Genomic DNA, 45803 nt, shown 5'->3' on the forward strand with positions numbered 1-45803 from the left:
GGATTTCAATCCTTCCTCAAGGCGGTCACAGAAGCCGTCAACGTCACCAACGAAGCCTACCAGCGTGGTGGTGGTATGGCGGGGATTTCCACCGGTCTGGCCGACTTGGACAAACAGTTGGGTGGTCTGCACCCATCCGACCTGATCATTCTGGCTGGGCGTCCGTCGATGGGGAAAACCTCATTGGCGACCAACGTGGCCTTTAACGTTGCCAAGGCTTATAAGCGCGGCACCAAACCAGACGGCAGCGAAGGTGCGATTGACGGCGGTGTGGTTGGGTTCTTTTCTCTCGAAATGAGCGCCGAACAGTTGGCGGGACGTGTTCTGGCCGAAGCCTCGGAAATCTCCAGCCACAAAATCCGTCAGGGTGACATGACCGAGGCCGAGTTCCGCCGCTTTGTGGATGCGGCGAAGGAACTGGAAGCCTGCCCTCTGTTCATTGACGACACCCCGGCCCTGCCGATCTCGCAGCTTGCCGCGCGTGCGCGACGATTGAAGCGAACCCACGGGCTGGACCTGCTGGTGATCGATTATTTGCAGCTGTGTCGCGGCATGGCCGAGAACCGCGTCAATGAGATTGCCGAGATTTCGATGGGCATGAAGGCCATCGCCAAGGAATTGCAAATACCGGTCGTCGCCCTGTCGCAGCTAAGCCGTCAGGTGGAAAACCGCGACGATAAACGCCCGCAACTGTCCGACCTGAGAGAATCCGGCTCGATCGAGCAGGATGCCGATGTGGTGATGTTCGTGTTCCGCGAGGAATACTACAAGGAACGCGAGAAGCCCGGCGATCACGAACTGGAAAAGATGGAAGAGTGGAAGCAGGCCATGGAGCGTCTGCACGGCAAGGCCGAAGTCATTGTCGGCAAGCAGCGTCACGGCCCCATCGGAACGGTCGAGCTTTCTTTTGAAGCCCAGTTCACCCGCTTTGGAAATCTGGTCAAACCCTGGCAGCAGAGCGGCGAGATCGAGGGATACTGATCACACTGATTCTGAACTATGGGCACGTCGCGGGTCAAGCTGATGGCGCAACCTTTAGGCTGTGTTAACATCCCTGAACGAAACTTGCACAGCGCCACACACCGGTCGGAGTCCCTGAGTTTTGCCCGCGATCATCTCGGAAATAAGATATCGTAACGGCCCGAACTTTGCGCCGGACGGGGATTTCATCGAAGTCCGCGTGCCGACCGGAACGGATGTCACCGGCCTTCAGGTTGATGTTTACAACCCAAATGGCACGGTGCGCAGTTCTACAGATGTCGACTCCGCTACGATGACAACGGTGGGCGGATTCGACTATTACGTGGTCTCGGCGCGCATCAACCGATTGGGCGCAGTTTCATTGTCTGACAACGGCACGGTTCTGAGCTTTGTCTCGTTCGACGCGCAAGTGACGGCAACCCAAGGCCCGGCCAACGGCCAAACTTCGACCCAGATCGGCAGCAACGGAACGGATGACACGTCTTCGCTGTCGTCAACGGATGGGGTGAATTTTGTCCAGGATCCGAACCCAAGCCCAGGCGCACCCTGTTTTACCTCGGACACGCTGATAATGACCGATCAGGGTGAAATCCGCGTACAGGACATCAAACCCGGTATCCGGGTTGTGACAACCACAGGCGGGTCAGAGCCGGTGCGCATGGTCTTGTCCCGGACCCTACGGCAGTCGGACTTATTAAAGAAACCGGAGTTGCGCCCGATCTTTATCGCGGCCGGCTCACTTGGCCACGGCCTGCCCCGCCGCGATCTGCGGGTGTCGCGCCAGCATCGGATGCTGGTCCGCTCGGCTATTTCGCTTCGGATGTTTGCGACGCGCGATGTTTTGATCTCGGCCGTTCGTCTGACCGAGCTGCCCGGCATTTTCATCGACGATGCGGCAACGCGCGTGACCTATCACCACCTCATTTTCGACCGGCATGTGGTTCTTTTTGCCGAAGGCGCACCAAGCGAAAGCCTGTTTACAGGCCCCGAAGCGCTGCGATCCTTGCCGTCAGAAGCCCTTCATGAGCTCTTGCAGCTGTTTCCCGGCCTGGTCCGTCACCAGAACATGGCCCCTGCCTGTTATATCCCCAGCGCAAAGCAGCAGAAGAAACTGGTGACGCGTCATAAACAGAACAGAAAGCCCGTACTGGATCAGCCTTTGATCTAAAGACGAGAAACGCTAATTGTGCCCTGCCATTCCGTTCACCAAAGCGACGGATTGTTCAACGCAGGTACGCAACGCGAAGGGCCTTTCAGCGGTTTCAGATCCTGACCATCCAATGCTTGCCCCAACCATCCATGCGGGTGGCTCAGCGTCAGCGGCGGTTGCGCGGTGGTCTCAGAGATCTGCCCAAATCCGGTCTTACCGTAATACCCCGGATCGCCATAAGTCAGCGCCACATCCGCACCTGAGGACCGTAAACGATCCAACCCGTATGAGATCAATGCCTGACCCACTCCACTTTTTTGGCTGTCTGTCCTTACGGCCATGGGCGACAGGATGAACACACATCGCGTGTCCTGCGGAAATGCGACACGGGAAAAAATGGCACAGCCTAGCAATTGGTTATCCCGATGGGCTGTGAACACCAAAAGATCCTCGGATGGTGTACTGTCGATCAGGTCTTGTACAAAAGCACCAATTACCGCGCCTTCGTCTTTCCCCTCAGACGCGGCAAAAACATCTGTGAAAAGCCGGACCACTTCGGATGGGTTTGATGTCAAACCGGTTGAAAATTCCATGAATTCCTTGTCCCTGCGGCCGCACCCCTGGATGTGTGGTGATGAGACGATCCCGCCCACAAGATCGTTTTAACATCAATGTGAAGACAATCACAAAGCGGTTTATTCAAAGCAACAAATCGCTAATATGTCTTGGTTTTCGGCTCTATTCGGCGATTGCGACGACATGGCAACGGAATACGCCAAGGAAATGCGCCATTCCCTCTTGACCTTGGACGGCGCAATGTCATGAACAGTTCCATGAGTACTGCACGTTTGACGATCAATCTACAGGCGCTGGCCAGCAACTGGCGCGCGCTTGATGCGAAGACCGGGGTAGAAACCGGGGCCGTGGTCAAGGCCGATGCCTATGGGCTGGGTGCCGGGCCTGTCAGCGACACGCTGGCCGAAGAAGGCGTTCGAAAGTTCTTTGTTGCCGCAGCCGAGGAAGGCGCCGCCGTGCGCGAGGCGGTCGGACCGGGCCCGATGATCGGAATTTTCTCCGGGCACATGGAAGGCGATACAGATTTGCTGCGTGCGCACGATCTGACACCACTGATCAACTCGGCCGAACAGTTCCAGCGTCATTTGCAAGCGCTGCCCGATCACGCATTCGGTATTCAACTGGACAGCGGTATGAATCGCTTGGGACTTGAGCCAGCCGACTGGGCCGAGCTGCGCCCAAAGGCCGAGGCCTTGAACCCGGTGGTGGTCATGTCTCATCTGGCCTGTTCGGATGAACCGGATCACCCGATGAATCAGCAGCAGTTGAAAACCTTCCGCGAGATGACCGACGGCGTCACCGCACCCCGTTCGCTAGCCGCAACCGGAGGCACCTTTCTGGGGCCTGAGTTCCATTTCGATTTCTGCCGCCCGGGCATTGGCCTTTATGGTGGCCTGCCTTTTGCCGGGGCCAAGCCGGTTGTCACCGTCGATCTGCCCGTCATACAGGTGCGCCAACTGGACGTGGGCGAAACAGTCGGCTACGGCAACAGCTGGGTTGCGCGCCGCCCGTCTCGTATCGCCACAGTTGCTGCAGGCTATGCAGATGGTCTGCATCGTGCGATTGGCGGCGGGATTGACACGTTCGCTGGCAACCAGCCTTGCCCGGTTGTTGGTCGTATCTCGATGGATCTGATCACGGTGGACGTCACCGACTTGCCGAACGACCCGGAACGTCTGCGTATTCTCAACGGCCATCAGACCGTCGATGATCTGGCCGAAGCTGCCGGAACGATCGGCTACGAGATTCTGACATCTATGGGCAATCGCTATTCGCGGGGCTACGTAGAATGAACCCAATGACCGCGCTTGGGGGGCTGGGCCGCGCTGTTCTGAGCCTGATGGCAGCCTTTGGTCGGGTGGCCCTGTTTGCGCTTGATGCCATCTCGCATATCCTTCGCCCACCCTTTTATCCGCGCGAATTTGGTATGGCCCTGCTGAACATCGGCTGGCTGTCCCTGCCCGTGGTCGGCTTGACCGCGATCTTCACCGGCGGCGCGCTGGCGTTGCAAATCTATGCCGGCGGCGCGCGTTTCAACGCCGAAGCCGTGGTGCCCCAAATCGTCGCCATTGGCATGGTCCGAGAGCTTGGCCCGGTGCTGGTCGGCTTGATGATTGCTGCCCGCGTGACCTCGTCCATCGCGGCCGAGATTGCCACGATGAAAGTGACCGAACAGATCGACGCGCTGGTCACGCTGTCGACCCATCCGATGAAATACCTGACCGCCCCGCGCGTCTTGGCCGCGTTGATCACCGTGCCCGCATTGGTTGCGGTAGGTGACGTGATCGGCATTGCCGGGGGCTACACCGTCGCCACGCAAAATCTGGGCTTCAACCCAGCGACTTATCTGAAAAACACGGTCGATTTTCTTGAAACCCGCGACATCGTCTCATCGCTGGTCAAAGGCGCGGCCTTTGGCCTGATCGCGGCCATTATGGGCTGTTACTACGGCATGAACTCTGGTCGCGGCGCACAGGGCGTGGGGCGTGCTACCAAAGGCTCGGTCGAGGCCGCAGCGGTGCTGATCCTGGCTGCAAACTTCGTTCTCACAGGGGTATTCTTCTCGCTATGATCCGGATGGAGAACGTACATAAAGCCTTTGGTGACAACCACGTATTGCAAGGGCTTGACCTTGAGATCCCCAAGGGCACCTCGATGGTCATCATCGGCGGGTCTGGCACCGGGAAATCGGTGGCTCTGAAATGTATCCTTGGACTGATCCAACCCGACAGCGGCATGATCTATGTGGACGGAAAGGATGCCAGCAAAGGCGACCGCGACGCGTTTCTGGCCCGTTTTGGCATGCTGTTTCAGGGCGCGGCCCTGTTTGACTCGATGACCGTCTGGCAGAACGTTGCCTTCCGCCTGCTGCGTGGCTCACTGAAACGTCCTGCGGACGAAGCCCGCGAAATCGCCATCGAAAAACTACGCCGCGTGGGCCTGAAATCTGACGTGGCCGACCGCTTTCCGGCGGAACTGTCAGGCGGCATGCAGAAGCGCGTCGGCCTTGCCCGCGCCATTGCCGCCGAGCCCGAGATCATCTTTTTCGATGAACCCACCACAGGGTTGGACCCGATCATGTCCGGCGTCATCAACGATCTGATCCGCGAGATTGTGACCGAGATGGGCGCCACCGCGATGACCATCACCCATGACATGAGCTCGGTTCGCGCGATTGCCGACAACGTGGCCATGCTGCACGGAGGCGTCATCCAGTGGACCGGTCCCGTCGGGCAGATGGATGCCTCGGGTGATCCTTATGTGGAGCAGTTCATTAGCGGGAGCGCAGAGGGGCCGATTGAGGCGGTTCGGTAATCGGAGGCAAGTTCATATGCACAAACAACGCTCAAGACTGGAAAAACTAGCAAACGAACTTTCAGACAGCATTACCGAAGAAATTATCGATGCGAGGCTAGTCTATAGAATTCGGTCCAACAACAGTCTCTTTCCTCAAGAACTATCTGGACTTCTGGAGAAAATCTTTTCTCAATTTGACGACGGTATTGAAAGGCAAATGAACGGTTGGGCTCTGTCGGCCATGGAGAAGCTGCTCGGCGTGCTTGAGGGACTATTCGATGACATAGACACAGAAAGTTCTCAGGATGCCTCAGCCAATTTAGTTCCGACTTTTGAGTTGAGCGGCACAGACAAAAGTCGCGTGTTAGAGCTTTGCTCCCAAATGAGAAAAATAGTACTTGCGTCGGATATTTTTGATCAAGCGCATCGGAGAAGGTTATTGGACAGAATAGCCGGTATTGAACAACAAGTTGAGCAACCAAAAGGACTGCTCGATGTAGTTCGCGCTGGTGTAAGTGATTTAGGCGAGACGCTTGGAAAGTTTGGGACGGATATCAAACCTCTGACTGATCGTATGAAGGAGGTTTCCGACATAGCTAGACGCGGCTCAAAGCAATACGAACAAATTCCAGCTCCCGATGAAGTGAAGCAACTTCCAGCTCCCGACCAAGATACAGAGAAATGACCCTCCGCCTCGCCACCCTCTCCCTGCTGATCCTCTACCCCATCGCGTGGTTCGCCCCGCTGATGCGCGCAGGGTTCCTGCCGATCTTTGGCCTCAGCGAAATCAGCGTCATCACTGGGCTCCAGTCCCTGTGGAAATCCGACGTCTTCCTTGCGCTGATCGTCACAGTCTTCGCCCTCTTCGCGCCCTACATCAAAACCATCGGAACCGCCCTGATCCAATGGAACCTGCTGGATGCCCGCGTCCAACCCGCACTGAACATCCTCGGTAAACTGGCAATGGCCGACATCTTCCTGATCGCGCTTTACATCACTCTGGCCAAAGGCATCTCTTACGCGACCATCGAAACTGCATGGGGTCTCTACCTGTTCACAGCCTGCATTCTGGCTTCCATCGCGCTTGGCCATATTACAGAGATGACATCCACTTCACGAAAACCTCAGACCTAATTGATTGAAAACACGTACCTAAGTATCATCTTTATATTTCGAGCAGTGCAGTTTTGTAGTTTCCAGGTCCGCAGCGGATCGCCCTAAGTTCTGTGATCTTCCTCCGCTTCGGCCCGGTGTGTTCCGGTTTGAAGAAGGAGTACGACGATCATGGCCGCCCTCCACAATATAACATTGCAATGTCAGAATGCCTTTTTGAGATTGACTTTTTTACTAATATGCATGGTGGCCTTGCTGGCCGTTTCAGCCACGCTTTTTTCCGCTTTGGGTGTTTTGCCCTGGCTTTCAATGCAGGCCGGATTCGGCAATGGACCGGTAACAGACGCCGGGATGTTCATTCAGATTGGCCTGACCGCACTGATTCTCATGCTGGCGTTTTATCTGCCTGCCAATGCGCGAATGATGGCGCTGGAAAACAACCATCGCAAATTTGCCCTCAACATGCATGACATCGCGGAAGCCTATCAGATGGCCCATGCCGCCGACCGTGGCGGGCTGTTCATGATGTCGTCCGAGTTCGACGCGGTCAAAGAACGCATGGCATTTTTGCGCCAGCACCCTGATCTGCAATCGCTCGAGCCTGAGATTCTGGAATTGGCTGCACAGATGAGCCAGATCAGCCAGGAACTGGCCGAGACCTATGGCGACGCACGGGTCGAACGTGCGCAGATGTTCCTGCAACAGCGGCAGGAAGAGATTGAGCTGTTCCAACAGCGGCTGGGAGAGGCTCAGGTCATCCAGAACGAATTGCGTCAATGGACGCGCGATGTGGAAATGGAAGAGACAATCGCCAAGTCGCAACTGGCACGCCTGCGGGACGAGCTGTTTGAGCTTCTGCCCGAGCTGTCGACTCAATTGCACGCACCGCGCAGCGAAAAGTCCTCCAAAGCGTCCAGCGTTATTGCCATGTCCCCCCCTCGGGCGGCGGAATAGGCGCGTCTGCGCCCGTTGCGGACGATGGCCCATCCGGGCCTGAGGCCGCAGCGCGCCACCGGCGGTAAGGAAAGCCCGCAAGGGCTTGAAGAACCGCCCAAGCTCGGGCACGAAGTGCGTCATGGCAAAAACGACTTCTTTCTCCTGCTCAGCCTGCGGAGCAACTCATACGCGGTGGTCCGGACGCTGCGATGCCTGCGGCGAGTGGAATACAATCATTCAGGACGCGCCCCTTTCGGCTGGCCCGGCCAAAAAATCCCTCGGCGGCAAACGCGGCCAGTCCATCGCACTCACGGATTTGTCGACCGAGGAAACACCTCCGCCCCGCACCCTCTGCGGAGTTGAAGAACTCGACCGCGTACTCGGAGGTGGTTTGGTCCCGGCCTCTGCGCTTCTGGTGGGCGGAGATCCGGGTATCGGTAAATCCACGCTACTCTTGCAAGCCGCAGCCCGTTTTGCGCGTGCAGGCGTTAAAACCATCTATGTCTCGGGCGAAGAAGCCAGCGCACAAGTCCGAATGCGCGCACGTCGTCTGGGGCTTGAGGACGCGCCGGTGCAACTGGCGGCAGAGACCAATCTGCGCGACATTCTTACGACGCTTGAGGCCGAAAAGCCCGGTCTGGCGATCATCGACTCGATCCAGACCATGTGGGCCGACAACGTTGACAGCGCTCCGGGGTCGGTGTCACAGGTCCGGGCCGCAGCACATGAATTGACCACGTTTGCAAAACGACACGGTGTTTCGATCATCATGGTCGGCCACGTCACCAAGGACGGCCAGATCGCAGGCCCCCGCGTTGTTGAACACATGGTCGACACCGTACTGTACTTCGAAGGTGAGCGCGGCCACCAGTTTCGTATCCTGCGCGCCGTCAAGAACCGCTTTGGCCCCGCTGATGAGATCGGCGTGTTCGAGATGACGGGCAAAGGGCTGGCTCAGGTCACCAACCCGTCGGCCCTGTTCCTGTCGGAACGCGGTACGCCCAGCCCCGGTTCGGCCGTTTTCGCTGGCATTGAAGGCACCCGCCCCGTTCTGGTGGAACTGCAGGCCCTCGTGGCCCCCTCGCCCCATTCTCAGCCCCGCCGCACCGTGGTTGGATGGGACAGCGGGCGGCTGGCCATGATCCTTGCCGTGCTTGAGGCGCGCTGTGGAATCCCCTTTGCTGGGCTCGATGTTTATCTGAACGTCGCCGGAGGGCTGAAAATCAGCGAACCCGCTGCTGATCTCGCTGTGGCCGCGGCCCTGCTCAGTGCCCGCGAAGACACCGCCCTGCCCGCTGAGACGGTTGTTTTTGGAGAAATCTCGCTGTCCGGGGCACTTAGACCAGCCCCGCAGACCGAAAATAGGTTGAAAGAAGCGCAAAAACTTGGTTTCACAGCGGCAATTGCTCCGGCAGGTGGCAAAACCGGCACTGTGGCAGGTCTGTCACTCACCCGACCCTCTGATTTGGTTGGGTTTGTTGGCGAAACCTTCGGATCAGGTTAAGGTCGCGCCCTGAGGGGCAGAAAACAAACAGGCGAGGGCCATGGAAGGTTTTACAATAATTGACGGGGTCGTCGCCCTGATCATCGTGATGTCGGGCATATTGGCCTACTCGCGTGGCTTCATGCGCGAGGTTCTTGCCATCGCAGGCTGGGTCGCAGCGGCCGTTCTGGCGTTCATCTTTGCCCCACAAGCCGTGCCGCTGGTCAAGGAGATCCCGGTTGTCGGAGATTTCCTGCGCGACAGTTGCGAGCTTTCGGTCATCACAGGTTTTGCGGCAGTCTTTGCCATTGCGCTGATTGTGGTCAGCATATTCACCCCCCTGTTTTCTTCGCTTGTGCAACGCTCGGCCTTGGGCGGTCTGGATCAGGCACTGGGTCTTTTCTTCGGTATCGCACGCGGCATCCTGCTGGTTGCGATCGCCTTCTTTGTCTATGACACCGTCATGACCGGCCAGTCCTACACGATCGTCGACGAAAGCCGTTCGGCCAAGGTGTTTGAACAGTTCAGCAGCCAGATCGAAGAACAAAACCCCGAGGCCGCTTTGGGCTGGGTTACAGCGCAATATGAAGAGCTGGTGGCAAGCTGCACGGCAGACAACGCCCAGCCCGCAACCACGGCGCCTGCCGAAGGTTAAACGCTCTTTCGTATGGATTTCACGGAAAAGCCCGGCCCTGCCCGGGCTTTTTTCATGCCGGTCAGTTGAAACCTTCGCCACCACATACGGTGCATCGGATGGTTTTCAATCCGAAACACCCATCGCACCGGCTGAAGATGGGTATACCCAGAGTATCGCGGCCTTTGACAACTTCGCCTGCACCGTTGCAGATCTGACAGGGCGCGCGCCCCATGCCTCGGCACCGATGACACCGTTGTTTGATCCGTTCCTTCTTGTTCTGTTGAGGCTTATGCTGCCACATTCAGGCCCTCTGCGTGCTTGACCACTCTAAACTTGCACATATTCACTAGCATGACAGCATATATGACTGCACATGTCATCCATTTCATGAGCAAGCGTCTTCGCGCACAAATTCAGCCTGCGGCAATAGGTGAGTGTGATCCTTTGATGACAGCCCGCTCATTAGTCTTTATGTGGAGGCCAACCCGCCACGGAATCGGAGCCACCGATCTTGTTCTTTCTGTACGAATGCGCGCTGGTCGTGATGATGGTCGCCCTATTGGCGTCAAGTTCACCTGCTACCAAAACACCCGCGCAGGCTTTGCAGACGGCCCGAAACCGAAGAGCGGTCAGTCCTCAGATCAAATCGTCATAGAAGTTGGAGCCCCGTAAATGTGTGGGATTTTGGGAATCGCAAGCCGGACACATGATGTGTTTGCCGAGATCTATGACGGGCTGCTGATGCTGCAGCACCGGGGTCAGGATGCTTCCGGGATCGTGACCTATAATGGCGAGTTTTTCCGCGAGAAGAAGGCCAACGGTCTCGTCAAAGACGTGTTCAATGCGCAAGATGCCGAAACCCTTTTGGGCCAGGTTGGCATGGGCCATGTGCGTTATCCGACGGCCGGATCGCTTAGTGCCGCCGAGGCGCAGCCCTTCTTTGTGAACGCCCCTTACGGCATCTACCTGGTTCACAACGGCAACATTACCAACACCGCCGAACAGCGCGAGAAAGTTACTGGAAAATACAGCCGTCACCTGCGCACCACGTCAGATTCCGAAATCCTGCTGAACGTACTGGCCGACAAGGTGGCGGACGCGATCAAGGTGAACGGCAACGCCGAACCCATCCGCAATCTGTTTGCCGGTGTGAAGATGACGATGGAACGCGTTCAGGGTGCCTATTCCGTGATCTGTCTGGTCGCAGGTGTCGGGATGCTGGCCTTCCGCGATCCGTTTGGCATTCGTCCACTGTCGGTTGCAAAGCGCGAGGTTGATGGCCAAGGCGATGACTATGCATTTGCTTCGGAAGACGTGGCCTTTGGCATCAACGGCTTCGAAAAACTGCGTGATCTGCGCCCGGGTGAAGCGATTCTGATCGATCTGGACGGCAACATGCACGAGTTCCAGGCCGTCGAAGGCAAGCTGACGCCCTGTATCTTTGAGTATGTCTATCTGGCTCGTCCGGACTCATTGCTGGATGGCGTTTCTGTTTACAAAACCCAGATGCGTATGGGTCAGACGCTGGCTAAACAGATTCAAGACTCGGGTCTGGAAATCGACCGGATCATTCCTGTGCCGGACAGTGCCCGCCCCGTAGCGCTGGAAGCTGCCAAGATCACCGGTATCCCCTATCGTGAAGGGCTGGTGAAAAACCGTTATGTCGGACGCACCTTCATCATGCCGGGTCAGGCAGAGAGGCAGAAGTCCGTTCGCCGCAAGCTGAACGCCGTCCCGCTTGAGTTTGACGGGCACAGCGTTTTGCTGATCGACGATTCCATCGTGCGTGGCAACACCATCAAAAAGATCGTTCAAATGTGTCGCGACGCCGGAGCCAAGAAAGTCTATGTCGCCAGCGCCTCGCCTCCGGTGCAGTATCCCAATGTCTACGGCATCGACATGCCAACCAAGGCCGAGCTGATCGCAAACGGCAAAGAGATCGAAGAGATCCGCGAAGAGCTGGGCGCGGATGCGCTGTTCTATCAAGACCTCGACGATCTGATCTGGGCGGCCAAAGAAGGCAATCCCGAGATCGAAGCCTTTGATTGTTCTTGCTTCGACGGCAATTACATCACCGGCAGCGTCAGCGAAGATTATCTGGACAATCTGGAAAACAGCAGCCGCGTCAGCCAGAAACGCGCCGATATGCAGATTCCGGGCGGATCGTGGAACGCAGCCAAGCTGGCCTCGGGCTGATCGGCAAACGCTTGGAATTCAACCGACACCGAGACGATGCGAATCGCTTCGGCAAAACCGGTTGATCCCAACAGCGCACGGTGCTGCGATGAGTGGAAACTTGCCGCAACTCCGCGGTGAACGTCTTGCGTTCTCAATGGCTTTCATTTGCCGGTTTCAGCCTTGATGACGTGTGCGTGTGATGCGCTTTTGCTTATCCTCTGGTTTTGGTAACTGACCGGCACCACTCACCAAGCAAAGGGGTTCGGGCCATGGTCCGCGCCGCAAACCATGTCGAACTCGATAGTCAAAAGCACGGCCACGCAGAAGGGCGCATTGAAGAAGAATACCGTGTCGGTATTGGGGATATTTGGACCCAAAAGTGATCTGCGTGCCTTGATGCGCCTATCATCGGGCCGTGTGAAAGAAGTCAAACCCGGCAGCCGTGTTGCCTCGGGTACAGTGATTGCCATTGATGAAGATGGCATCATGCTGCGACAAAGCGGCCAGACCAAGCGTATCACCATTCCCGGCAGCTAATCGCGTCTTGACGCCCCGCGCGCGGGGGTTCAAACCGCAGCCATGACCGATCAGACCAAAATTGCCCTTGTCACCGGGGCCTCTCGCGGGTTGGGCGCTGCCCTTGCCGAAGCTCTGGCACCCGAATATCACATCGTCGCCGTCGCCCGCACCACCGGCGGGCTGGAAGAGCTGGACGACCGGATCAAGACCAAGGGCGGCTCGGCCACGTTGGCCCCTATGGACATCACCGATCCCAATGCCATGGCGACCCTGTGCCGGGGTATTCACGACCGATGGGGTGAGGTGGACTTATGGCTGCACACGGCCATTCACACGTCTGCGCTGACGCCTGCACATTTCATTGATCCGAAAGAGTGGTCAAAGGCCGTCAATACCAACGCCAATGCAACCTCGGTTCTGATTCCCTATGTGACGCCCCTTCTGGGCGAAAATGGTCATGCGGTGTTCTTTGACGACCCGAAAGCTGGCGAGAAGTTCTATGGCATCTATGGGGCCACCAAGGCCGCGCAGATCGCTCTGGCCCGAAGCTGGGCCGCCGAGACCGAGCGTACTGGTCCGCGCGTTTCGATTGTCGAGCCTGCACCGATGCCTACTGCCGTACGCGCACGTTTCCATCCCGGAGAGGATCGGGAAGCGCTGAACAGCACCGCAGATGAAGCAGCGCGGATTCTGGCGTTACTTTAGAAAATGGCCCTGACGGGCCATGCCTCCGGCGGAGGTATTTTTAGCCAGATGAAGCCGGGATCAGGCGATATGAACGCCGTTGCGGCCAGCCAGATCGACAAAGAACTGCCAGGCGACACGGCCCGAGCGCGAACCGCGCGTGGCCTGCCATTCGATCGCCTCGGCGCGCAGGGTATCTGTATCAACTGAGACACCATAAGCCGCGCAATAGCGGTCGATCATGGCAAGATATTCGTCTTGATCGCAGGGGTGGAAACCCAGCCACAGACCGAAGCGGTCGGATAGTGAGACTTTTTCCTCAACTGCTTCCGATGGGTTGATGGCGCTGGACCGTTCGTTTTCGATCATGTCTCGCGGCATCAGGTGACGACGGTTCGAAGTGGCGTAAAAAACAACGTTTTCAGGGCGTCCTTCTATGCCACCATCCAGAACGGCCTTGAGCGATTTGTAATGCTGATCATCGTGGCTGAACGACAGGTCGTCACAGAACAGGATGAAACGGTACGGTGCAGAGCGCAGGTGGTTCAGCAAGCGGGCGACCGAGGCCATGTCCTCGCGCTGTAGCTCCACAAGTTTCAGGTCAGGATGATCCGCGCTTAGTGTGCCGTGGACCGCCTTTACAAGGCTGGACTTCCCCATTCCCCGTGCCCCCCACAACAACGCGTTGTTCGCCTTGTAACCGGACGCGAACCGGCGGGTGTTGTCGAGCAATGTGTCCCGCGACCGGTTTATTCCAACCAACAGATCCAGATCGACGCGATTAACCTGCTCAACCGGTTCCAACCGTTCCGGTTCCACATGCCAGACAAAAGCCGGGGCTGCGTTGAAATCCGGTGTGGCCAGAGGCGCCGGTGCCATGCGTTCCAATGCAGCGGCAATGCGGTTCAGGGCTTGTTCGTCCATCGGATCCTCCGGTCAAATTTGGATGGGTTCAAAGCATGTTCTGATTGGCGCAACAAGGCCCACAAACGAAAAAGGCGCACCCCGATGAGGCGCGCCTGTGTTGTTTTCTTAGCAGATTACTTCTTGTCTTCGAATTCCTGCATCAGGTCTTCATCCGCCTCTGCCTCTTCATCGTCGTAGTAGCCGTCGGCACGCAATTGCTCTTCCCGCTTCCGTTCAACCCGGGCCACCAGGAAGATCGAAATCTCGTAGAGGCCATAGACCACAATAAAGAGAATGATCTGAGTGATCACGTCAGGTGGCGTCACAACGGCCGCCAGAACCAAAATGCCAATAACCGCATATTTGCGCACGGCACCCAGCCCCTCGGCGCTGACCAGCCCAGCCTTGCCCATGAGGGTCAAAAGAACCGGCAACTGGAAGCACAGTCCAAAGGCCACGATAAACTTGATCGTCAGGTTCAGATATTCCTGCGCCGAACCCTGGAACACCACGCTCAATGGTGCAGTGGTTGAACCATCTGCCAGGGCTTCACCTTCCGCGCCGAACTGCTGGAATCCCAGGAAAAAATCATAGGCCAGCGGTGTGACGACATAAAAGGCAAAGCTTGCGCCCAGAAGGAACATGAACGGCGAGGCCAGCATGAAGGGCAGAAACGCGTTCTTTTCCGTCTTGTACAGGCCCGGTGCCACGAAGCGCCACATCTGCATTCCGATATATGGAAACGCCAGAATGAACCCGCCCAGCAGCGAGACCTTGATGGCCACAAAGAACCCTTCCTGCGGCGAGATGAAAATCAGCCCGCAATCCTGCCCGCGTTCGGTCAGAACCTCACACAGAGGATTGGTCAGAAAATTGAAAAGCGGCGTGGCCACGGTAAAGCAGATGATCATACCGACCAGAAAGGCCGCGACACAGTGAATCAACCGTGTACGCAGCTCGGCCAGATGTTCGATCAATGGGGCCGAGGTATCTTCGATCTCGTCGGTTTTAGTCATGTCTTGCTTTCAGTGTTCAGCGCCGCTTCAGCTTCTTCAGCTTTGACCAGCGCATCTGCAGCTTCTTTGGCCTTACGCTCGGCAGCGGCACGGGCAGTGGTGGCCTGAATCTTCTTGGCCTGCTCGGCGCGCTCTGTCGCCAGCTTACCGGTTTCGCTGTCCGGATCGAACTTGTTGGGATCGATGCTTTTCGCCATTTCCTGCGCGGCTTGTTTTACGCCGTCCATCGCCGAACCCACAGGATTCGCGGCGGCGTTGAGACCTTGCTTGATCTCATTTACCCCGGCCTGATCGGCGGCCTCGTTCATGGCACTGCTGAACTCACGCGCCATTCCGCGCGCCTTTCCGACGAAGCGCCCGACATTGCGGAACATCACCGGCAGGTCCTTTGGCCCCACAACGATCAGGGCAACAATGCCAATGACCAGAAGTTCGGTCCAGCCAAGATCAAACATCTGAGCTTACACCTTGTCTTTCTCGGTCTCGGGTGTGACGTCTTTGGCCACTTCGGCAGCGTCCTGATCCAACTCGTCCGCGCCTTCCTTGACGCCTTTCTTGAACGACGTGATGCCTTTTCCAACTTCACCCATCAGCGAACTGATCTTGCCACGGCCAAACAGAACCAAAACCACAACGGCGATCAGCAGAAGACCGGGAAGGCCGATATTGTTGAGCATGTCTCTTCTCCTTTTTCATCGACGCGGTTGCGCGCCGGGAATATGAACTGGGTCCGTGTTTACGCCCGGACGCTTTGTGTCAAAAGGGATCAGGCGCAGATTGAGGGTAAAATTTGATGTCATCCGGCAGAATCTAAGGGGTCGCATTTTCCAACTGACAGGTTTATGTCAGTTGGGTATGATTAATGAGGCGATATCGAAACCTGGTCAACGGAGAACCACATGACCCATGTTGCTGAAATCGTCACCTTCACTCTCGCCAATGGCACCACGCCGGAAGAGTTCGTGAAACTCAGCCAGACCTCTGAAGCCTTTGTGCGCAGCGCGCCGGGCTTTGCCCACCGCCAGCTCAGCCAGGGCGAAGACGGTCGCTGGACCGACTATGTCGTCTGGACAGATATGAAGGCCGCTCAGGACGCCGCAGCGCAATTTCCGAAACAGGACTTTGCTGCGGGCATGATGGCTGCCATTGACCCTGAAAGCGTCCAGATGCGCCACGAGAACGTGCTATGGAACATGACTGCCTAGGCGCAGTCTGGACGGCGTGACATGCGCCGCACGGATCGCCTGTTTGATATTATTCAGATCCTGCGCGACGGCAAACTGCACCGCGCGCAGGACATTGCGTACCGGCTCGAGGTGTCGGTCCGTACCATCTATCGCGACATGGATACGCTGGTGGCTTCGGGTTTTCCGGTCGAGGGTGAACGCGGCGTAGGTTACATGGTGCGCGAGCAGATCACGCTGCCCCCACTGAACCTGACCACAGCCGAGCTTGAAGCGCTGAACCTTGGCATGGCCATCGTGGCCGAGGCTGCCGACCCGGACCTGAAAGCCGCCGCCAATTCTCTGGCCGACAAGATCGACACTGTCCTGCCCACGCAAGTGGTAGCGGAGGCCGACGCATGGAAATTCGCGGTCTACCCCTTTGCCGATGCCGCCCGCGGGCTGGCACATATGGCCCCGATCCGCGCTGCCATCAAATCCCGCCAGAAACTCCGCTTGTCATATCGACGGATAGACGGGGTTCTGACCGACCGTTCCATCCGCCCGCTTCACATGGAATATTGGGGCCGCGTCTGGACCCTTACGGCATGGTGCGAGTTGCGCCAGGGTTTCCGCGTCTTCCGAATCGACCTGATCGAATCCGTGACGCCGCTACCGGAACTCTTTGCAGATGAACCCGGCAAACGCCTGAGCGACTACAACCCAAACGCCTGACCTTCTTCATCTTTTCAGAAATACTCCCGTCGAAGGCATGGCCTGGAACGGGCCATTCACCCTCACTTCAGGTACGGTTCGGGATCGACCGACTCGAACCCTTTGCGCACTTCAAAATGCACATAGGCGTTGTCGCCACCCCGCAATTGCGCCAGCTTTTGCCCACGACGCACCCGGTCGCCTTTCTTGACCGCGATATCATCGACATTGGCATAGACCGTCAGCAGATCATTCTTGTGTTTGACGACGATGATCGGCACCTGATCCGCATCAGCCGTAATCGCCGCAACGGTGCCTGCCTCGGCTGCTGTCACGGCCGTTCCGGGTGCTGCGGCAATGTCGATGCCTTCATTCTTGCCCTTGTTATAGCCACGAATGATGGTACCGCTCACCGGCAAAGACAGCGCTGAAGACCGAGAGTTGGTCGGGGCCTCGGCTGTCACATCCGGGGCCTCTGCCAGAGGCGCGACGCTTTCCTTGGGCAGCGGTTGCGTAGCACTCGGAGGGGTCGGGGTCGGCGACCCCTGCCCCGGCTCGGTCACTTCCGTAGCCACTACCGGCGCCGCAGCAGCAGCGTTTTGCCGTGGTGCAGTTTGGTTCTTGACCGGGATCAGCAGAAATTGACCTTCGCGTACGGTGAAGTCGGGGCCCAGCCCATTCCATTCGGCAAGCGCGTCGATCGGCACCTGATAGAGCCGCGAGATGGTATATGCCGTCTCGCCCCGCTTGACCTTGTGCCGGACCGGTTCCGGTCCCGTGGCCACAGGGACCGGCGTTGGCGTTGGCGCGGGTTGCACAGGTTCCAGTGTTGTCGTCTGGACCGAGCTGGTATCCTGGGCCTGATCAATTGCGTTTCCAGCAACCGAGGCGATGTCCACCCCGCTGCCCGCTCCGACCGAACGCGGCAGGGCCAACACTTCGCCATCTCGCAGGGTGTCGGTGGTCTGTAACCCGTTGAAGCGCGACAACTCACCTTCCGGCAGACCCACCCGTGCCGCCACATCCCGCACCGTGTCACCCTGGCGGGCCACGACAACCTGATAGTTGGGATAAGTGATTACGCCCCGGCTGTCCGGCGTCGGCCGTGATGTGGTGGCGGATTGCACCGCGTCAGTGGTCGAGAACCCGCCGACCTGCCCGCGCAGATCATAGTCCAGAGGCCCCTCACACCCGGCCAGAACGGCCACAGCGACCAGTCCGGTCGCGCAGCGGCGCATAGATGGTTTGGATACTGCTTTCATAATTCTGTCCTCAAAGCCTGCCCCTGTTGTCCGGGGTTCCGGCGACCAATTCACAAAGCCTGCTACGTTTCGTCCCTGCCAAGCCCCTCAAGCAGAGGCACAAAACGAACCGACGTCAATTCATCATAGTCCAGACCGGTCTCGGTGCGCGTCACTTTGATCAGCTGCTGCACCGCATCCGACTGTCCTACGGGTAAAACCATGATACCCCCGATTTTGAGCTGCGCCAAGAGCGGGCCCGGAGGGTCTTCGGCTGCAGCCGTCACAATGATCCGGTCAAAGGGTGCCTGTTCCGAAAGACCATAAGATCCATCCGACAACATGGCGGTGATATTGGTCAGCCCCAGATCGGCAAATAGCTTGCCCGTTTCGCTGACCAACCGCCGGTGGCGTTCGACGGTATAGACCCGACGTGCCAGTTTCGACAGGATCGCCGCCTGATAGCCCGAGCCGGTTCCGATCTCGAGCACGGTGTCCCGCGCCCGCACATCCAGCGCCTGTGTCATCAACCCGACGACCGAAGGCTGGCTGATTGTCTGACCGCAGGCAATCGGCAGCGGCATGTCCTCGTAAGCACGGTCTGCGAAAAGGCCGGTGACAAACCGCCCCCGGTCCACCTGCTCCATCGCCGCCAGAACGCGCGCATCGGTCACGCCCCGTTTACGCAGGGCAAACAGGAACTGCATTACGGTTTCAGGATCCAGTCCGCTCATTCGACTGCCTTCAATGCCTCCAGCATATCGTGCGCGGTCAAGTCAGCGCGCATCGGCGTGACCGAGATATAGCCTTCCAAATTGACCGCCGCATCGGTGCCCGGAGCCGTCGGGTTGTGCTGATAGCCGCCCTTGATCCACAAGAACCGCCGCCCCGAGGGCGAGCTGTGCGGCTCAACCGAGAAATGCGTGTCGCGTCGAAAGCCCTGCGCCGCCACGCGTGTCCCCAACACCTCATCTGCCGGAACGGGTGGGAAATTCACGTTGTAGAACAGACGGTAATCGCCCTGCTCTGCCGGGGTGGCATCCAGAATGCGCCGCACCAGATCGGCCCCAAAGCGTGCAGCGGCCTCAAACGGATCATCCAGCCCCAGATTGCGTGGGCCAAAATACTGCGACAATGCAATCGCGGGTACACCCTGCAGCGCCGCTTCCATCGCGCCACCAATAGTGCCGGAATAAAGCGTGTTCTCAGCCGAATTGTTCCCGCGATTCACACCGGACAATATCAGATCTGGCGGGCAATCCACCATCACATCATGCAACCCTGCCAATACACAATCCGCAGGCGACCCCTCGGCCGCATAGCGCCGCTCGCTCAGCTTGGCGATCATCGTGGGATGAGTGTAGCTGATGCAATGCCCTACGCCGGACTGCTCGAAGGCGGGCGCAACCACCCAAACCTCACCATCCGGTCCGGCCAGCTCGGCTGCAATCGCTTCCAGCGTGATCAGGCCCGGAGCGTTGATCCCGTCATCATTGGTCAGAAGAATACGCATTGCCCGTTTCACCCCCGCGTTTGGCCCTTGATAGACCCCGACCTGCGTTGCGGCAAGCGACGTGGACCCCCAATCTGAGGCTTTCGCGCACCACTTGCGGGGAAATCGAGCGGTTGAACTTACGTGTCGGGGAAAACGAAACACCGGTCGCGTCGGATAGTCAGCCACATGACCCTGCCCGGACCCGGCACAAAGACATTCGGAACCGTGGCCCTGAGGATCGAACCGTCATAGTCCATGCGAAATTCTATCAGGCTTTCGTTGCCAAGGAAGCGCGCGCGTTCAACGACACCGCGCGCCGCGACACCATCCGTCGGCGTGGGCAGAGGTCCCTTGCCGTTGCGGTCGAAATCCAGCTTGACGTGCTGCGGGCGGAAAACGATCTCGACATCCGTTCCATCCGGAATACCCGGCGCAAGGAATTGGCCAAACGGCGTATCCGCCAACGCCCCATTCACCTGCGCGCGCAACACGTTGACATCACTGAAAAAGGCCACAGCCGCCTTGTCTGCAGGGCGGGTATAAACGTTATAGGGCGCGCCCTGCTGGACGATCTTGCCGCGCCGCATCAGGGCGATTTCGTCAGCCATGCGCATCGCCTCTTCCGGCTCGTGCGTGACCAGCAAAACGGCGGCGTCCTCTTCCTTGAGGATGGCCAGTGTTTCGTCCCGAATGCCGTCTCGCAAACGGTTGTCGAGGCCCGAGAACGGTTCATCCATCAGCATGATCCGCGGGCGCGGCGCCAATGCGCGGGCCAATGCCACACGCTGCTGCTCACCGCCCGACAACTGATGCGGAAACCCGTCGATGAAGCGCATCAGGTCTACTTTGCGCAGCAATTCCTCAACCCGGGCGCGCTTTTCGTCCTTGGTGCCTTTCAGACCGAATGCCACGTTGTTGGCCACGCTCAGATGTGGGAACAGCGCAAAATCCTGAAACATCAGACCGATCTCGCGCCGTTCCGGCGGCACCCGGAACACCGTGTCGCAGATCAGCTTGCCATCAACGTAAATCTCACCCGAGTCCTGCATTTCGACCCCGGCGATCATGCGCAGCGTCGTGGATTTGCCGCAACCTGACGGCCCCAGCAAACAGGTCACCTTGCCCGCCCGCACGGTCAGCGACACGTCATCCACGACCACCCGCCCTTCGAACCGGCGGATAATGTTGCGAATTTCCAAACGCGGAGGAGTTGCGTTACCTGTCACCGATGGACCCCATTTGCCTTTCCCGATCAATTCCATCGGGCTTGGGCGGGGATAGCAACCCCGCCCCTCAGGTGCAAGGGATCAGCAGCAACCACCGCCCGAAGATGTGGCCTCACCCATGGCCTCAAACGGGCTTTCACCGCCGCAGCCTTCGAAGATGCCGTAATGGGTAGAGAAGTCGCCGATAAAATCGAAGTGCCGCGCGAACCGTGTATCCTGCAACATCATCCATGTGTTGCCACAGACCGGAAAGACCTTGCCGGTTTCGATGATATGGTGATCGTCCAGAACAAACTCATGCGGCGCATTGGGCACGGTGCCCTTATAGATCACCGCCTGGCCATAGTCTTCACAGGCCGGTTCCAGCGCGGGCAGTTTGAACAGGCGGTAGGTGGCCGACAGGAATTTCAGCGGGGCCACACGTGCTTCGAGCACGGGGTTTTCGATGGTCAACGGGCGGTGCGTCTCGCGACGCGGATCACCAAAACCGGCCTTGCGCGCCATCGACAGGAAGTCATTCCAGTACAAAGCACCCGACAGGCATTCGCCATACAGAACCTCATCTTCGGCCATCGCCTGCGGGATACGGCGGTCTGCGTAGACGTCCGAGAAATACATCTCGCCGCCCTCTTTCAGAAGCCGATGCGCGCCGCGCAGAACAGCATCCTTGTCGGTTGCAAGGTTGATCACGCAGTTCGACACGATGATATCGAAAGACCCCGGTTCCAGGTCCAGTTCATCCAGTTTTTCGATATACCCGTGATGGAATTCAACGTTGCTTTTTGCATGCCCAAAGGCTTGGGCATGATAGTCCTGATGCGCGCGGGCAACATCCAACTGCTCGGGCGTCATGTCCACACCGACCACCCGGCCCTTTTCGCCCACCATGGCCGACAAGGCATAGACGTCACGCCCCGCGCCGCAGCCCAGATCGAGGATCGACATGCCTTCCAGATCCAGAGGCGCAATCAGACCGCAGCCGTAATACCGGGTCAGCACCTCGTCATGGACCTTCGAGAGGATCTTTTTGACGTGATCCGGCATGTCATCGGGCGTGCAGCACGCGTTGGTCTGCAAATCCGCGCTGCTTTGCAGGACTTCACCATAATAATTCTGCACCGACTCATGCTTCATCGCGCTCTTCCCCTTGTAAGTGGTTGCATCGCAGCTAATGCAGCTACCTCTAGTTCGCAATCCGGGGAAGGTGCTTCTGACGAAACCGTGAGCCTTCCGGCACGGCTTTAGCCCAGCAGATCAAAATCCAAACCAGCGCGGATTACACCGTTTACCTGAACTTCCAACCGATGTGCGCCGGGCACCAGCTTGAACGTCGTGGCATCACCCTTAAACTTGTGACGCTTGGCCAGATTCAGCTTGCCGCCTTTCAAAGCCGCCTGCTTCAGCTTATGAACCTTAGCTGAGGTTTTTCCCCCAGGACGTTGAAAGTGAATAATATAATCGACCAGAACCGGTTGTTCACCGTGCCCGCTCAGATTAACCGAAAACTCAAGTGCCTCGCCAATGCGCGCTTCGGAATTCAGATCAATCACAACCGCAATACCAGCATCCGGATCATATCCCAGCATCTTCATTGCTTCGGGATGCCCCGCTTTGACAAGGCCGCGCAGCGTATGAGAGGTCATCCAGTCCAGCTCTGCCGCAGCCTGACGTCCCTCAGAGCGCCAATCGCCCAGACGCACCAGCACCAAGTCCGGGTCCTTCTTCGTGATGTCGTTCAGGTGATTGGCCACCGACCGCGTCACATACCGGGTGGTGTCACCGTGCAGCCGGTCCAATAGAGGCAGCGGATCGGTCAGCTCAAGATCAATACCCTGCCCCCAAGGCAACCGGGGTCGTGTGCCCTCGCTGACCAATCGGCGCACGTGATAGCTGTCATGGGTGCACCAGTCCTGCATCCGCTCCAGCACTTTATCCGGGTCATGGTTCAGAAAGGGCCGAATGGCCCATTCCATTGAAAACCGCTGGGTTATCTCTTCCAGCACGTCCAGAGCCAGATCCACGTGATCCAGCCCGATGTCTGCGACCCACTCACCCAACGGTCCAAATATGAAATCCCCGAAATCATCATCTGTTTTCGTGGGATCCAAAGGCGGTGGCAAGGCACGCAGGATCACCGGAGCAACCGTTGGCAAATCCCCCGGCACGGCCTGTTGCAGGCACGTTGCGATCCAGGCCATACGCTCTTTCAATTCCAGTTCAGGCAGGCGCGACATGACTTGCGCCTGAAACGCCGAGGCATCGAACGCCGGTTCAGCACTCGCAAATAACCCACTGATATAGCGCGTCTTCTCAGCGTTGAACAACTGATCCTTTAACGAAAACCCCTGCGCCATAGTCACATCGTCACATTGGTCGCGCCGCCATCCAGCAGGATGTTCTGGCCGACAATGAAGCCCGCGTGTTGCGAGCACAGGAATGCGCAGGTCGTACCAAACTCCTGCCGCGATCCATAGCGTCGAGCCGGAATTGTCGCCGCGCGGTTGGCGCGCGCTTCGTCCATCGTGATGCCCTGCTGCGCTGCCACCCCGCTGTCCAGCGAATCCGCTCGATCCGTGGCATGAATACCCGGCAACAAGTTGTTGATTGTGACGCCATGAGGCGCAACCTGACGGGCCGTTCCCGCCACATATCCGGTCAATCCGGTCCGTGCCGCATTCGACAAACCCAGAACCGCAATCGGCGCACGCACGGATTGCGAGGTGATATTCACCACCCGACCCCAGCCCTTGTCCATCATTCCGGGAAGCAGGGCTTTCATGAACGCAATTGGCGTCAGCATGTTGGCGTCCAGCGCCTTGATGAAATCATCGCGCTCCCAGTCCAACCACATTCCCGGAGGAGGTCCGCCTGCATTTGTCACAAGAATATCAACGCCCTGCGCCGCGTCTATGACCTGTGCCTGACCCTCGGCGGTTGTCACGTCACATGCGACCGTCTGCACCTCAACGCCATGCTCTGACCGCAGCCGAGCCGCCTCGGCCTCCAAAGTGTCAGAGCCACGCGCATTCATCACAAGGTTCACACCGGCAGCGGCCAAAGCCTCGGCACAGCCCAGACCCAACCCTTTGCTGCTGGCACAAACCAGCGCGCGTTTTCCTCGAATTCCCAGATCCATCGGATCCTCCCTGTCAGTCCTTGCCGCATGTCTAGCACCGGCCAGACAGGGAAGACCAGAAACGGCTTGGTGATTAGTAGAAGAACTCTTCCCGAACGATCTTGCCGTCAGCGACGTGATAAACACCCACTTCGCGCATATCGAACGCTTCACCGCTTTCCTTCACCTTGCCCTGCACTTCGAAGATCACGGCAAAACGGTCGTCGCCATGGGGAAACGGGTCACTGACGGACGCACCGGAAACCTCATGGGCGTTTTCCCACCACTCATGCTTGCCACGGATGGCTTCGACCCCTTTGGTTTCCCGACCCATTCCCTGAAAGTCCTGCCCTTCGACCGAAACGGCGTCAGGGGCGTAAAGCTTTTCAAGGTTCTCTTTGGCTCGATTTTCCCGGCAACCGGCCACCAATTCGTCGGCGATCTCTTTCAAATTCATTGATCCACTCCATAAGTTGTTCACTATATGTTCTTATTGCCACAGACGCATGATTCGAACCACCCCCTTTGTCTTGCTTCGGCAGGATTCACCGCATATACGCGCGCTTATGCTTGACACCTCGAACCAACCCGCCTTGCCGCCCCAGATTGCCCGGCGCCGGACATTCGCCATCATCTCGCACCCGGATGCGGGCAAGACCACGCTGACGGAAAAGTTCCTTTTGTACGGGGGCGCGATCCAGATGGCGGGACAGGTGCGCGCCAAAGGCGAGGCACGACGGACGCGGTCGGACTTCATGCAGATGGAAAAGGATCGGGGCATCTCGGTCTCGGCCTCGGCGATGTCGTTTGACTATGAAAACTTCCGCTTCAATCTGGTGGACACGCCCGGTCACTCGGATTTTTCCGAGGATACCTATCGCACGCTGACCGCCGTAGACGCGGCCGTAATGGTGATCGACGGCGCGAAAGGTGTGGAAAGCCAGACCCAGAAGCTGTTCGAGGTCTGCCGCCTGCGCGATCTGCCGATCCTGACCTTCTGTAACAAGATGGACCGCGAAAGCCGCGATACGTTCGAGATCATCGACGAAATTCAGGAAATGCTGGCCATCGACGTCACGCCTGCCGCGTGGCCGATCGGTGTAGGTCGCGACTTCATCGGCTGTTACGACATGCTGCGCGACCGGCTGGAACTGATGGACCGCGCCGACCGCAACAAGGTGGCTGAAAGCATCGAGATCAACGGTCTGGACGACCCGAAACTGGCCGACCACGTGCCCGAGCATCTGCTGGAAAAACTGCTGGAAGAGGTCGAGATGGCGCGCGAATTGCTGCCCAAGCTTGACCCACAGGCGGTACTGGAAGGGCATATGACCCCGATCTGGTTCGGTTCGGCCATCAATTCGTTCGGCGTCAAGGAACTGATGGAAGGCATCGGTGCCTATGGCCCGCAGCCGCAGGTTCAATCCGCTGAACCCCGCCAGATTTCACCGGACGAAAAGAAAGTCTCCGGGTTTGTTTTCAAGGTGCAGGCCAACATGGATCCCAAGCACCGCGACCGGGTTGCCTTTGTCCGCATGGCAAGCGGTCACTTCAAGCGCGGCATGAAGCTGACCCATGTGCGGTCGAAAAAGCCGATGGCAATTTCCAACCCTGTGTTGTTCCTGGCTTCTGACCGGGAATTGGCGGAAGAGGCATGGGCCGGAGACATCATCGGCATCCCCAACCACGGGCAACTGCGCATTGGTGATACGTTGACCGAAGGTGAAGCGATCCGCGTCACCGGCATCCCCTCTTTCGCACCGGAATTGCTGCAAACAGTGCGCCCCGGCGACCCGATGAAAGCCAAGCATCTGGAGAAGGCGCTGATGCAATTCGCCGAAGAAGGCGCGGCCAAGGTGTTCAAACCTTCTATCGGCTCGGGGTTTATTGTCGGCGTCGTCGGCGCGCTGCAATTCGAAGTGCTCGCCAGTCGGATCGAGATGGAATATGGCCTGCCCGTACGCTTTGAGGCTTCGCAATTCACGTCGGCCCGCTGGGTCAACGGTGAAAAGGCCGAGGTTGAAAAGTTCGTGAATGCCAACAAGCAGCATATCGCCCATGATCACGACGGTGACATCGTTTACCTGACCCGCCTGCAATGGGATATCGACCGGGTCGTGCGCGACTATCCGGCGCTGAACCTGACCGCCACCAAAGAGATGATGACCTGAGGCAACTGGCTGATTGCACAGCTGAACCCGGCTGTGCAATCCTGCGCGCATGAGTGACGACGACCTGACTTTTCCGGGCGGCCTGCCGCAGATGCTGGACCGCTACGAATCCCGGCGCAACCCGTTTCAGTTTGGCATCGATCCTCTGCCCGATCTGGACGTCGATCTGGACGCGTTGGCCCGGCAAAAGGTGCCTGAATCGGCCACCGCACTGCCACCCGGCCGCAATACGCGCTGGCAACGCAAACGCGCCCAGATTGCCAAGGAATTCGTGGGGAATTCCGAGCTTGCCTTTCTGAATGCTCAGTTGATCTCTAACCTGCGGAAACGGTCTTTTCCTCGTCATGCACCAGCCCTGTTTTGCCGCCTGTGGCAAGAGCAATCAGAACACCTTTTGAGCGCGCTTGATCTGCGGTGGCTGGTGTCTTCTGTGCAAACCTTTGCCGATCACGGGCAAACCGCAACCCAGCGCGAGGTTGGCCACGCCCTGCGGATGCTGTTCGGCATGATGAAGCTGTATGAATACGAGCGGCTCTTCTCGGGCCTGCCGCCCGAGACAGCGTTTCAGTATCAAGACAAAAACCACGTCCCTCTTCCTTATCAGATGCGGGGATTTTCCCTGCAGAAAGGCGGTCTGGACGTGAATCTGATCGCTCCGGTCTGGACCAAGGCTTTGAATGACCCCACTATCTCGGCGCTGGTCGATCATCTGATGACCGAGCTGAACCAGGACCCCGGCAGTATATTCCGTCGACTGGAACATATGCGCCAAACACGCAATCCGCGCAAATGACCACCTGGGGGATCGTGTCCATGGTCCGGGGCCCGACCGAAGACGTTCTTCGTTTCGCGGCGCATCACCTCGATCTGGAGGTGGATGTTCTGTATGTCTTTATGGACGAGCACAACCCACGCACCTTCCAGGCGCTCGACGATCACCCCCGAGTGCAGGTGCAACTGTGCGATGACGCCTTCTGGCAAAAGCAAGGCCGCCCGCGCCCCGAGAAACATCAGGTCCGCCAGTCCCTTAATGCCACGCTCACCTACCGGTCCACACCGATGGATTGGCTGGCACATATCGATGTGGACGAGTTTCTGTGGTCCTCAAAACCGATTGCAGGCACGCTGCAAGAGGTGCCGCACCATGTCCACGCGGCGCGTGTCCGTCCGATCGAGGCACTGGCAGGGGGCGTGGATCTGTACAAGGCACATATCCCCCAAAGCCCCGGGCGGAACAGCCTGGTCGAAACGCTTTACCCGTCCTATGGCGCCTTCATCCTCGGCGGCTTCCTGAGCCACGTGCAGGGCAAGCTTTTTGTGCGGACAGGATTGGAAAAGCTGAGCTTTCGCATCCACAACCTGTATCAGAACAAAAAATTGCTGCCCTGCAAGTTCGAGCTTCCGGACGTCGATCTGTGCCACCGGCATGCACCGGATTGGGACCACTGGATCGGGCATTACCAATTTCGCAAGAATCGTGGCTCGTATCAGGCAGGCATGGCCCCCAATGTGCCGCGAGAACAGGGTGGTCTGAACAAAAACGAATTGTTCAACTGGATCGAGGCCGAACAAGGCATGGACGGGCTGCGCGCGTTTTACGATGAGATGAGCGGCGCAGACCCCAATATCCGCGCCCGTTTGGACCAGCACGCCCTGTTGCGTCACCGCCCCTTGGACCTGGACAAAAAACTGGCGAAACACTTCCCCGGAACCTGCTGAATTGTTGCGAAAAATCCTGACACGCTGCCGCGCACCCTGGATTAAGCGGTCTTCATTTGACCCTGACCAACGTTTTTGTTATGTCCGCCATCAAGCCGATACGGCGCATTGCGCGCATGGCCAACCGGGCCCGGCACATCTTAGACGCGCGGGCCAGGTCAAGTGTCCGCAAAAACCGGACTTACATGACAAAATTCAACGAACTGAACCTGAACCCGAAGGTCCTCAAAGCCATTGAGGAAGCCGGGTACGAAACCCCCACTCCGATTCAGGAGGGCGCGATTCCGCCTGCTCTGGAAGGGCGCGATGTTCTGGGGATAGCGCAGACAGGCACTGGCAAAACCGCCAGCTTTACCCTGCCGATGATCACCTTGCTGGCCCGTGGCCGCGCACGTGCGCGGATGCCGCGTTCGCTGGTTCTGTGCCCGACGCGGGAACTGGCCGCGCAGGTAGCCGAGAATTTCGATACCTATGCCAAAAATGTAAAGCTGACCAAGGCGCTGCTGATCGGCGGCGTCAGCTTCAAGGAACAAGATGCGCTGATCGACCGGGGCGTTGACGTTCTGATCGCCACACCGGGTCGCCTGCTGGATCACTTCGAACGCGGCAAGCTGTTGCTGACCGGCGTTCAGATCATGGTGGTGGATGAGGCCGACCGGATGCTGGATATGGGCTTTATCCCTGATATCGAACGCATCTTCTCGCTGACGCCGTTCACCCGGCAGACGCTGTTTTTCTCAGCGACCATGGCATCCGAGATCGAACGAATCACAGATACCTTCCTGTCTGCCCCTGCCCGCGTTGAAGTCGCCCGCCAAGCGACCGCATCTGAAACGATCGAACAGGGCGTTGTCATGTTCAAAGGCGGCCGCCGGGATCGTGAGGCAAGCCAGAAGCGCAACGTGCTGCGCGCACTGATCGACGCCGAGGGTGAAAAGTGCACCAACGCGATCATCTTCTGCAATCGTAAAACAGATGTCGATATCTGCGCGAAATCTTTGAAGAAATATGGCTATGATGCGTCAGCAATCCATGGCGATCTGGATCAGTCACAGCGGATGAAAACACTTGACGGATTCCGCGACGGATCATTGCGTCTGCTGGTCGCGTCGGACGTCGCTGCGCGCGGTCTGGACGTTCCGGCCGTCAGCCATGTGTTCAATTTCGACGTCCCCGGCCACCCCGAGGATTATGTACACCGTATCGGCCGCACCGGCCGCGCTGGGCGCGAAGGTAAAGCAATTACGATCTGCTCAGGCCGAGATGAAAAGGCCCTGGTTGCGATCGAAAAGCTGATCCAGAAAGAAATTCCGCGCATAGATAATCCGATCAAGGAAGAGCCCAAGCCCGAAAGAGCCAAGTCTGAGCAACCAAAGCCAGAGAATAAGGTCAGGGAATCGGAAAGCCCTAGGGACAACCGGAAAGAGCGCGAACCCAAAGGGCGCGGACGGGGCCGCAAAAACGACAACGGTCCGGCCGTTGTGGGGATGGGTGATCATCTGCCCAGCTTCATTGCGCTCAGTTTTGATGAGCGTCGCGCTGGTTAAATCGCCATCACAAGCGCCAGTATCGAAAGCCCCAGCAAGGTCATTCCGGCGATCTCTCGCCGGGTGATCGTTTCGCGGAACACCAGGATTGAGGCCATCAGGCTGAGGAGCAGTTCGACCTGCCCCAGCGCTTTGACGTATGCCGCGTTTTGCAAGGTGAAAGCCCAGAACCAGCAGAACGATCCACCCAGACTGGTCAGCCCGACAAACACACCGGTGGACCGTGTTTGCCAGACTGCGATCAGCTCGGACCGGTCCCGCCACAACAGCCAAAGCCCCATGCTGACGAACTGAAACGTGACAACGGCGGCCAGAGTGACCAGTGCCCGAAACCACGCATCGACGTCGCCCAGTTGCAGCGAAGCGCCGCGATAGCTGACGGCGGAAAAGGCAAACAAAACGCCCGAACCAAGCCCAAGTTGTGAGGCGCGGTTAGTCAGATGTCGCCACCAAGCCGCATCGCCGCCAGGTGTTTTCGACAGCAGCAGAACAGCGGCAAGACCCAACACAATAGCCACCAGCGCACCTGATGAAACGCGATCACCCAGAACCAGAAAACCGACAATCGCGGTTTGAATCACCTCGGTTTTCTTGAAGGTGATCCCCACCGCAAAGTTACGCTGTTTGAACAGGGCCACCACGCAAATCGTCGCCAGTATCTGCGCAGTTCCGCCGATCACCGCGTAGGTCCAGAACAAAGGGCCAAGTGATGGCAAGCTTGCCCCCGTCACCTGCAAAGCGACCAGCAACCCCGCGACAGCCAACGGCATGGAATAGGCAAAACGCGCAAACGTTGCGCCGACCGCAGACAATTTCACGCTGCTCAGCGATTTTTGCAGCATGAAACGTACCGTCTGAAAACTGGCGGCGGCGATGGTGACAGGGATCCAGAGACTCATGTCACCCGTTGTGTCGTCAAATCAGGACTTTGGCCAGAGCGGATGCGGCACAGGGTCTTTCGCGCGCCACAAGTACTGCCGGAAAATCTGCGCATAAGACCGGTATACGTATGCCTCATTACAGGCCAGATACCTGTCTCGGCCGTCCCGGTACAGTTGCGGCAGGTGATACCAGGGGGCGTTGGGGTTCATGTGATGAACCACGTGCAGGTTATTGTTCAGAAACAAAAAAGCCAGCGGTCCCCGATCTTCGATGATGACCGTGCGCGCCCGTGACTTCTCATGCGCGCGGTGCTCCAGAAAGGTGCGTATTTTCAATAGAGACAGCCCTAGATAGGCCGAGATAAGATAGGCCCAGACCGGCAGCGCCGACTGCGCAACCACCCACAGCACCACCGCAACACCCGGCAGGTGCAAAGCCCAGGCCAGCAGGATGTCTTTGTCCCAGTGCCGCAATCCACGCCATTCGTCACGCAGAAACAGAACCTGCCCGATGGCTGGGCCCAATATCATGCGCCCAAGAAGCGCGTTGTTCAGCGTCAGAAGCAGCTGTACGCCACGCGATAATTTCGACCAGACCTTGGGGTCAAGATAGTTCGATTCCGGGTCGTCATACGGATCGGTCAGCGCGGCATCCAGATGATGCGCCAGATGCAGATCCCGAAAACGATTAAACGGGATGAACAGCGTGAGCGGCAGCGCCAAAAGCGCCTCGTTAATCCATTTTGTACGAAACGGGTGACCGTGCAGGGCCTCATGCGTCAGTGACGAATGCAATGCCGCGACAACAGCCAGGGCTGGCACGGCCAGCCACACCGACACGCTCGCCAGCCAGAACAGCCCGGCAATCCACGCCGTATAACAGGCAATGATCAGGAAAAACGTGCCCCATTCAGGGTGTTGGGATGTGGGTCGCTCAGCCATTGCGCCCCCACGAGATGCCTGCCCAAACCCGCTCGTAGATCAGGTACATGGTCAGGCCAATGGCCGTGTTCACCACCGCCACCGCCCCGCCCACAGTGGCCGAGCCCGTGGCAATCAGCCCCACCACAGTCATGGTGACAAGCCCCATGACATTCCAAACGATTGCTTTCACGACAGATCTTTGTCGAGTTTCCATTCCGACCCTCAGTCTTTTTGCTTTTTTCAAAGGGTTACAGTTCGATGGTCATGGTGGAAATTCCGAATATGATTAACAAAATTCAGCAACTGTGTTATTTGTCACCATATGCAGAATAGAGTGGACAAAAGAGATCGCGCCGCGCAGTTTCGACAACGCCTTGCCCGTGCGATGGAACAGCGCAACGTCACCCAAAGCGCGCTTGCGCGTGACATCGGTGTGGACCGCTCGACCGTATCGCAGCTTTTGACCGGGCATGGCGCGCGTCTGCCTAACGCGCATGTGGTCGGGGGATGTGCGACCGCGCTCGGCGTATCCGCCGACTGGTTGCTGAGCCTTTCCGACAGGCCTGAAAGCGCGGCCGAGATTCTGGCCGGCTCTCTGACCTTTACCAAAGCCCCCCGCGCGCTGGTCGATGAACGGATCTTCGAGTGGCACAAAGAGGCCGCTGGCTACAAGATTCGCTATGTCCCGGCCAAACTGCCTGACATGCTCAAGACCCGTGCCGTGCTGGAATGGGAATATGCCCCGCATCTGGGGCGAACGTCGGATCAGGCCATCGGCGCGTCCGAGGACAGGTTGACCTGGATGCGCAGTGCGCAATCGGACTATGAAATCGCCATGCCCCTGTTCGAGATCGAGAGCTTTGCAAGCGCCACAGGGTATTATCACGGCCTCAACCCGCAGGTGCGGCTGGAACAGATCGACCGCCTGCTTGCATTATGTGATCAGCTTTACCCCAGAATGCGTATCTATCTGTTCGATGCCAAACGGCTTTATTGCGCTCCGGTGACGGTTTTCGGCCCCCTGCTTTGCGTGTTTTACGCGGGCAGTCACTATATGGCGTTCCGCGACCGGGACCGAATCGAAACCTTTACCCGCCACTTCGACACGCTTGTCCGCGAGGCCGACGTGACTGCCCGGAACTTTCCCAACCACTTGCGACAGCTCAGATCCAGGATTTCCGAAGGCACTTGATGCAGGCTGGTCGATACTGTGCTATTGTCCCTTGGCGCGAACCTTCGGGCATTCCGATCACAGACGGAGGACCACAGGAATGGACGCAATACAAACGGCTCAATACGCACGTGCCCTTTATGCCGCTCACGGAGACCGCGCCGAGGCGGAAGCTGCGCAGAAAATGCGCGAATGCGAGGCTGCCGGAAACCAGCAGCAAGCACAGGACTGGCAGGCGGTCCGCCAGTCCATCCGACAGATCAGAGGGCCAAACCAGGGCTAGATTACAGCTTCGGGTCAGGATTGACCGTATGGCCGTCCACGGCGATGACCTGACCCGACACCAGCCGCGCCGCGTCGGACGCCAGGAAAACGGCCATATTGGCGATATCCTGCGCCTCGACAAAGCACCCCATGGACGTGCCCGAGGCATAGCCTTGGTACACGGCTTCGCGGCTCATGCCTTTGGCTTCTGCCTCACGGGCCAGAACACCCTCCATGCGCGGGCCTTCCACTGCGCCCGGGCATATGGCGTTTGCGCGTATGCCATGCGGACCCAGCTCCATCGCAAGCGTTTTCATCAGACCAATCACCGCCCATTTTGCCGAAGCATACGGCGCGCGGAACGGATAGCCGTACTGACCTGCCGTCGACGAGGTCAGGATGATGCTGCCCGAGCGTGCCGATTTCATCAAAGGCGCGGCATATTTGGCGGCCAGAAACGCTCCGTCCAGATTGACCGCAATGCAGGCCCGCCATGCTGTCAGGTCGATGTCTTCGATTGCATCTGTTGGCCCCGCAATTCCGGCATTGGCACACAGGGTATCCAACCCACCTGCCTCTGAAACAGCCTCAAAGACACCGCGCATATCAGCCTCATCCGAGGCATTGGCGGAATGTGTCGTCCAATGACCCGGCACAGAACTTAGCGCGGCCTGATCGATATCCGTGACCCAGACCTCATATCCAGCGGCGTCAAATGCCTGCGCCATGGCACAACCGACACCGGACGCGCCAGCCGTCACCAGAACCCTTCGGTTCATGACGGCTTCCGAATACCGGCCCCCGCGCCTTCTGGGTAAGGCAACGCGGACTGAGCCTCTGCAATCCGCGCCATCGCCGCCTCAATCTCAGGAGACGGAGGACCCGGTCGGCGCGTCTCGAGACTGACATGCAGCAAGAAGCTTTCGCCCGTGGCCAGCAACTTGTCGCCTTCATACATGCTGTGGAACACGTGCAGCTTCTTGCCCTGCCCCAGCAGCATCTGCGTGCGCACCTCGATCTTTGCACCCGCATGGACCTCGTCGATGTAACGAATGTGGTTTTCTGCGGTGAAATAGCTGCTGCCCGACGATATGTACTCCATATCGCATCCGATGATCTCCATGAAACGGTCCGTGGCGGCGGCAAAGGCTTCCAGATACTTCGCCTCATTCATGTGGCCATTGTAGTCCGTCCAATCCAACGGGACGGCTCGGGACAGGGTCAGGATTGGCTGACTCAGATCCGCCTGATCCAGAGTCGGCAAGGCACCCGGTTTCAGCAGTGCATCATGCTGGTTCAGCACCGCGCCCGCCCCGTAATTCTGCGCCTTGAGTGCCCGCATCATGCCCACAAGGTTGTTGTCGCGAATACGCTCCAACTCGCGGATCGAATGCATTCCCGATTGCGCGTCCGACTGATCGGCGATCATGTCGACCAGTTCGTCGGTGAATTCGGGCACATCCATCAGCTTGGTCCACGGCCATTTCAGTGCCGGGCCGAACTGCGCCATGAAATGCCGCATCCCCGCTTCACCGCCCGCAACGCGATAAGTTTCGAACAAACCCATCTGCGCCCAGCGGATGCCGAATCCCATGCGGATTGCCTCATCCACCTCTTCCGTTGTCGCGATGCCGTCCTTGACCAGCCACAGTGCCTCACGCCAAACAGCTTCCAGAAAACGGTCGGCGATATGCGCGTCGATCTCTTTTTTGATGTGCAGTGGGAAAAATCCCACCGATTTAAGCAGCTCCTGCGCCCGCGTGACCATCTCGGGCGGGTTCTTGTCGGTTGGAACCAACTCGATCAGTGGTAACAGGTAGACCGGATTGAACGGATGCGTCACGACGATCTGTTCGGGCCGCAGCGCGCCCTCCTGCAACTCGGACGGCTTGAAACCACTGGTCGAGGATCCGATGATCGCACTGGGATCACAAGCCTCCTGCAACCCTTTGTAAACCTTCAGCTTCAGCTCCAGTTGCTCGGGCACACTTTCTTGAATCCACGTCGCGCCCTGTACGGCGTCGGTCAAGTCGTCGTGAAAGCTCAACGCGCCTTCGGGCGGCAATGGCACGTCACTCAGGCCCGGCAGCGACCGCCGCGCATTATCTAGGACTTCACCGATTTTGCGTTCCGCTTCCGGGTCAGGGTCGAACACCCGTACGTCCCAGCCATTCAGCAGGAACCGCGCGGCCCATCCGCCGCCGATAACCCCACCCCCGATGATTGCTGCCGTCTTTGTCATGTCGTCCTCTAATCGATACAGATCACTTGCGCCTGACCCGCCTCGTCCAGATGCGCGGTGCATCCGAATTTTGGCGTGATGGCACTGCATTGTTTGGTGTCCGATAGGCAGAACCCTGCACAATCGGAGGCTTTTTCGCAGGACGCTCCGGCGTCGGGCAAGGGTTCAAAGCAGATAAACTGCTGGATCCGCCCGCCTACCTCATAGCGTCCCCCCTTGGCTTCGCACTCCTGACGGGCTGAGGCGTCCTCTGTGGGTTGTGCCGCCCCTTCTCGGGGCAGGCATACCGCCATAATGGCCGCGCATGTTACAACAACCGCCCGCATGGTTATCATCCTTCTGCTGACACCCCTGAGCTTTCCGATTTTGTCACCCGACGCAAGCAGATCAGCCCTTTGGCGCGCGTTTCACCAGCCCCAGTTTCTCGCGCACCTCTTGCGGCCCTATGACTCGCGCGCCCATATTCTCAATGATGGTCCCCGCCCGTTCGACCAGTTGCCAGTTCTCGGCCAATTCGCCCTTGCCCAGCCACAGGTTGTCTTCGAGCCCGACACGCACGTTGCCGCCCGCTAGCACCGATGCCCCCACATAGGCCATCTGGTTGCGACCCAGCGCGAATGCGCTGAACGTCCAATCGTCAGGCACATTGTTGACCATCGCCATGAAGGTATTCAGATCGTCCGGCGCGCCCCACGGTACGCCCATGCACAGCTGGACCAGGGCATTGGGTTCCAAAATCCCTTCTTTCACCAACTGCTTGGCAAACCACAGATGCCCGGTGTCAAAGGCTTCGATCTCGGGCTTTACACCCATATCCGTCATCATCTGTCCCATGGCGCGCAGCGCACCGGGGGTGTTGGTCATGACATAGTCGGCCTCGGCAAAGTTCATGGTGCCGCAATCCAGTGTGCAGATCTCGGGCAGGCATTCGGCAATATGTGCTACCCGTTCCGACGCGCCGATCATGTCGGTTCCGGCCTCGTTCACCGGGAATGGGCTTTCGACGCCGCCAAAGACAATGTCCCCGCCCATTCCAGCCGTCAGGTTCAGAACAACATCCACATCGGCGTCGCGAATCCGGTCCGTCACCTCGCGATACAAATCCAACCGGCGGCTTGGCGCGCCGGTCTCGGGGTCGCGTACATGGCAATGTACAACCGCGGCCCCGGCCTTGGCGGCAGCTATCGCGCTGTCGGCAATCTGCTGCGGCGAGCGTGGCACATGAGGGCTACGATCCTGTGTTCCACCCGAGCCCGTCACGGCGCAGGTAATGAAGACGTCGCGGTTCATTTCCAGAGGCATAGTGTTTTCCCCAAGTTATACCCGGTTTTGACCTGAGTTTTCCCCAGGCTTTTCCCCGGATTCCGATTTGCGTTCGTACCCGACTCTGGCGCAGCTTTGGGGAAACAACTTGGCAGAATGCGAATCGAACTTGATGCAATCCGCAAAAAACATACTGCAACCCGAACATCGCGCCCTGAAAACGGCGGTGCTGGTGCTTGATGACTGCAACACGCTCAGCTTTGCCTCGGCCGTCGACCCGATGCGTGCAGCCAACCGTCTTGCCGACCGCCCGGCCTTTGACTGGGACTACGTGACAGCCACACCAGAACCCGCAATGCTGACCAGCGCCCTGCAAGTGCCCGGCATTCCGCTGGCGCGGCTGCAAAGCTGTGATCTGATGATCGTTGTCGCAGGCTTCCAACTGGCCCGCCACGCCACCCCCAGCCTGCTGGCCGGTCTGCGCCGCATTGCAGGCACCGGCGCAACGATGGCTGGCATCGATGGCGGCCCCTGGCTGCTGGCCGAGGCTGGCCTGCTGGACGGTCACGCTGCCACCACTCATTGGGAAGACCTGGAAAACTTCGCCGACCGCTTCCCGGAAGTGGATGTACGCCCCGACCGCTTCACTGTCTCGGACGCCCGGCTGACATCGGGCGGAGCGATCCCGGCGGTCGAGATGATGCTGCACATCATCGCCGCCCGTCACGGCGCAGGTTTCGCCGCACGCGTATCGGGCCTGTTCCTCTATGAGGGTGCGCCGGACCCTGCCAAACCGCAAAGCCGCACTGGCGCGCCGCACCGCCACACGGCTTTGACCGCCAAGGCCAACTCACTGATGCAGGAATCTTTGGATGACCCCTTGCCGCTTGCCTATATCGCAGACCGACTGGGCACCAGTCCACGCACCTTGCAGCAACAGTTTCGCCTGCGCCTGAACACCACGCCGCAGGATCATTATCTGCAACTCCGCCTGGCCGAGGCGCGCCGTCTGGTCACCGATACCGACATGCCCCTGATGGAAGTGGCGCTGGCCACCGGATTCGCATCACAATCCAGCTTCGCCCGCGCCTTCCGCACGACACACGGCCTGTCAGCCCGCGATCTCAGACAAGAGCGCGCGCATCCCACCCATCACTGACGGGATCCAACTTCATCTGGCCAAAAATATCCCGGGGGAGGCGTGCGCAGCGCGACGGGGGCAGAGCCCTTGGCCCGTTCGAAAGTTGCACTTTCAAATGTGGTCAAGAAGTGCTCAATTCTGATTGGGGTCTTTCTGAAACATTGCCTCAAGTGCGAACGTCAAAACCTGACCCAAAGCTGTGGTTCTCAATCGATTGGCGATGCGGCGCATGCACCCCGCATCGCCGCCAATCCGCAAGTGTTAAGATTAGCAACTTCACCTCAGTGGCATGTCGCTCAAGTTTGTAATAAGTGGAATTTCTACGTCGCCGGCGGAGCACAAAGCGACCAAATCCGGGTAATCCCTTGACGTGACGCCGGGGCACTTCGTAAAGTATTTAAGTTGCCGCGCGCCATCTTTTTCGTCATCAGGTGTAAAAATGAGATACTCGAAAATTCGCAATATGGAAGAATTTGCTGCAATAAGCGGCATCTCGCGGCCCACTGTGTCGAAGTATTTCAATGATCCCGGTAGTGTGCGCGCTTCAACACGAGCAAGGATCGAGGCCTCATTGAAGAAGTACGATTACCAGCCTAACGTCTTTGCAATGAATCAAAACCGGCGCACGACAAAGAACATCGGCATTGTGGTCCCGAACCTTGCAGACCCATTTTTCTCCGAGATCGCCAGGCGGGTCGAACTTGCGTGTATAGACGCTGGCTACAGCCCAATTTTGGCAAGTTCTCATGGTCGCCCCGAGATGGAACGAGAAAACTTGCTGTCTTTGCGGTCCTTGAAACCAGCTGGTGTGTTGCTTGCCCCCTTTGGCCGAATGTCCGACGAGGACGCGGTTAAAGACATCAGCCATGATTTCCCCTTAGTTCTTTTTGACGCCAATATAGGCGACGTCGGTCAGGCATTTGTGGGGACGGACAATGCGCAAAGTGTGGATATGATGGTTGAGTATCTGTGTCGCAGTGGCGAGCCGCCCTGCTTTTTTGAAATGAAATCCCCCTCGAATCCAAACGCCAACAAGCGCCGTCAGGCTTATCTCGACAGCATGCAAAGGCACGGACGTGAACCGTCTATTTTTCAGGCTGATGGTGAGGGTTGGCATTTCGAGGAAATCGGGAAAACCGAAGGCGGTCGGCTGCTATCTTCCAAAGCATTCAGCACCAACACTGTGTTATGCAGCAATGACCGTTTGGCAATTGGCATGCTGTCCGCAGCTTACGGCCTTGGGCTACGCGTGGGTCACACTGAGGGTTGCGACATAAGGGTGGCTGGCCATGACGACCACCCCTTCTCCAAATTCACCTGTCCTCCGTTGACCACAATCGCGCAGGACTATGAAGCCATCGCGAATCGTGCATTCAACGATCTTTTCGAGATGCTTGAGCAAGGTGAGCGCCTTTCAGAACGTACGGAAACCACCTTTGAGGGACGATTAGTCATGAGAGATTCCGCCTAAGCAATTCATTACAATAAATAAATTACCTAAATATTTACGCGCGCAAATTTTTAATTGACTTCGCGTTGCGACACCCGGTATCGTCCTATTTATCACCCAAGGAGGAGGAAATTGGGATGTCCATCAAGAAAGCACTACTCTCTGCCACGGCGGTGTCACTTTTTGCAGTCAGCGGCGCACTTGCCGACGGTCACGCCAAAGAACTGACAATCGCGATCGTGAACAACGGTCACATGATCAACATGCAGAAAGTTGCAGAAGCCTACACAGAAGAAACCGGTGTAAAACTCAATTGGGTTTCTCTCGAAGAAGGCGTTCTGCGTGAGCAAGTCACGTCCGATACCGCAACCGGAGGCGGTCAGTACGATGTCATTAACATCGGCATGCAGGAAGCGCCCATCTGGGGTGCAGCTGGTTGGATCGAGGCCCTGGACTTCGGTGCCGATTATGACGCTGACGACATCCTGCCCGCAATTCGCGCTGGTCTGTCCCACGAGGGCACTATGTATGCGGCACCGTTCTACGGCGAAAGCTCCATGGTTATGTATCGTAAAGACCTGACCGACGCTGCAGGTGTAACCATCGCTGACAACGACAGCTGGGACAATATCAAAGCGGCGGCGGCAGCAATGCATGACCCTGACAACGGCATTTACGGTGCGTGTTTGCGCGGCAAGCCGGGTTGGGGCGACAATATGGCCTTCGTCACCACTATGGTAAATTCTTTCGGTGGTGCCTGGTTCGACGCGGATTTCAAACCGACCATCGATTCAGACGAATGGAAAGCAGCAATCAACTTCTACGTTGACCTCTTGGGCAACTATGGTCCTCCTGGATCGGAAGGAAACTCCTTCAACGAAATCCTCGCTCTCTACAACGAAGGCAAGTGCGGCATGTGGATCGACGCTACGATCGCAGCTTCCTTCTTGACCGTTGACGGTGTTGAATACGCGCAGTCGCCAAACGCTGGTAACCCAGTTGGCGCGAACTGGCTGTGGGCGTGGGCAATGGCTGTTCCTGCCGGAACACCTAATGCGGAAGAAGCAAAAGCCTTCATCGAGTGGGCTACTTCCAAAGATTATGTGCAGGCCGTTGGGAACCACCCTGAGTTCGGCTGGGCGAAAGTCCCTACAGGTCAGCGTGCATCAACGTACGCTCTGCCCGAATTCCAAGCTGTTGCAGGTTTCGCAGCAGCTGAGATGGCAGCGATTGAGTCAGCCGCACCTGAAGCGACAGACCTGAAACCATACGTTGGTGTTCAGTTCGCAGCGATACCTGAGTTCCCAGAGGTGGGTTCCGCTGTTGCGCAGGAAATCGCGGCTGCTCTGTCTGGCGCCAAATCTGTCGATGACGCTTTGGCGGCTTCACAGGCTGCTGCTGCATCCATCATGGAAGAAGCAGGCTACTAAGCTACGACTTTGAATAACATGGATGGTCCGGTTCATCCGGGCCCTCTCCAATACTATTCGCGCTGAGAGACCAGCGGTTTACAGAAGTCCTGTTCTCCAGCAACCTGACCACCGATCACTTACGAAATTATTGATATCATTGCGAGCAATTTGCTTCGCGGGGGTCCTTAGCCATGTCTAATAGAAAACTTCCACGCACGCTTCAATCACCAGCGGTCATCTTACTGCTGATCTGGATGCTAGTGCCGTTGTCGATGACGCTCTACTTCTCGTTTATCCGCTACGTCTTGAACAACCTGCGTCGGCCTGAGTGGACAACTCCATCTATAAGCAACTGGCGCGGTTTAGGTAACTACGAGTTTGTTTTGAAGTCCAAGGACTTCCTGTTCGCAATCCAGAATAGCCTTCTCATTGTATGCAGCATTCTCTTCCTGACCGTTGTTCTGGGAGTATTGATTGCCGTGTTGATCAACAAGTCCTTCCCAGGCCAGGGAATCGTTCGCGTGTTGCTGATTTCGCCCTTCTTTGTGATGCCCGCCGTGAACGCGGTGTTGTGGATCAACATGATCCTTGACCCTGTTCTGGGCCTGCAGGGCATCGCGGTCGCAGGAATAAACGAGACGGTTGCCGGGCTTCGAAACACACCGTTGATCGGAGGATTCTTCTCCTTATGGCCGGAGTTTAATCCAATTTCTTTCCGCGCCACACAGACATCCGCCTACGCTGTGATCATGATGGTCACGTGGCAATGGACTCCATTTGCGGTTCTAATCTTTATGACGTCGTTACAGTCAGAGGATCAGCAGCAAAAAGAGGCGGCAATTCTGGATGGGGCCAGCGCGTGGTCGCAGTTCCGCTTTCTGACTCTGCCTCACCTTGGTCGGCCTATCGCGATCGTAGTGATGATCCAAGCGATCTTCCATCTCTCACTCTATGCCGAGATTGAGATTGTCAGCCGGGGCAACGGTAACAAAAACCTGCCTTACTTGATCGGCGAATTCGCCAACAACAACATCGGCGCGGCCTCTGCTACGGGGATATTCGCCGTAATCCTTGCCAACATCGTTGCGATTTTCTTGCTGCGGATGGTCGGCAAGACATTGATGGAGTAACAGACCTATGGCCATTGTTGCACAATCCTCGAAATACGGAGATATCGGCCGCGCTATATTGGCTTGGGCAGTGGGACTTCTGTTCTTCTTCCCAATCTTCTGGCTGGTTCTGACGAGCTTCAAGACGGACGCTGATGCGGTGAAACCTGAGTTCCTATTCTTCTTCACACCTACGTTGGAGAATTACCTAAACATGACCGAAAACTACGACTACTGGCGCTTCGCGACCAATTCGGTCATCACTTCTGTCTTCGCCACGGTTTTCGCACTCGCAGTGGGTATTCCATGCGCCTACGCCATGGCATTCAAGCCGACACGCGCGACCAAGGACGTATTGATGTGGATGCTCTCCACGAAAATGCTGCCTGCAGCGGCGGTGTTGTACCCGATGACCTTTCTGACAAAGAGTCTTGGTCTGTTTGACACCCATTTTATGGTCATTGTGGTGTTGATGTTGATCAACCTGCCCATCGTGATTTGGATGCTTTTCACCTACTTTAAGGAGATCCCGAAAGAGATTATCGAAGCGGGGCAGATGGATGGCGTGAATACCTGGGGAGAGATCCGAGAAATCCTCATTCCGCTGGCCTGGGGCGGCATCGCCTCAACCGCGCTATTGTGCTTTATCTTCTGTTGGAACGAGGCCTATTGGACCGTCCGGCTCACAACTACCGAGGCGGCAACACTCTCCAAGCTCATCGAAGGTAACCGTGCGCCGGAAGGTCTATTCTTTGGGCGTCTCTCCGCTGTCTCTGCTGCTGCAGTCGGCCCCATCATTGTGTTGGGCTGGTTCTGTCAAAAACAATTGGTCCAAGGTCTCACCTTTGGCGCCGTGAAATAGGAAAAGATCATGGGACGTATTGTACTTGAAAACGTAACCAAAAGCTTTGGCTCGACAGAAGTCATCCCGCCGTTGAACTTAACTATCGAAGACGGCGAGTTCGCTGTGTTTGTCGGACCATCAGGCTGCGGTAAATCCACCCTATTGCGTGTAATCGCGGGTTTAGAGGACGCAACGTCTGGTAAAGTGCTCATCGATGATGAGGACGTGACAGAGATCTCCCCTTCCAAACGCGGACTTGCCATGGTGTTCCAGACCTATGCGCTCTATCCGCACATGAGCGTTCGCAAAAATATTGCTTTTCCAATGCGGATGGCAGGCATGAGCGAGGAGGAGCAAGAAAAACGCATAACAGCGGCGGCAAATTCGTTGAACCTGACCGACTATTTGGACCGTAAACCAGGCCAATTGTCCGGTGGTCAACGTCAGCGTGTAGCCATTGGCCGTGCCATTGTCCGTGACCCATCCGCGTTCCTTTTCGACGAACCTTTATCGAACCTCGATGCAGCTTTGCGGGTCGGTATGCGGCTCGAGATCACTGAAATGCATGAACGTATGAAGACTACGATGATCTATGTGACCCACGATCAGGTTGAAGCTATGACGATGGCCAACAAGATAGTCGTGTTGCAAGCAGGTGTAATCGAACAGGTCGGCTCTCCGCTGGAACTTTACCACCGTCCGCGCAATAAGTTCGTGGCGGGCTTTATCGGCAGCCCCAAAATGAATCTGATTGAAGGTGCGTTGGCTGAGGAACAGGCTGCAGATACCATTGGTATTCGCCCTGAGCATTTAAGCATCTCGGACAAGGAAGGTTTGTGGCAGGGGACAGTCGGTGTTGCAGAGCACCTGGGATCTGACACATTCATCCACATACATGGCATTGAAGGTTGTGACCCTATGACCATGCGTGCCGCAGGTGATGTTTCGTTCACACACGGTGATCGGGTCTATCTTACACCGGATGCAACGCAAATTCACAAGTTTGATGCGCAAGGTCTTAGGATCGAGTGATGCAACTGGCGCGAAAGACAGCTCTTATTACTGGAGCCGCTCGCGGAATCGGGCGAGCCATTGCAGCCGCTTATATCCGCGAAGGCGCTCAGGTTGCGGTTGCCGACATTGACGCGCACAGCATCGCCTTAACGGCCAATGAACTCGGAGAACAGGCTTGGTCTCTGCCCATGGACGTAACCGATCAGGTCAGTATTGATGAAGGGGTAAATCGCACGATCGATCACTTTGGGCAGATCGATATCCTAATCAATAATGCGGCACTTTTCACGGCGGCACCCCTGGTTGAGATCAATCGCACAGATTATTCTCGCGTGTTTGATGTGAACGTCTCCGGCACACTTTTCATGACGCAGGCCGTTGCCCGCCACATGATCGCACGCGGTCAAGGCGGAAAAATCATCAACATGGCCTCTCAAGCAGGTCGGCGTGGAGAACCCCTTGTCGCCGTTTACTGCGCCACCAAAGCGGCAGTGATCAGCCTGACCCAGTCTACCGGACTAGACTTGATCAAGCACGGAATCAACGTCAATGCGATCTCCCCCGGTGTTGTGGACGGTGAACACTGGGACGCCGTTGATGCCTTCTTTGCCAAATATGAGAACAAAGAATTGGGTCAAAAAAAGCGAGAAGTTGGGGCCGCTGTCCCCTTTGGGCGCATGGGCACCAAAGAAGACCTCACAGGTATGGCCGTCTTTCTGGCAAGTCATGCTGCAAATTACATCGTTGCGCAGACCTATAACGTAGATGGTGGACAATGGATGAGCTAATCTCCCTTTCGAACGCGACACTTGATCAATTGACCGTCGAACACCCTCGGTATGACCGCACAACCCTGACAGCCGGAATTGTTCATATCGGCGTTGGCAACTTTCATCGCGCTCATCAGGCCTGGTACCTACATCGCCTGATGCAAGCAAACCAAGCAAAGGACTGGGCCATTATCGGTGCTGGCGTACGTCCATATGACGCGGCCATGCGCGAGAAGTTGCTTGCTCAGGATTGTTTGACCACCCTGATTGAACTTGATCCCAAAAATGTCTCTGCCGAGGTCATCGGCTCAATGATCGATTATCTGCCAATCGAAGAAAGCAATGCGACGCTTATTTCTCAAATGGCGGAACCCGCAATACGTATCGTTGCAATGACAGTGACTGAAAGCGGCTACTACATCGATCCGGTCACTAAGGAATTTGATGCCGCACACGCCGATCTGCAACACGACGCGGCTAATCCCGACAGGCCGATCACCGCCTTCGGCGCAATTGTCGCCGCTCTACGCCTGCGCCATGCCGCCGGTCATGGGCCGTTCACCTGTCTCAGCTGTGACAACCTGCAAGGGAACGGGGACATCCTGCGCCAAACCGTCGTGTCCTTAGCGCGCCTATCCGATGCAGATCTGGCTGATTGGATTGACACCGAAGTGACGTTCCCAAACTCCATGGTTGACTGTATTGCACCTTCCAATGGGCCCAAAGAGCTGGCGCTTGCCGCGGATTTTGGCATCATCGACAATGCGCTGGTCACGCACGAAGCCTTTCGCCAATGGGTCATTGAGGATAAGTTTTGCGTAGGGCGGCCGAATTGGGAAAAAGTGGGCGCGACCTTCTCGGACGATGTTCATTCATTTGAGACTATGAAAATCCGAATCCTGAACGCTGGTCATCAGGTCATTGCAAATGTCGGTGAAATACTGGGGATCGAAACGATTGCAGATTGTATGGCGCATTCCGAACTTGCAGCGTTTTTTGGCACAGTCCAACGCACAGAAATCGCACCTACAGTCGCCGCTGTGCCAGGCAAAACGCCCGCACAATATGTAGAGCTCGTCGAAGATCGCTTCTCGAACCCCCGAATTGTGGATACAACCCGCCGCGTAGCCTTCGACGGTTCTGCTCGCCACCCCGGTTTTGTCTTGCCCATCCTGCGCGATCAGCTTGCCGCTGGGCGCAGTGTTGAAGGATTGGCGCTGGTCGAGGCTCTCTGGGCGCGTATGTGTTTCGGTACGCGGGAAGACGCGAGTGTGATCGAAGCAAATGATCCCATCTGGAATGATCTTTGCAAAACGGCGAAAGCGGCGAAAGAACGTCCGACGGCGTGGCTAGAACTAAATCGGATTTACGGCGACTTGGCTCAACCGAGTCCTTTCTCAGAGGCGTTTTGTAGATGGCTCCCGATGATCTGGGAGCAAGGTTGCGAGTCGGCATTGAAGGCTTACGCCGTCCGTGTTCGAGAAGAATCCTGTGCCTGATATCATCTGCGCATGCGTAACTTGAACCTCTGGCTTTTGGGGTAAACTAGATGTCCTAATCGACATGCTAAGCGTTGCAGAAGCCGGAATAATGACTATGAAACTTGTCCATTCAAAGTCCTGATTAAATCATGCGGAGTCTGACTTGATTGTACTGGCAAAATGGCCAAGTTTTGGAGTTTCTTGATCCAAGCGCACAGCGCCCAAGTTTTACGTGAACCAATTCTAGAACACCGATTTCCAAAATAAATTGAGCTTTCACTACACGTAGCGGCCACTTTTAGTACGCGCGACTATTCATTCCTTCATTTCAGAGACGGAAAAAGGACACAAACGAATGCCCCCTTTTTCTTATAGGGAATTGATTTTTTCGTTTGCAGCGAATTTCTGCTTCTCGCCCGTTTCCTCGCCCTCACGCTCAACAGGGGACAACAACGGTTTCGTCTTCAGCGC

General features: G+C 57.3%; 50 protein-coding genes (1 of these 50 only partly in view). 29 read left to right on the forward strand and 21 right to left on the reverse strand.

Translation table 11 applies throughout. From position 1 onward, the window contains the following. Positions 1–981, forward strand: the 3' portion of a protein-coding gene (locus tag AC2FJZ_RS16005; protein ID WP_050602282.1) for a replicative DNA helicase. It extends 510 nt beyond the left edge of the window; 981 of the gene's 1491 nt are visible here — the last part of the coding sequence; the start codon falls outside the window, past its left edge; it ends in the stop codon at positions 979–981. Positions 982–1102: 121 nt separating this feature from the next. Continuing rightward, positions 1103–2149, forward strand: coding sequence for a Hint domain-containing protein (locus AC2FJZ_RS16010; protein ID WP_496778870.1), 1047 nt, complete (start codon positions 1103–1105; stop codon positions 2147–2149). A gap of 35 nt (positions 2150–2184) precedes the next feature. Here the strand turns inward: AC2FJZ_RS16010 and AC2FJZ_RS16015 are convergent, their stop codons facing one another. Further along, the gene (locus tag AC2FJZ_RS16015) at positions 2185–2724 is read right to left on the reverse strand and encodes a GNAT family N-acetyltransferase (protein WP_496778872.1); all 540 of its coding nucleotides are present in this window, start codon (positions 2722–2724) and stop codon (positions 2185–2187) included. Positions 2725–2964: 240 nt separating this feature from the next. On the opposite strand from AC2FJZ_RS16015, the gene alr reads away from it, so the two are divergent. Genes alr through AC2FJZ_RS16040 form a run of 5 tightly spaced genes read left to right on the forward strand, consistent with a single transcriptional unit; the run spans position 2965 to position 6637 of the window. Then, on the forward strand, positions 2965–3999 hold the full coding sequence (gene alr, locus AC2FJZ_RS16020; RefSeq protein ID WP_050602279.1) for an alanine racemase: 1035 nt from the start codon (positions 2965–2967) through the stop codon (positions 3997–3999). Then, complete coding sequence (locus AC2FJZ_RS16025) at positions 3996–4778, forward strand: MlaE family ABC transporter permease (protein ID WP_050602278.1); 783 nt, start codon at positions 3996–3998, stop codon at positions 4776–4778. The genes alr and AC2FJZ_RS16025 overlap by 4 nt, the downstream gene beginning before the upstream one ends. Continuing rightward, positions 4775–5521 carry an ABC transporter ATP-binding protein gene (locus AC2FJZ_RS16030; RefSeq protein ID WP_050602277.1) on the forward strand — a complete coding sequence of 249 codons (747 nt, stop codon included), beginning with the start codon at positions 4775–4777 and terminating at the stop codon, positions 5519–5521. The genes AC2FJZ_RS16025 and AC2FJZ_RS16030 overlap by 4 nt, the downstream gene beginning before the upstream one ends. Positions 5522–5537: 16 nt before the next feature. Then, positions 5538–6188, forward strand: coding sequence for a hypothetical protein (locus tag AC2FJZ_RS16035; RefSeq protein WP_496778875.1), 651 nt, complete (start codon positions 5538–5540; stop codon positions 6186–6188). Further along, positions 6185–6637: a paraquat-inducible protein A gene (locus tag AC2FJZ_RS16040; protein ID WP_050602275.1), complete on the forward strand. Its 453-nt coding sequence runs from the start codon at positions 6185–6187 to the stop codon at positions 6635–6637. The genes AC2FJZ_RS16035 and AC2FJZ_RS16040 overlap by 4 nt, the downstream gene beginning before the upstream one ends. Positions 6638–6819: 182 nt before the next feature. Here the strand turns inward: AC2FJZ_RS16040 and AC2FJZ_RS16045 are convergent, their stop codons facing one another. Next, complete coding sequence (locus AC2FJZ_RS16045) at positions 6820–6975, reverse strand: hypothetical protein (RefSeq protein ID WP_496778877.1); 156 nt, start codon at positions 6973–6975, stop codon at positions 6820–6822. Here AC2FJZ_RS16045 and AC2FJZ_RS16050 point away from each other — a divergent pair. From AC2FJZ_RS16050 to AC2FJZ_RS16075, 6 genes are all read left to right on the forward strand, one after another. Next, a complete protein-coding gene (locus AC2FJZ_RS16050; RefSeq protein WP_496778879.1) occupies positions 6968–7570 on the forward strand; it encodes a DNA repair protein in 603 nt (200 codons plus the stop codon). The genes AC2FJZ_RS16045 and AC2FJZ_RS16050 overlap by 8 nt on opposite strands. A gap of 121 nt (positions 7571–7691) precedes the next feature. Further along, positions 7692–9056, forward strand: a complete 1365-nt coding sequence (gene radA / locus AC2FJZ_RS16055; RefSeq protein WP_050602273.1) for a DNA repair protein RadA — start codon at positions 7692–7694, stop codon at positions 9054–9056. A 40-nt stretch (positions 9057–9096) separates the two neighbouring features. Further along, positions 9097–9690, forward strand: coding sequence for a CvpA family protein (locus tag AC2FJZ_RS16060; RefSeq protein ID WP_050602272.1), 594 nt, complete (start codon positions 9097–9099; stop codon positions 9688–9690). A 654-nt stretch (positions 9691–10344) separates the two neighbouring features. Next, on the forward strand, positions 10345–11868 hold the full coding sequence (gene purF / locus AC2FJZ_RS16065; protein WP_496672882.1) for an amidophosphoribosyltransferase: 1524 nt from the start codon (positions 10345–10347) through the stop codon (positions 11866–11868). A 315-nt stretch (positions 11869–12183) separates the two neighbouring features. Continuing rightward, complete coding sequence (locus AC2FJZ_RS16070; protein ID WP_253276798.1) at positions 12184–12387, forward strand: hypothetical protein; 204 nt, start codon at positions 12184–12186, stop codon at positions 12385–12387. A 42-nt stretch (positions 12388–12429) separates the two neighbouring features. Further along, complete coding sequence (locus tag AC2FJZ_RS16075; protein WP_496778881.1) at positions 12430–13074, forward strand: SDR family NAD(P)-dependent oxidoreductase; 645 nt, start codon at positions 12430–12432, stop codon at positions 13072–13074. A 60-nt stretch (positions 13075–13134) separates the two neighbouring features. Here the strand turns inward: AC2FJZ_RS16075 and AC2FJZ_RS16080 are convergent, their stop codons facing one another. From AC2FJZ_RS16080 to AC2FJZ_RS16095, 4 genes are all read right to left on the reverse strand, one after another. Further along, positions 13135–13977, reverse strand: coding sequence for an ATP-binding protein (locus AC2FJZ_RS16080; protein WP_050602267.1), 843 nt, complete (start codon positions 13975–13977; stop codon positions 13135–13137). Between the two features lie 116 nt (positions 13978–14093). After that, positions 14094–14975, reverse strand: a complete 882-nt coding sequence (gene tatC / locus AC2FJZ_RS16085; protein ID WP_496672876.1) for a twin-arginine translocase subunit TatC — start codon at positions 14973–14975, stop codon at positions 14094–14096. Beyond that, positions 14972–15430: a Sec-independent protein translocase protein TatB gene (gene tatB, locus AC2FJZ_RS16090; protein WP_496778883.1), complete on the reverse strand. Its 459-nt coding sequence runs from the start codon at positions 15428–15430 to the stop codon at positions 14972–14974. Before tatB ends, tatC begins: the two co-directional genes overlap by 4 nt. Before the next feature lie 6 nt (positions 15431–15436). Beyond that, a complete protein-coding gene (locus tag AC2FJZ_RS16095) occupies positions 15437–15652 on the reverse strand; it encodes a twin-arginine translocase TatA/TatE family subunit (protein ID WP_050602264.1) in 216 nt (71 codons plus the stop codon). A 222-nt stretch (positions 15653–15874) separates the two neighbouring features. Between AC2FJZ_RS16095 and AC2FJZ_RS16100 the strand changes: the two genes are divergently transcribed. After that, on the forward strand, positions 15875–16180 hold the full coding sequence (locus AC2FJZ_RS16100) for a hypothetical protein (protein ID WP_050602263.1): 306 nt from the start codon (positions 15875–15877) through the stop codon (positions 16178–16180). Positions 16181–16201: 21 nt separating this feature from the next. Then, entirely contained in the window at positions 16202–16873 is a 672-nt protein-coding gene (locus AC2FJZ_RS16105; RefSeq protein WP_496778886.1) for a helix-turn-helix transcriptional regulator, read from the forward strand. A 62-nt stretch (positions 16874–16935) separates the two neighbouring features. On the opposite strand, the gene AC2FJZ_RS16110 is transcribed toward AC2FJZ_RS16105, so the two are convergent. The 8 genes from AC2FJZ_RS16110 to AC2FJZ_RS16145 all read right to left on the reverse strand — a co-directional run bounded on the left by AC2FJZ_RS16110 (position 16936) and on the right by AC2FJZ_RS16145 (position 24386). Then, positions 16936–18114, reverse strand: a complete 1179-nt coding sequence (locus AC2FJZ_RS16110; protein WP_496778888.1) for a peptidoglycan DD-metalloendopeptidase family protein — start codon at positions 18112–18114, stop codon at positions 16936–16938. A gap of 62 nt (positions 18115–18176) precedes the next feature. Next, positions 18177–18827: a protein-L-isoaspartate(D-aspartate) O-methyltransferase gene (locus AC2FJZ_RS16115; protein WP_050602260.1), complete on the reverse strand. Its 651-nt coding sequence runs from the start codon at positions 18825–18827 to the stop codon at positions 18177–18179. After that, complete coding sequence (gene surE / locus AC2FJZ_RS16120; RefSeq protein WP_050602259.1) at positions 18824–19606, reverse strand: 5'/3'-nucleotidase SurE; 783 nt, start codon at positions 19604–19606, stop codon at positions 18824–18826. The genes AC2FJZ_RS16115 and surE overlap by 4 nt, the downstream gene beginning before the upstream one ends. Positions 19607–19725: 119 nt before the next feature. After that, positions 19726–20850: an ABC transporter ATP-binding protein gene (locus tag AC2FJZ_RS16125; RefSeq protein ID WP_496672866.1), complete on the reverse strand. Its 1125-nt coding sequence runs from the start codon at positions 20848–20850 to the stop codon at positions 19726–19728. A gap of 45 nt (positions 20851–20895) precedes the next feature. After that, the gene (locus AC2FJZ_RS16130; protein WP_496778890.1) at positions 20896–21948 is read right to left on the reverse strand and encodes a methyltransferase domain-containing protein; all 1053 of its coding nucleotides are present in this window, start codon (positions 21946–21948) and stop codon (positions 20896–20898) included. Positions 21949–22055: 107 nt separating this feature from the next. Beyond that, positions 22056–23168: a DNA alkylation repair protein gene (locus AC2FJZ_RS16135; protein WP_496778892.1), complete on the reverse strand. Its 1113-nt coding sequence runs from the start codon at positions 23166–23168 to the stop codon at positions 22056–22058. A gap of 2 nt (positions 23169–23170) precedes the next feature. Continuing rightward, entirely contained in the window at positions 23171–23950 is a 780-nt protein-coding gene (locus AC2FJZ_RS16140; protein ID WP_496778894.1) for an SDR family oxidoreductase, read from the reverse strand. Between the two features lie 73 nt (positions 23951–24023). Beyond that, positions 24024–24386: a nuclear transport factor 2 family protein gene (locus AC2FJZ_RS16145; protein ID WP_050602255.1), complete on the reverse strand. Its 363-nt coding sequence runs from the start codon at positions 24384–24386 to the stop codon at positions 24024–24026. Positions 24387–24495: 109 nt separating this feature from the next. On the opposite strand from AC2FJZ_RS16145, the gene AC2FJZ_RS16150 reads away from it, so the two are divergent. The 4 genes from AC2FJZ_RS16150 (at position 24496) to AC2FJZ_RS16165 (ending at position 29366) form a co-directional block, all read left to right on the forward strand. Then, complete coding sequence (locus tag AC2FJZ_RS16150) at positions 24496–26100, forward strand: peptide chain release factor 3 (RefSeq protein ID WP_496778918.1); 1605 nt, start codon at positions 24496–24498, stop codon at positions 26098–26100. A gap of 49 nt (positions 26101–26149) precedes the next feature. Then, positions 26150–26893, forward strand: coding sequence for a hypothetical protein (locus tag AC2FJZ_RS16155; protein WP_496778896.1), 744 nt, complete (start codon positions 26150–26152; stop codon positions 26891–26893). Next, on the forward strand, positions 26890–27819 hold the full coding sequence (locus AC2FJZ_RS16160) for a glycosyltransferase family 2 protein (protein ID WP_496778898.1): 930 nt from the start codon (positions 26890–26892) through the stop codon (positions 27817–27819). The genes AC2FJZ_RS16155 and AC2FJZ_RS16160 overlap by 4 nt, the downstream gene beginning before the upstream one ends. Positions 27820–28004: 185 nt before the next feature. Next, positions 28005–29366 (forward strand): DEAD/DEAH box helicase, encoded by a 1362-nt coding sequence (locus AC2FJZ_RS16165; RefSeq protein ID WP_496778900.1) that lies wholly within the window; start codon positions 28005–28007, stop codon positions 29364–29366. Here AC2FJZ_RS16165 and AC2FJZ_RS16170 read toward each other — a convergent pair. From AC2FJZ_RS16170 to AC2FJZ_RS16180, 3 genes are read right to left on the reverse strand one after another with little or no spacing between them, the layout of a single operon-like run. Further along, positions 29363–30265: an EamA family transporter gene (locus AC2FJZ_RS16170; RefSeq protein ID WP_496778902.1), complete on the reverse strand. Its 903-nt coding sequence runs from the start codon at positions 30263–30265 to the stop codon at positions 29363–29365. The two genes, AC2FJZ_RS16165 and AC2FJZ_RS16170, sit on opposite strands and share 4 nt — an antisense overlap. Positions 30266–30286: 21 nt before the next feature. Beyond that, entirely contained in the window at positions 30287–31189 is a 903-nt protein-coding gene (locus AC2FJZ_RS16175) for a fatty acid desaturase (RefSeq protein WP_496778904.1), read from the reverse strand. Next, positions 31182–31385 carry a DUF2061 domain-containing protein gene (locus tag AC2FJZ_RS16180; protein ID WP_050602249.1) on the reverse strand — a complete coding sequence of 68 codons (204 nt, stop codon included), beginning with the start codon at positions 31383–31385 and terminating at the stop codon, positions 31182–31184. The genes AC2FJZ_RS16175 and AC2FJZ_RS16180 overlap by 8 nt, the downstream gene beginning before the upstream one ends. 108 nt (positions 31386–31493) lie before the next feature. Here AC2FJZ_RS16180 and AC2FJZ_RS16185 point away from each other — a divergent pair, with 108 nt between their 5' ends. Together AC2FJZ_RS16185 and AC2FJZ_RS16190 are read left to right on the forward strand one after the other, a co-directional pair. After that, a complete protein-coding gene (locus tag AC2FJZ_RS16185; protein WP_496778906.1) occupies positions 31494–32363 on the forward strand; it encodes a helix-turn-helix domain-containing protein in 870 nt (289 codons plus the stop codon). Positions 32364–32442: 79 nt separating this feature from the next. Beyond that, positions 32443–32625 (forward strand): hypothetical protein, encoded by a 183-nt coding sequence (locus AC2FJZ_RS16190; RefSeq protein WP_496672833.1) that lies wholly within the window; start codon positions 32443–32445, stop codon positions 32623–32625. A 1-nt stretch (position 32626) separates the two neighbouring features. Here the strand turns inward: AC2FJZ_RS16190 and AC2FJZ_RS16195 are convergent, their stop codons facing one another. The 4 genes from AC2FJZ_RS16195 to bcoG form a co-directional block, all read right to left on the reverse strand. Continuing rightward, positions 32627–33385: an SDR family oxidoreductase gene (locus tag AC2FJZ_RS16195; protein ID WP_496672830.1), complete on the reverse strand. Its 759-nt coding sequence runs from the start codon at positions 33383–33385 to the stop codon at positions 32627–32629. Continuing rightward, positions 33382–34848 (reverse strand): carnitine 3-dehydrogenase, encoded by a 1467-nt coding sequence (locus AC2FJZ_RS16200; RefSeq protein WP_496778908.1) that lies wholly within the window; start codon positions 34846–34848, stop codon positions 33382–33384. The genes AC2FJZ_RS16195 and AC2FJZ_RS16200 overlap by 4 nt, the downstream gene beginning before the upstream one ends. An 8-nt stretch (positions 34849–34856) precedes the next feature. Next, on the reverse strand, positions 34857–35174 hold the full coding sequence (locus AC2FJZ_RS16205) for a hypothetical protein (RefSeq protein WP_050602244.1): 318 nt from the start codon (positions 35172–35174) through the stop codon (positions 34857–34859). Between the two features lie 61 nt (positions 35175–35235). Beyond that, entirely contained in the window at positions 35236–36150 is a 915-nt protein-coding gene (gene bcoG / locus AC2FJZ_RS16210; RefSeq protein WP_050602243.1) for a 3-dehydrocarnitine:acetyl-CoA trimethylamine transferase BcoG, read from the reverse strand. Between the two features lie 133 nt (positions 36151–36283). On the opposite strand from bcoG, the gene AC2FJZ_RS16215 reads away from it, so the two are divergent. From AC2FJZ_RS16215 to AC2FJZ_RS16250, 8 genes are all read left to right on the forward strand, one after another. Beyond that, positions 36284–37270 (forward strand): GlxA family transcriptional regulator, encoded by a 987-nt coding sequence (locus AC2FJZ_RS16215; RefSeq protein WP_496778910.1) that lies wholly within the window; start codon positions 36284–36286, stop codon positions 37268–37270. Positions 37271–37691: 421 nt separating this feature from the next. Further along, positions 37692–38723: a LacI family DNA-binding transcriptional regulator gene (locus tag AC2FJZ_RS16220; protein ID WP_496672818.1), complete on the forward strand. Its 1032-nt coding sequence runs from the start codon at positions 37692–37694 to the stop codon at positions 38721–38723. A gap of 116 nt (positions 38724–38839) precedes the next feature. Beyond that, complete coding sequence (locus AC2FJZ_RS16225; RefSeq protein ID WP_050602630.1) at positions 38840–40132, forward strand: ABC transporter substrate-binding protein; 1293 nt, start codon at positions 38840–38842, stop codon at positions 40130–40132. A 173-nt stretch (positions 40133–40305) separates the two neighbouring features. Further along, positions 40306–41244 carry a carbohydrate ABC transporter permease gene (locus AC2FJZ_RS16230; protein WP_496672815.1) on the forward strand — a complete coding sequence of 313 codons (939 nt, stop codon included), beginning with the start codon at positions 40306–40308 and terminating at the stop codon, positions 41242–41244. Positions 41245–41251: 7 nt separating this feature from the next. Continuing rightward, the gene (locus AC2FJZ_RS16235) at positions 41252–42085 is read left to right on the forward strand and encodes a carbohydrate ABC transporter permease (protein ID WP_050602632.1); all 834 of its coding nucleotides are present in this window, start codon (positions 41252–41254) and stop codon (positions 42083–42085) included. A 9-nt stretch (positions 42086–42094) separates the two neighbouring features. Further along, the gene (locus AC2FJZ_RS16240; RefSeq protein ID WP_496778912.1) at positions 42095–43099 is read left to right on the forward strand and encodes an ABC transporter ATP-binding protein; all 1005 of its coding nucleotides are present in this window, start codon (positions 42095–42097) and stop codon (positions 43097–43099) included. Beyond that, positions 43099–43869, forward strand: a complete 771-nt coding sequence (locus tag AC2FJZ_RS16245) for an L-iditol 2-dehydrogenase (protein ID WP_496778914.1) — start codon at positions 43099–43101, stop codon at positions 43867–43869. Before AC2FJZ_RS16240 ends, AC2FJZ_RS16245 begins: the two co-directional genes overlap by 1 nt. Beyond that, positions 43857–45350, forward strand: a complete 1494-nt coding sequence (locus AC2FJZ_RS16250; RefSeq protein ID WP_496778916.1) for a mannitol dehydrogenase family protein — start codon at positions 43857–43859, stop codon at positions 45348–45350. Before AC2FJZ_RS16245 ends, AC2FJZ_RS16250 begins: the two co-directional genes overlap by 13 nt. Positions 45351–45803 lie beyond the last annotated feature (453 nt).

Source organism: Ruegeria sp. CDSA079 (assembly GCF_059612245.1).

Bases quoted from the DNA above. Each gene is read 5' to 3' on its own strand.
- AC2FJZ_RS16015 (WP_496778872.1), bottom strand. From the start codon at position 2,724: ATGGAATTTTCAACCGGTTTGACATCAAACCCATCCGAAGTGGTCCGG.
- alr (WP_050602279.1), top strand. From the start codon at position 2,965: ATGAGTACTGCACGTTTGACGATCAATCTACAGGCGCTGGCCAGCAAC.
- AC2FJZ_RS16025 (WP_050602278.1), top strand. From the start codon at position 3,996: ATGAACCCAATGACCGCGCTTGGGGGGCTGGGCCGCGCTGTTCTGAGC.
- AC2FJZ_RS16030 (WP_050602277.1), top strand. From the start codon at position 4,775: ATGATCCGGATGGAGAACGTACATAAAGCCTTTGGTGACAACCACGTA.
- AC2FJZ_RS16035 (WP_496778875.1), top strand. From the start codon at position 5,538: ATGCACAAACAACGCTCAAGACTGGAAAAACTAGCAAACGAACTTTCA.
- AC2FJZ_RS16040 (WP_050602275.1), top strand. From the start codon at position 6,185: ATGACCCTCCGCCTCGCCACCCTCTCCCTGCTGATCCTCTACCCCATC.
- AC2FJZ_RS16050 (WP_496778879.1), top strand. From the start codon at position 6,968: ATGTTCATTCAGATTGGCCTGACCGCACTGATTCTCATGCTGGCGTTT.
- AC2FJZ_RS16045 (WP_496778877.1), bottom strand. From the start codon at position 6,975: ATGAACATCCCGGCGTCTGTTACCGGTCCATTGCCGAATCCGGCCTGC.
- radA (WP_050602273.1), top strand. From the start codon at position 7,692: ATGGCAAAAACGACTTCTTTCTCCTGCTCAGCCTGCGGAGCAACTCAT.
- AC2FJZ_RS16060 (WP_050602272.1), top strand. From the start codon at position 9,097: ATGGAAGGTTTTACAATAATTGACGGGGTCGTCGCCCTGATCATCGTG.
- purF (WP_496672882.1), top strand. From the start codon at position 10,345: ATGTGTGGGATTTTGGGAATCGCAAGCCGGACACATGATGTGTTTGCC.
- AC2FJZ_RS16075 (WP_496778881.1), top strand. From the start codon at position 12,430: ATGACCGATCAGACCAAAATTGCCCTTGTCACCGGGGCCTCTCGCGGG.
- AC2FJZ_RS16080 (WP_050602267.1), bottom strand. From the start codon at position 13,977: ATGGACGAACAAGCCCTGAACCGCATTGCCGCTGCATTGGAACGCATG.
- tatC (WP_496672876.1), bottom strand. From the start codon at position 14,975: ATGACTAAAACCGACGAGATCGAAGATACCTCGGCCCCATTGATCGAA.
- tatB (WP_496778883.1), bottom strand. From the start codon at position 15,430: ATGTTTGATCTTGGCTGGACCGAACTTCTGGTCATTGGCATTGTTGCC.
- AC2FJZ_RS16095 (WP_050602264.1), bottom strand. From the start codon at position 15,652: ATGCTCAACAATATCGGCCTTCCCGGTCTTCTGCTGATCGCCGTTGTG.
- AC2FJZ_RS16100 (WP_050602263.1), top strand. From the start codon at position 15,875: ATGACCCATGTTGCTGAAATCGTCACCTTCACTCTCGCCAATGGCACC.
- AC2FJZ_RS16105 (WP_496778886.1), top strand. From the start codon at position 16,202: ATGCGCCGCACGGATCGCCTGTTTGATATTATTCAGATCCTGCGCGAC.
- AC2FJZ_RS16110 (WP_496778888.1), bottom strand. From the start codon at position 18,114: ATGAAAGCAGTATCCAAACCATCTATGCGCCGCTGCGCGACCGGACTG.
- AC2FJZ_RS16115 (WP_050602260.1), bottom strand. From the start codon at position 18,827: ATGAGCGGACTGGATCCTGAAACCGTAATGCAGTTCCTGTTTGCCCTG.
- surE (WP_050602259.1), bottom strand. From the start codon at position 19,606: ATGCGTATTCTTCTGACCAATGATGACGGGATCAACGCTCCGGGCCTG.
- AC2FJZ_RS16125 (WP_496672866.1), bottom strand. From the start codon at position 20,850: ATGGAATTGATCGGGAAAGGCAAATGGGGTCCATCGGTGACAGGTAAC.
- AC2FJZ_RS16130 (WP_496778890.1), bottom strand. From the start codon at position 21,948: ATGAAGCATGAGTCGGTGCAGAATTATTATGGTGAAGTCCTGCAAAGC.
- AC2FJZ_RS16135 (WP_496778892.1), bottom strand. From the start codon at position 23,168: ATGGCGCAGGGGTTTTCGTTAAAGGATCAGTTGTTCAACGCTGAGAAG.
- AC2FJZ_RS16140 (WP_496778894.1), bottom strand. From the start codon at position 23,950: ATGGATCTGGGAATTCGAGGAAAACGCGCGCTGGTTTGTGCCAGCAGC.
- AC2FJZ_RS16145 (WP_050602255.1), bottom strand. From the start codon at position 24,386: ATGAATTTGAAAGAGATCGCCGACGAATTGGTGGCCGGTTGCCGGGAA.
- AC2FJZ_RS16150 (WP_496778918.1), top strand. From the start codon at position 24,496: ATGCTTGACACCTCGAACCAACCCGCCTTGCCGCCCCAGATTGCCCGG.
- AC2FJZ_RS16155 (WP_496778896.1), top strand. From the start codon at position 26,150: ATGAGTGACGACGACCTGACTTTTCCGGGCGGCCTGCCGCAGATGCTG.
- AC2FJZ_RS16160 (WP_496778898.1), top strand. From the start codon at position 26,890: ATGACCACCTGGGGGATCGTGTCCATGGTCCGGGGCCCGACCGAAGAC.
- AC2FJZ_RS16165 (WP_496778900.1), top strand. From the start codon at position 28,005: ATGACAAAATTCAACGAACTGAACCTGAACCCGAAGGTCCTCAAAGCC.
- AC2FJZ_RS16170 (WP_496778902.1), bottom strand. From the start codon at position 30,265: ATGAGTCTCTGGATCCCTGTCACCATCGCCGCCGCCAGTTTTCAGACG.
- AC2FJZ_RS16175 (WP_496778904.1), bottom strand. From the start codon at position 31,189: ATGGCTGAGCGACCCACATCCCAACACCCTGAATGGGGCACGTTTTTC.
- AC2FJZ_RS16180 (WP_050602249.1), bottom strand. From the start codon at position 31,385: ATGGAAACTCGACAAAGATCTGTCGTGAAAGCAATCGTTTGGAATGTC.
- AC2FJZ_RS16185 (WP_496778906.1), top strand. From the start codon at position 31,494: ATGCAGAATAGAGTGGACAAAAGAGATCGCGCCGCGCAGTTTCGACAA.
- AC2FJZ_RS16190 (WP_496672833.1), top strand. From the start codon at position 32,443: ATGGACGCAATACAAACGGCTCAATACGCACGTGCCCTTTATGCCGCT.
- AC2FJZ_RS16195 (WP_496672830.1), bottom strand. From the start codon at position 33,385: ATGAACCGAAGGGTTCTGGTGACGGCTGGCGCGTCCGGTGTCGGTTGT.
- AC2FJZ_RS16200 (WP_496778908.1), bottom strand. From the start codon at position 34,848: ATGACAAAGACGGCAGCAATCATCGGGGGTGGGGTTATCGGCGGCGGA.
- AC2FJZ_RS16205 (WP_050602244.1), bottom strand. From the start codon at position 35,174: ATGCGGGCGGTTGTTGTAACATGCGCGGCCATTATGGCGGTATGCCTG.
- bcoG (WP_050602243.1), bottom strand. From the start codon at position 36,150: ATGCCTCTGGAAATGAACCGCGACGTCTTCATTACCTGCGCCGTGACG.
- AC2FJZ_RS16215 (WP_496778910.1), top strand. From the start codon at position 36,284: ATGCAATCCGCAAAAAACATACTGCAACCCGAACATCGCGCCCTGAAA.
- AC2FJZ_RS16220 (WP_496672818.1), top strand. From the start codon at position 37,692: ATGAGATACTCGAAAATTCGCAATATGGAAGAATTTGCTGCAATAAGC.
- AC2FJZ_RS16225 (WP_050602630.1), top strand. From the start codon at position 38,840: ATGTCCATCAAGAAAGCACTACTCTCTGCCACGGCGGTGTCACTTTTT.
- AC2FJZ_RS16230 (WP_496672815.1), top strand. From the start codon at position 40,306: ATGTCTAATAGAAAACTTCCACGCACGCTTCAATCACCAGCGGTCATC.
- AC2FJZ_RS16235 (WP_050602632.1), top strand. From the start codon at position 41,252: ATGGCCATTGTTGCACAATCCTCGAAATACGGAGATATCGGCCGCGCT.
- AC2FJZ_RS16240 (WP_496778912.1), top strand. From the start codon at position 42,095: ATGGGACGTATTGTACTTGAAAACGTAACCAAAAGCTTTGGCTCGACA.
- AC2FJZ_RS16245 (WP_496778914.1), top strand. From the start codon at position 43,099: ATGCAACTGGCGCGAAAGACAGCTCTTATTACTGGAGCCGCTCGCGGA.
- AC2FJZ_RS16250 (WP_496778916.1), top strand. From the start codon at position 43,857: ATGGATGAGCTAATCTCCCTTTCGAACGCGACACTTGATCAATTGACC.